This window comes from Streptomyces rishiriensis, assembly GCF_003112535.1.
GTDB lineage: Bacteria > Actinomycetota > Actinomycetes > Streptomycetales > Streptomycetaceae > Streptomyces > Streptomyces rishiriensis.
Genome location: NZ_BEWA01000008.1, coordinates 283,892 through 340,268 on the forward strand (window position 1 = coordinate 283,892; position 56,377 = coordinate 340,268).

48 protein-coding genes and 1 tRNA gene (2 of these 49 cut by a window edge) are annotated in these 56,377 nt (G+C 71.6%); 20 read left to right on the plus strand and 29 right to left on the minus strand.

Translation table 11 applies throughout. The features are described 5' to 3' along the window. From prcB to arc, 5 genes are all read right to left on the minus strand, one after another. A protein-coding gene (gene prcB / locus Sri02f_RS15575) for a proteasome subunit beta (protein WP_069771818.1) crosses the window boundary here: on the minus strand, nt 1-138 show its 5' end (the start). 708 nt of this gene lie to the left of the window's left edge; the window shows 138 of its 846 coding nt (coding positions 1-138); its start codon is at nt 136-138; the stop codon falls past the left edge of the window. Continuing rightward, the gene (locus tag Sri02f_RS15580; protein WP_373865101.1) at nt 90-656 is read right to left on the minus strand and encodes an endonuclease VII domain-containing protein; all 567 of its coding nucleotides are present in this window, start codon (nt 654-656) and stop codon (nt 90-92) included. The genes prcB and Sri02f_RS15580 overlap by 49 nt, the downstream gene beginning before the upstream one ends. Further along, nucleotides 595-813 (minus strand): ubiquitin-like protein Pup, encoded by a 219-nt coding sequence (locus Sri02f_RS15585; RefSeq protein ID WP_109001844.1) that lies wholly within the window; start codon nt 811-813, stop codon nt 595-597. The genes Sri02f_RS15580 and Sri02f_RS15585 overlap by 62 nt, the downstream gene beginning before the upstream one ends. A gap of 188 nt (nt 814-1,001) precedes the next feature. Then, nucleotides 1,002-2,513 carry a depupylase/deamidase Dop gene (gene dop, locus Sri02f_RS15590; RefSeq protein WP_373865102.1) on the minus strand — a complete coding sequence of 504 codons (1,512 nt, stop codon included), beginning with the start codon at nt 2,511-2,513 and terminating at the stop codon, nt 1,002-1,004. 233 nt (nt 2,514-2,746) lie between these two features. Further along, nucleotides 2,747-4,513: a proteasome ATPase gene (gene arc, locus Sri02f_RS15595; protein WP_109001848.1), complete on the minus strand. Its 1,767-nt coding sequence runs from the start codon at nt 4,511-4,513 to the stop codon at nt 2,747-2,749. Nucleotides 4,514-4,756: 243 nt separating this feature from the next. Here arc and Sri02f_RS15605 point away from each other — a divergent pair, with 243 nt between their 5' ends. Further along, complete coding sequence (locus Sri02f_RS15605; protein WP_109001849.1) at nt 4,757-5,062, plus strand: ferredoxin; 306 nt, start codon at nt 4,757-4,759, stop codon at nt 5,060-5,062. Nucleotides 5,063-5,119: 57 nt separating this feature from the next. Here Sri02f_RS15605 and Sri02f_RS15610 read toward each other — a convergent pair whose 3' ends face one another. From Sri02f_RS15610 to Sri02f_RS15620, 3 genes are all read right to left on the minus strand, one after another. Then, entirely contained in the window at nt 5,120-5,686 is a 567-nt protein-coding gene (locus tag Sri02f_RS15610; protein WP_109001851.1) for a hypothetical protein, read from the minus strand. A 231-nt stretch (nt 5,687-5,917) separates the two neighbouring features. Continuing rightward, nucleotides 5,918-6,820 (minus strand): tRNA (adenine-N1)-methyltransferase, encoded by a 903-nt coding sequence (locus tag Sri02f_RS15615; protein WP_109001853.1) that lies wholly within the window; start codon nt 6,818-6,820, stop codon nt 5,918-5,920. Between the two features lie 58 nt (nt 6,821-6,878). Further along, nucleotides 6,879-8,459 (minus strand): site-2 protease family protein, encoded by a 1,581-nt coding sequence (locus Sri02f_RS15620; RefSeq protein WP_109001855.1) that lies wholly within the window; start codon nt 8,457-8,459, stop codon nt 6,879-6,881. A 188-nt stretch (nt 8,460-8,647) separates the two neighbouring features. Between Sri02f_RS15620 and Sri02f_RS15625 the strand changes: the two genes are divergently transcribed. Then, nucleotides 8,648-9,643, plus strand: coding sequence for a RecB family exonuclease (locus tag Sri02f_RS15625; RefSeq protein ID WP_109001857.1), 996 nt, complete (start codon nt 8,648-8,650; stop codon nt 9,641-9,643). A gap of 14 nt (nt 9,644-9,657) precedes the next feature. Beyond that, nucleotides 9,658-10,329 (plus strand): response regulator, encoded by a 672-nt coding sequence (locus Sri02f_RS15630; protein ID WP_109001859.1) that lies wholly within the window; start codon nt 9,658-9,660, stop codon nt 10,327-10,329. An 80-nt stretch (nt 10,330-10,409) separates the two neighbouring features. Here the strand turns inward: Sri02f_RS15630 and Sri02f_RS15635 are convergent, their stop codons facing one another. From Sri02f_RS15635 to metH, 3 genes are all read right to left on the minus strand, one after another. Then, nucleotides 10,410-12,017, minus strand: a complete 1,608-nt coding sequence (locus tag Sri02f_RS15635) for an ABC transporter substrate-binding protein (protein WP_109001861.1) — start codon at nt 12,015-12,017, stop codon at nt 10,410-10,412. Between the two features lie 476 nt (nt 12,018-12,493). Continuing rightward, on the minus strand, nt 12,494-13,192 hold the full coding sequence (locus tag Sri02f_RS15640; RefSeq protein ID WP_109001863.1) for an HAD family hydrolase: 699 nt from the start codon (nt 13,190-13,192) through the stop codon (nt 12,494-12,496). A 131-nt stretch (nt 13,193-13,323) separates the two neighbouring features. Further along, nucleotides 13,324-16,842 carry a methionine synthase gene (metH, locus tag Sri02f_RS15645; RefSeq protein WP_109001865.1) on the minus strand — a complete coding sequence of 1,173 codons (3,519 nt, stop codon included), beginning with the start codon at nt 16,840-16,842 and terminating at the stop codon, nt 13,324-13,326. A gap of 353 nt (nt 16,843-17,195) precedes the next feature. On the opposite strand from metH, the gene Sri02f_RS15650 reads away from it, so the two are divergent. From Sri02f_RS15650 to Sri02f_RS15665, 4 genes are all read left to right on the plus strand, one after another. Next, a complete protein-coding gene (locus Sri02f_RS15650; protein ID WP_109001867.1) occupies nt 17,196-17,960 on the plus strand; it encodes an IclR family transcriptional regulator in 765 nt (254 codons plus the stop codon). Between the two features lie 437 nt (nt 17,961-18,397). Beyond that, complete coding sequence (locus tag Sri02f_RS15655; RefSeq protein WP_109001868.1) at nt 18,398-19,192, plus strand: MIP/aquaporin family protein; 795 nt, start codon at nt 18,398-18,400, stop codon at nt 19,190-19,192. 74 nt (nt 19,193-19,266) lie between these two features. Continuing rightward, nucleotides 19,267-20,805: a glycerol kinase GlpK gene (gene glpK / locus Sri02f_RS15660; RefSeq protein WP_109001870.1), complete on the plus strand. Its 1,539-nt coding sequence runs from the start codon at nt 19,267-19,269 to the stop codon at nt 20,803-20,805. An 8-nt stretch (nt 20,806-20,813) separates the two neighbouring features. Further along, complete coding sequence (locus tag Sri02f_RS15665; protein ID WP_109001872.1) at nt 20,814-22,430, plus strand: glycerol-3-phosphate dehydrogenase/oxidase; 1,617 nt, start codon at nt 20,814-20,816, stop codon at nt 22,428-22,430. A 343-nt stretch (nt 22,431-22,773) separates the two neighbouring features. Here Sri02f_RS15665 and mtnK read toward each other — a convergent pair whose 3' ends face one another. The 4 genes from mtnK to Sri02f_RS15685 are packed head-to-tail and all read right to left on the minus strand — an operon-like array spanning nt 22,774 to nt 27,686. After that, a complete protein-coding gene (mtnK, locus tag Sri02f_RS15670; RefSeq protein ID WP_109001874.1) occupies nt 22,774-23,946 on the minus strand; it encodes an S-methyl-5-thioribose kinase in 1,173 nt (390 codons plus the stop codon). A gap of 15 nt (nt 23,947-23,961) precedes the next feature. Next, complete coding sequence (locus tag Sri02f_RS15675; RefSeq protein ID WP_109001875.1) at nt 23,962-25,008, minus strand: ABC transporter permease; 1,047 nt, start codon at nt 25,006-25,008, stop codon at nt 23,962-23,964. A 34-nt stretch (nt 25,009-25,042) separates the two neighbouring features. Then, complete coding sequence (locus Sri02f_RS15680; RefSeq protein ID WP_109001877.1) at nt 25,043-26,602, minus strand: sugar ABC transporter ATP-binding protein; 1,560 nt, start codon at nt 26,600-26,602, stop codon at nt 25,043-25,045. After that, a complete protein-coding gene (locus Sri02f_RS15685; RefSeq protein WP_109001879.1) occupies nt 26,589-27,686 on the minus strand; it encodes a substrate-binding domain-containing protein in 1,098 nt (365 codons plus the stop codon). Before Sri02f_RS15685 ends, Sri02f_RS15680 begins: the two co-directional genes overlap by 14 nt. Nucleotides 27,687-28,138: 452 nt before the next feature. Here Sri02f_RS15685 and Sri02f_RS15690 point away from each other — a divergent pair, with 452 nt between their 5' ends. Genes Sri02f_RS15690 through mtnB form a run of 3 tightly spaced genes read left to right on the plus strand, consistent with a single transcriptional unit; the run spans nt 28,139 to nt 30,074 of the window. Then, nucleotides 28,139-28,738: a 1,2-dihydroxy-3-keto-5-methylthiopentene dioxygenase gene (locus Sri02f_RS15690; RefSeq protein WP_109001881.1), complete on the plus strand. Its 600-nt coding sequence runs from the start codon at nt 28,139-28,141 to the stop codon at nt 28,736-28,738. Further along, nucleotides 28,735-29,469 (plus strand): acireductone synthase, encoded by a 735-nt coding sequence (gene mtnC / locus Sri02f_RS15695; RefSeq protein WP_109001883.1) that lies wholly within the window; start codon nt 28,735-28,737, stop codon nt 29,467-29,469. Before Sri02f_RS15690 ends, mtnC begins: the two co-directional genes overlap by 4 nt. Continuing rightward, nucleotides 29,466-30,074 (plus strand): methylthioribulose 1-phosphate dehydratase, encoded by a 609-nt coding sequence (mtnB, locus tag Sri02f_RS15700; protein WP_109001885.1) that lies wholly within the window; start codon nt 29,466-29,468, stop codon nt 30,072-30,074. Before mtnC ends, mtnB begins: the two co-directional genes overlap by 4 nt. Before the next feature lie 86 nt (nt 30,075-30,160). On the opposite strand, the gene mtnA is transcribed toward mtnB, so the two are convergent. Then, entirely contained in the window at nt 30,161-31,192 is a 1,032-nt protein-coding gene (gene mtnA, locus Sri02f_RS15705; RefSeq protein ID WP_109001887.1) for an S-methyl-5-thioribose-1-phosphate isomerase, read from the minus strand. A gap of 313 nt (nt 31,193-31,505) precedes the next feature. On the opposite strand from mtnA, the gene Sri02f_RS15710 reads away from it, so the two are divergent. Both Sri02f_RS15710 and Sri02f_RS15715 read left to right on the plus strand, forming a co-directional pair. Continuing rightward, nucleotides 31,506-32,177, plus strand: a complete 672-nt coding sequence (locus Sri02f_RS15710; RefSeq protein ID WP_109001889.1) for a FadR/GntR family transcriptional regulator — start codon at nt 31,506-31,508, stop codon at nt 32,175-32,177. A 178-nt stretch (nt 32,178-32,355) separates the two neighbouring features. Further along, nucleotides 32,356-33,291: a PAC2 family protein gene (locus tag Sri02f_RS15715; RefSeq protein WP_109001891.1), complete on the plus strand. Its 936-nt coding sequence runs from the start codon at nt 32,356-32,358 to the stop codon at nt 33,289-33,291. A 143-nt stretch (nt 33,292-33,434) separates the two neighbouring features. On the opposite strand, the gene mshC is transcribed toward Sri02f_RS15715, so the two are convergent. The 4 genes from mshC to Sri02f_RS15735 form a co-directional block, all read right to left on the minus strand. Continuing rightward, on the minus strand, nt 33,435-34,664 hold the full coding sequence (gene mshC, locus Sri02f_RS15720) for a cysteine--1-D-myo-inosityl 2-amino-2-deoxy-alpha-D-glucopyranoside ligase (protein ID WP_109001893.1): 1,230 nt from the start codon (nt 34,662-34,664) through the stop codon (nt 33,435-33,437). A gap of 152 nt (nt 34,665-34,816) precedes the next feature. Beyond that, nucleotides 34,817-35,650: an SCO1664 family protein gene (locus Sri02f_RS15725; RefSeq protein ID WP_109001895.1), complete on the minus strand. Its 834-nt coding sequence runs from the start codon at nt 35,648-35,650 to the stop codon at nt 34,817-34,819. Beyond that, complete coding sequence (locus Sri02f_RS15730; protein WP_069771842.1) at nt 35,614-36,204, minus strand: DUF3090 domain-containing protein; 591 nt, start codon at nt 36,202-36,204, stop codon at nt 35,614-35,616. Before Sri02f_RS15730 ends, Sri02f_RS15725 begins: the two co-directional genes overlap by 37 nt. A gap of 111 nt (nt 36,205-36,315) precedes the next feature. Next, complete coding sequence (locus Sri02f_RS15735; RefSeq protein ID WP_109001897.1) at nt 36,316-37,002, minus strand: histidine phosphatase family protein; 687 nt, start codon at nt 37,000-37,002, stop codon at nt 36,316-36,318. 62 nt (nt 37,003-37,064) lie between these two features. Here Sri02f_RS15735 and corA point away from each other — a divergent pair, with 62 nt between their 5' ends. Continuing rightward, nucleotides 37,065-38,060 carry a magnesium/cobalt transporter CorA gene (gene corA / locus Sri02f_RS15740; protein ID WP_109001899.1) on the plus strand — a complete coding sequence of 332 codons (996 nt, stop codon included), beginning with the start codon at nt 37,065-37,067 and terminating at the stop codon, nt 38,058-38,060. Between the two features lie 118 nt (nt 38,061-38,178). Here the strand turns inward: corA and Sri02f_RS15745 are convergent, their stop codons facing one another. Both Sri02f_RS15745 and Sri02f_RS15750 read right to left on the minus strand, forming a co-directional pair. Further along, complete coding sequence (locus Sri02f_RS15745) at nt 38,179-38,967, minus strand: ferritin-like domain-containing protein (RefSeq protein WP_109001900.1); 789 nt, start codon at nt 38,965-38,967, stop codon at nt 38,179-38,181. 310 nt (nt 38,968-39,277) lie between these two features. Then, complete coding sequence (locus Sri02f_RS15750; protein WP_109001902.1) at nt 39,278-40,333, minus strand: LLM class F420-dependent oxidoreductase; 1,056 nt, start codon at nt 40,331-40,333, stop codon at nt 39,278-39,280. A 200-nt stretch (nt 40,334-40,533) separates the two neighbouring features. Here Sri02f_RS15750 and Sri02f_RS15755 point away from each other — a divergent pair, with 200 nt between their 5' ends. Together Sri02f_RS15755 and Sri02f_RS15760 are read left to right on the plus strand one after the other, a co-directional pair. Next, nucleotides 40,534-41,520, plus strand: a complete 987-nt coding sequence (locus tag Sri02f_RS15755; RefSeq protein WP_109001904.1) for an aldo/keto reductase — start codon at nt 40,534-40,536, stop codon at nt 41,518-41,520. Continuing rightward, nucleotides 41,517-43,832: a helix-hairpin-helix domain-containing protein gene (locus Sri02f_RS15760; protein WP_109001906.1), complete on the plus strand. Its 2,316-nt coding sequence runs from the start codon at nt 41,517-41,519 to the stop codon at nt 43,830-43,832. Before Sri02f_RS15755 ends, Sri02f_RS15760 begins: the two co-directional genes overlap by 4 nt. Before the next feature lie 221 nt (nt 43,833-44,053). Here Sri02f_RS15760 and Sri02f_RS15765 read toward each other — a convergent pair whose 3' ends face one another. Next, nucleotides 44,054-44,731 carry a hypothetical protein gene (locus Sri02f_RS15765; RefSeq protein WP_109001908.1) on the minus strand — a complete coding sequence of 226 codons (678 nt, stop codon included), beginning with the start codon at nt 44,729-44,731 and terminating at the stop codon, nt 44,054-44,056. Between the two features lie 47 nt (nt 44,732-44,778). Here Sri02f_RS15765 and Sri02f_RS15770 point away from each other — a divergent pair, with 47 nt between their 5' ends. Further along, on the plus strand, nt 44,779-44,967 hold the full coding sequence (locus tag Sri02f_RS15770; RefSeq protein ID WP_014671721.1) for a DUF5703 family protein: 189 nt from the start codon (nt 44,779-44,781) through the stop codon (nt 44,965-44,967). A 69-nt stretch (nt 44,968-45,036) separates the two neighbouring features. On the opposite strand, the gene Sri02f_RS15775 is transcribed toward Sri02f_RS15770, so the two are convergent. From Sri02f_RS15775 to Sri02f_RS15785, 3 genes are all read right to left on the minus strand, one after another. Continuing rightward, on the minus strand, nt 45,037-45,969 hold the full coding sequence (locus tag Sri02f_RS15775; protein WP_109001910.1) for a chaplin: 933 nt from the start codon (nt 45,967-45,969) through the stop codon (nt 45,037-45,039). A gap of 182 nt (nt 45,970-46,151) precedes the next feature. Beyond that, nucleotides 46,152-46,385 (minus strand): chaplin ChpH, encoded by a 234-nt coding sequence (gene chpH, locus Sri02f_RS15780; protein WP_109001911.1) that lies wholly within the window; start codon nt 46,383-46,385, stop codon nt 46,152-46,154. 183 nt (nt 46,386-46,568) lie between these two features. Beyond that, nucleotides 46,569-47,897: a M20/M25/M40 family metallo-hydrolase gene (locus tag Sri02f_RS15785; protein WP_109001913.1), complete on the minus strand. Its 1,329-nt coding sequence runs from the start codon at nt 47,895-47,897 to the stop codon at nt 46,569-46,571. A gap of 205 nt (nt 47,898-48,102) precedes the next feature. On the opposite strand from Sri02f_RS15785, the gene Sri02f_RS15790 reads away from it, so the two are divergent. Further along, nucleotides 48,103-48,187, plus strand: a tRNA-Leu gene (locus Sri02f_RS15790). A 55-nt stretch (nt 48,188-48,242) separates the two neighbouring features. On the opposite strand, the gene Sri02f_RS15795 is transcribed toward Sri02f_RS15790, so the two are convergent. After that, on the minus strand, nt 48,243-48,806 hold the full coding sequence (locus tag Sri02f_RS15795; protein ID WP_109001915.1) for a hypothetical protein: 564 nt from the start codon (nt 48,804-48,806) through the stop codon (nt 48,243-48,245). Nucleotides 48,807-48,859: 53 nt separating this feature from the next. Beyond that, on the minus strand, nt 48,860-49,462 hold the full coding sequence (locus Sri02f_RS43625) for a cyclic nucleotide-binding domain-containing protein (protein WP_109001917.1): 603 nt from the start codon (nt 49,460-49,462) through the stop codon (nt 48,860-48,862). Between the two features lie 331 nt (nt 49,463-49,793). Between Sri02f_RS43625 and Sri02f_RS15805 the strand changes: the two genes are divergently transcribed. The 3 genes from Sri02f_RS15805 (at nt 49,794) to Sri02f_RS15815 (ending at nt 55,677) form a co-directional block, all read left to right on the plus strand. Next, nucleotides 49,794-53,663 (plus strand): Pls/PosA family non-ribosomal peptide synthetase, encoded by a 3,870-nt coding sequence (locus Sri02f_RS15805; RefSeq protein WP_109001919.1) that lies wholly within the window; start codon nt 49,794-49,796, stop codon nt 53,661-53,663. Nucleotides 53,664-53,740: 77 nt separating this feature from the next. Next, complete coding sequence (locus Sri02f_RS15810) at nt 53,741-55,105, plus strand: M1 family metallopeptidase (protein WP_109001920.1); 1,365 nt, start codon at nt 53,741-53,743, stop codon at nt 55,103-55,105. A gap of 140 nt (nt 55,106-55,245) precedes the next feature. Next, nucleotides 55,246-55,677: a YchJ family protein gene (locus Sri02f_RS15815; RefSeq protein ID WP_109001922.1), complete on the plus strand. Its 432-nt coding sequence runs from the start codon at nt 55,246-55,248 to the stop codon at nt 55,675-55,677. A gap of 24 nt (nt 55,678-55,701) precedes the next feature. Here Sri02f_RS15815 and Sri02f_RS15820 read toward each other — a convergent pair whose 3' ends face one another. Then, on the minus strand, nt 55,702-56,377 hold the 3' portion of the coding sequence (locus tag Sri02f_RS15820) for a FadR/GntR family transcriptional regulator (RefSeq protein ID WP_109001924.1). 26 nt of this gene lie beyond the right edge of the window; the window shows 676 of its 702 coding nt (coding positions 27-702); its start codon lies beyond the right edge, outside the window; its stop codon occupies nt 55,702-55,704.

Genomic DNA, 56,377 nt, shown 5'->3' on the forward strand with positions numbered 1-56,377 from the left:
ACCCTGCGTCGGGGGCAGCTGCCGCTTGCCGGGCAGCATCTCCGGCTGGTGCTCGGAGAGGAAGTCCATGAAGGACGAGGACCCAGGCGTCAGGAAGGCAGCTGGTAGACGCCCGGTGCTACGAGTGTTGGCTTCCACGAAGTTCCCTCCAGGTAGGCGGCTGCCCGACGAACAGCGTCGGGGTCGTCTCCCAACTTGCCGATGGCCGAATTGCAGTTGAAGCACAGTACGCCACGGACCCTACCCGTCTCGTGGCAGTGATCCACATGGACGGCCGGGGCTTTCAGGCAGATCACGCACAGCGCCTTCCGGGAAGCGACCATGGCGTCACGCTCGGCTTCGGTCATGCCGTACTGACGCTTCAGGTGCCCCTCACGCCCCGCTACAGCGCGGCACGCTGTGCCCTCAGGGCTTGGCCTCATCACAGCCCAAGCCCTGAGCTTCTCGTCGACGCCGGTAGGCCTCCGCTCCGCATCCGCGGCGACGATCCTGGAGCCTGTCGAGCTTGCACCTGTCAGCCGCGAATGGGCTGGCGGGGAGAGTCCGTCTGCACGCCGGGCACCGCTTGCCGGCACCCGAATCGAACATTTAGGACTATTCCCCGCCTTTCTGGACAAATGAGCGCACGAAGTCCTCGGCGTTCTCCTCGAGTACATCGTCGATCTCGTCGAGAACCGAGTCCACGTCGTCGCTCAGCTTCTCGTGGCGCTCCTTGAGGTCCTCGGAGCCCTGCGTCTCCGCGGTCTGCTCCTCGACCTCCTCCGTGGAGTGCGTCGCCTTCTGCTGGCCGCCGCCGGTGTCCTTGGTCGCCATAACCCTCACCCCGCTCTTTCGCCCGACATGGTCGACAGGTCGGCATTCCTGCCGATCGGTGATGATCAGAACCCTACAAGCCCGGTCCGACATCGGCCCCGCAGTTGCGTCAACGTACGAGGCCCATCTCGATGATTCCCGGACGGGGGGCGTTCCACCCGTCCGGCAGGTTCCGTCCGGGTCACGGTTCAGCCGCCCGACAGGACCCTGACCAGGTCTTCCGCGGTGCGGCAGCGGTCCAGGAGCTCCTTGACGTGATTCCGCGTTCCGCGAAGGGGTTCCAGGGTTGGGACGCGTTGGAGCGAGTCCCGGCCCGGCAGATCGAAGATCACGGAGTCCCAGGAGGCCGCGGCGACGTCGTCGGCGTACTGCTCCAGGCAGCGGCCGCGGAAGTACGCGCGGGTGTCCTCAGGGGGCTTGCCCACGGCCCTCTCGACCTCGGACTCGTCCAGGAGGCGTTTGATGCGCCCGCGGGCCACGAGGCGGTTGTAGATGCCCTTCTCGGCCCTGACGTCGGCGTACTGGAGGTCGACGAGGTGGAGACGGGCGGCGTCCCAGTCGAGGTCGTCGCGGCGCCGGTAGCCCTCCATGACCTCCCGTTTGGCGACCCAGTCCAGTTCGCCGGCCAGGCTCATGGGGTCGTTCTCCAGGCGGGTGAGGGTGTCCTCCCAGCGGGCGAGGACGTCCTTGGTCTGGTCGTCGGCGTCCGCGCCGAAGCGTTCCTCGACGTATTTGCGCGACAGCTCGTAGTACTCCATCTGGAGCTGCACGGCGGTGAGCGTGCGGCCGCTGCGCAGGGTGACCAGCCGTTTCAGGCCGGGGTCGTGGGAGACCTGGTGGAGGGTGCGGACGGGCTGGTCGACGGCGAGGTCGACGGCGATGAAGCCGTCCTCGATCATCGACAGGACCAGGGCCGTGGTGCCGAGCTTGAGGTAGGTCGAGATCTCGGAGAGGTTGGCGTCGCCGATGATCACATGGAGGCGGCGGTACTTCTCGGCGTCGGCGTGCGGCTCGTCGCGGGTGTTGATGATGGGGCGTTTCAGCGTCGTCTCCAGGCCGACCTCGACCTCGAAGTAGTCGGCGCGCTGACTGAGCTGGAAGCCGTGTTCGTGGCCGTCCTGGCCGATGCCCACGCGGCCCGCGCCGGCGAAGACCTGGCGGGAGACGAAGAAGGGCGTGAGGTGGCGCACGATGTCCGAGAAGGCGGTCTCGCGCTTCATCAGGTAGTTCTCGTGCGTGCCGTAGGAGGCGCCCTTGTTGTCGGTGTTGTTCTTGTAGAGGTGGATGGGCTGGGCGCCGGGGAGCGCGGCGGCGCGTTCGGCGGCTTCGGCCATGATGCGTTCGCCGGCCTTGTCCCAGAGGACGGCGTCGCGGGGGTTGGTGACCTCGGGGGCGCTGTATTCGGGGTGTGCGTGGTCGACGTAGAGACGTGCGCCGTTGGTGAGGATGACGTTGGCGAGGCCGATGTCCTCGTCGGTGAGCTGGCTGGAGTCGGCGGTCTCGCGGGCGAGGTCGAAGCCACGCGCGTCCCGCAGCGGGTTCTCCTCCTCGAAGTCCCAGCGGGCCCGGCGGGCCCTGTGCATCGCCGCCGCGTAGGCGTTGACGATCTGGGACGAGGTGAGCATGGCATTGGCGTTGGGGTGGCCGGGCACGGAGATGCCGTACTCGGTCTCGATGCCCATTACTCGCCGTACGGTCATGCGGCCCTCCTTGCCCGGCGGCACCCTCGGTCGTGGGCGCCGCTCAGATACCGGTGGTGCTCCGGTGCGTGTGCGGTGCCCGTCCCCGCAACTAGCGACCCGGCGGTACGGAAGAGCCTAGAACGCCTCTGCGCTGGTGGGGAGATCATTTGCGTCATTGCCTTGCTCCAGCCGTGGCCCGGAAAGCAGTCGGCTGCGGGTACCCGTGGTGGGCACCCGCAGCCGCCCTGTTTTTACAGGTACTGTCCGGTGTTCGCCACCGTGTCGATGGAGCGTCCGGTGTCCGCGCCCTGCTTTCCGGTGATGAGGGTGCGGATGTAGACGATCCGTTCGCCCTTCTTTCCGGAGATGCGGGCCCAGTCGTCGGGGTTGGTGGTGTTGGGCAGGTCCTCGTTCTCCTTGAACTCGTCCACGCACGCCTGGAGGAGGTGGGAGACGCGCAGGCCCTTCTGGTTGTGGTCGAGGAAGTCCTTGATGGCCATTTTCTTGGCGCGGCCGACGATGTTCTCGATCATGGCGCCGGAGTTGAAGTCCTTGAAGTAGAGGACTTCCTTGTCGCCATTGGCGTAGGTGACTTCCAGGAAGCGGTTTTCCTCGGATTCGGCGTACATGTGTTCCACTGCCGTCTGGATCATGCTCTGGACGGTGGTGGTCTTGTCGCCGCCGTGTTCGCCGACGTCCTCGGAGTGCAGGGGGAGGCGTTCGGTGAGGTACTTCTGGAAGATGTCCTTGGCCGCTTCGGCGTCCGGACGCTCGATCTTGATCTTCACGTCGAGGCGGCCGGGGCGCAGGATGGCGGGGTCGATCATGTCCTCGCGGTTGGAGGCGCCGATGACGACCACGTTCTGCAGGCCTTCGACGCCGTCGATCTCGGCGAGGAGCTGCGGGACGATGGTGTTCTCGACGTCGGAGCTGACGCCGGAGCCGCGGGTGCGGAAGAGGGATTCCATCTCGTCGAAGAAGACGATGACGGGAGTGCCCTCGGAGGCCTTCTCCCTGGCGCGCTGGAAGACGAGGCGGATCTGCCGCTCGGTCTCGCCGACGTACTTGTTGAGGAGCTCGGGGCCCTTGATGTTGAGGAAGAAGCTCTTGCCGGTGGCCTGGCCGGTGACTTCGGCGACCTTTTTGGCCAGCGAGTTGGCGACGGCCTTGGCGATGAGCGTCTTGCCGCATCCGGGGGGTCCGTAGAGGAGGACGCCCTTGGGCGGGCGGAGCTCGTGCTCCTTGAAGAGGTCGGGGTAGAGGTAGGGCAGTTCGACGGCGTCGCGGATCATCTCGATCTGTCCGCCGAGGCCGCCGATCTGCTCGTAGCCGATGTCGGGGACCTCTTCGAGGACGAGTTCCTCGACCTCGCTCTTGGGGACGATCTCGTAGACGTATCCGGAGCGGGGTTCGAGCAGGAGGGCGTCGCCGGGCCGGATGGTGACGTCCAGCAGGGGCTCGGCGAGCCTGACCACTCGTTCTTCGTCGGTGTGTCCGAGCACCAGGGCTCGTTCGCCGTCCTCGAGGATCTCCTTGAGGGTGACGATGTCGCCGACGCGCTCGTATTCCATGGCCTCGACCACGTTGAGCGCTTCGTTGAGCATGACTTCCTGGCCGCGTCGGAGTTCGTCGAGCTCGACGCCGGGGCTGACGTTCACGCGGAGTTTGCGGCCGCCGGTGAAGATGTCGGCCGTGCCGTCCTCGTTCGCCGTGAGGAAGACGCCGAAGCCGGCCGGCGGCTGGGCGAGCCGGTCGACTTCTTCCTTGAGGGCCACGATCTGGTCGCGGGCCTCGCGGAGTGTGTTGGCCAGTCTCTCGTTCTGGGCGGACACGCCGGCCAGGTTGGTCTGCAGCTCGACGATCCGCTCTTCGAGAATCCTCGTGTGTCGCGGAGAGTCGGCGAGCTTGCGCCGCAGGACGGCGATCTCCTGCTCAAGGTAGGCAATCTGCCCGGACGGGTCGTCGGACCCTCGTCCCGGGCGGATGCCGCGGTTCATGTCGTCGTCGTGGGCTGCCACGGTCCTCACCTCCTCCAAGGGGAGCTGGACGCTTCCAGACCCTACCTGGGTGGGTGTCGATTGAAACCCCTAGATCACAAAGACTGTCGGGGTGTGTCCGATCTTCACCCTTGCGCTCTCCCTCACGCCAGGGGAATACCCACCGAACATGATTGGAAAGCGGCCGAGGGTAGGGTCGAAGTGTTCAACACCCGTCGGAGCCTGCATGGTTCCCTGGCGGCTCGACGATAAACGGCAGGAGTTATGGGCGTGCAGCAGGAGGCCGGTGTCGGTGGCGAGGCCCTGGAGGTGTGGATCGATCAGGATCTCTGTACCGGTGACGGGATCTGCGCGCAGTACGCGCCGGAGGTGTTCGAGCTGGACATCGACGGGCTGGCGTATGTCAAGGGCGAGCAGGACGAGCTGTTGCAGGCCAAGGGGGCTGTGACGCCGGTGCCGTTGCCGTTGCTGGGGGACGTGGTGGACTCGGCGCGGGAGTGTCCGGGTGACTGCATTCATGTGCGTCGCGTTGCGGACGGGGTCGAGGTCTACGGTCCTGACGCGGAGTGAGCGCACCGGTTCACGGGGTGACGTCTGTCTGATTTCTCACAGGGCGAACGGCCGGATTCAGACGTTGCGGGTGCCTGCGGGGGTCGAGCGGATGAACTTGTGGTCCTTCCACTGCCATCGGGCGCTGTCCTTGACGTCGGGGCAGCAGCTGGGCACGTCGGCGGTGGAGTAGCCGAGGAGGGTGGCGACGACCGCTCCGTCGGTGATGCCGAGGCCGGTGACGGTGTTGCGGGCCTTGGGGTCGATGAGGGTGGCGACCACGCGTGCGTGGGCGTCGTCTGCGCCGCGGGTGAGGACGTAGACGCCGTCGGGCGGGGTGCCCATGGGGGCGTCGCAGTGCACGACGGCGACCGTTTCGGGGGCGCCGTCGCCGTCGAGGTCGCCGGTGGCCTTCTTCACGACGAGGGCGGTCACGGGGCCGCATCGGATGGGGAAGTCGACGCCGGTGGTGGCGGGGGCCGCGGCGGGCCGGGCCGGTGAGCCGGCGGTCTGGGCGGCTGTCGCGGGTCCGGGTTGCAGCAGCGAGGAGAAGGCGACGACGCCGGCGACGGCGGTGGCGGTCGCGACCCAGTGGATGGGCCGGGTGTGGGTGTGTGCCAGTTCCGGGACGGCGGAGTGCTGCACTAGGTGTGTCTCCTGCGGGGCTGTGCCGGTGGGGGTGGATTGGCCAGCATCGTGCCACACGTCACAGGGTGGGGGAACGGCGGGGGTGCGGGATTTCGGACGTCCCGGGTGTGGTGTCGCGGGTGTGGTGTTCCGCGCGTGGATGAACTGGCGAGGCGCCGTGGTGGAGTTCCCGGTGGGTGGGGGGAACTCGGCCACGGCGCCTTGTCGTTGTGGGTGGTGCGGGGGGGGTCAGCGACCGCTGGCTCCGTCGGCGTTGGGGCCGGCGTAGTCCTCGCCGTAGGCGCCCTTGGCGGGGCGGCGGCGACGCATGGGGGGCTCGACGCCGTCGGCGAGGCGACGGGCGGTGAGCAGGAAGCCGGTGTGGCCGATCATGCGGTGGTCGGGGCGGACGGCGAGGCCTTCGATGTGCCAGTTGCGGATCATCGACTCCCAGGCGGTCGGCTCGTTGAAGGAGCCGATCTCGCGGATCGACTCGACGGTCCGGGCGAGCTGGGTGGTGGTGGCGACGTAGCAGCAGAGGATGCCGCCGGGGACGAGTGCCTTGGAGACGGCTTCGAGGCATTCCCAGGGGGCGAGCATGTCCAGGATGACGCGGTCGACCTCGGTGTCGCTCAGGTTGTCCTGGAGGTCGCCGACGGTGAGCTGCCAGGCGGGGTGCGGGCCGCCGAAGTAGCGCTCGACGTTCGCCTGCGCGATCTCGGCGAAGTCCTCGCGGCGCTCGTAGGAGTGCAGCATGCCCTGGTCGCCGATGGCGCGCAGCAGGAAGCTGCTGAGGGAGCCGGAGCCGACGCCGGCCTCGACGACGCGTGCGCCGGGGAAGATGTCGGCGAAGGCGAGGATCTGCCCCGCGTCCTTGGGGTAGACGACGGCTGCCCCGCGGGGCATGGACAGGACGTAGTCGGGGAGCAGGGGGCGCAGCGCGAGATAGGCGACGTTCCCGGTGGTGCGGACGACGCTGCCCTCGGGTGAGCCGATCAGTTCGTCGTGCGGGAAGGAACCCTTGTGGGTGTGGAAGTTCTTCCCGGCTTCGAGCGTGAACGTGTAGTGGCGGCCCTTGGGGTCGGTCAGCTGAACCTGGTCCCCGACCTTGAAGGGCCCGCGCCTGCGGGCGGCACCGGTCGGTTCGGACATGTGACCAGCCTACCGGCGTTTGGCGGGGTCGCCGACCACCGCCCGGGGGGACCGGCGGTCAGTTGGGGCGGGCCATGGCCTTGACGAAGGCGCGCTCGACGTCGGCGGCGGAGAGGACGCCGAAGATCTCTCCGGTCTCCTCGACGACGAGGTATTCGGTGGCGGGGGTGGCGCGCAGGACGTCGAGGAGATCTTCGCCCGCGAGTTCGGCGGAGACGCGCATGCCGTCGGTGAGGTCCTGGGCGAGGCCGCTGACGGCGACCCAGGGGCGGCGGTGTTCGGGTACGCCGACGATGGCGGCTTCGCGGACGAGGGAGAGGGGTTCGCCGTGGGCGTCGACGACGACGAGGGCGCGGGCGCCGGCGTCGTTGGCGCGGCGGAGGGCTTCGGAGAGGGGGGTGTGGGTCTCGACGGGGACGGCGCGGCGGGTGAGGGTGCGGGCGCGCAGTTCGGGGAGGTGTTCGCGCAGGCGGGCCATGCGCAGGCTGTTGCCGGCGCCGGTCCAGATGATCGCGGCGAGGATGGCGGCGAGGAGGGCGTCGGTGACGGTGTCCATGCCGACGCTGTCCTCGGCGCTGGTGCCGAGGGCGCCGGACTGGGTGAGCAGGGGGAGGCCGATGAGGACGGAGACGGCGAGGGCGCGGCCGACCCAGGCGGCGGCGATGGTGCCGCTCATGGGTTTGCCGGTGATCTTCCAGACGACGGCGCGGAGCATGCGGCCGCCGTCGAGGGGGAGGCCGGGCAGCAGGTTGAAGATCGCGACGATGAGGTTGGAGATCATGAGGCCGGCGAGCAGGACGCCGGGTACGGTGCCGCGCTCGACGGGTTGCATGGCGAGGTAGAACAGGCCGGAGAGGGCGAGGGAGAGGAGGGGGCCGACGAAGGCGAGCCAGAACTCGCGGCCGGGGGTCTCGGCTTCTTTCTCGATCTCGGAGACGCCGCCGAAGAACTGGAGCTGGATGCGGCGGACGGGGAGTTCGAAGCGGAGGGCGGCGACGGTGTGGGCGAGTTCGTGGATGAGGACGGAGGCGTAGAAGGCGACGGCGAAGAAGAGGGAGACGAGGTAGCGGGCGGCGCCGAGTTCCGGCAGCACACGGTCGAGCTGGCCGCCGAAGACCCAGGTGATGAGGGCGGCCACGAGGAACCAGCTGGGGGCTACGTAGACGGGTACGCCGAAGGGGCGGCCCATGAGGAGGCCGCCGCGGGGCTGCTCCGGGGGGCGGGCGGGCGGGGGGCCTTTGGGGAGGCCCGGGGGTGTGGGGGGCGGGGGCCCGGCACGGTCGGCCCGGGCCGCCGGTGCGGGGCGGTCGGCCGGTTCCGCGCGACCGGTCGGCCCGGCGGAACCGGCCTGACCCGCCTGGCCCGCCTGACCGGCCTCGCCGGATTCGCCGGATTCGTCTGCCGGTCCGGCCCGGTGGGCGTGGGGGGCCTCGGGTTCGGCGCTCTCGTCGTCGTGCGTGGTGGCGCGGGGGGCGCGGCTGTCGTCGTCGGGCGTCTGCGGCTGCCGGGCGCCCTGGGGGCCGTCGGCCGGGGCCGGGTGGTGCTGGGGGTCGGTGGCCGGGGACGCAGGTGTCGCGGGGTGCTCGGCCGACTGCTCGTTGTCCGGCCGCGGCCGCCCGCTCCCGCCGCTTTCCACCACGGTGTCCCCTCGATCGAAGCGTCTCCCGCCGGTGCCGGGCGGGAGGGTCTGGGACCGATGGTATGCGGCGGTGGTGGTGTGTTCCGCCCCGGCACCCCCTGTGATTCCCCGCAGGTCCTCGCCGTCCGGGGCGGGGGCGTGGTGCGGGCGGGGGTGACTGTCGGTGGCGGGCCGTAAGGTCTGTGGTCATGGAGAGCAGCAGCGAGGACGTCGTCCAGGTGGGCGACGGTGGTGTCGTGGAGGGTCCGGCGGACGTGGTGGCGGGTGAGGTCGCGGTGGTGTCGGAGGAGGTGGCGCCGGTGGTCGCGGCGGTGGCGCCGGCCTCGCTGTCGCCGTCGCGCGCCGGTGATTTCATGCAGTGCCCGCTGCTGTACCGGTTCCGGGTGATCGACCGGTTGCCGGAGAAGCCGAGTCCGGCGGCGACGCGGGGGACGCTGGTGCACGCGGTCCTCGAACGGCTGTTCGATGCTCCGGCGGCCGAACGGACGGCTCCGCGGGCCAAGTCGTTGATCCCCGGTCAGTGGGACCGGTTGCGGGAGAGCCGGCCCGAGGTGGTGGAGCTGTTCGCCGACGATCCGGAGGGCGAGCGGCTGGCGGGGTGGCTGGCGGAGGCGGAACGGCTGGTGGAGCGCTGGTTCACGCTGGAGGATCCGACGCGGCTGGAGCCCGCCGAGCGGGAGCTGTTCGTGGAGACGGAGCTGGAGTCGGGGCTGCGGTTGCGCGGGATCATCGACCGGGTCGACGTGGCGCCGACCGGCGAGGTGCGGATCGTCGACTACAAGACGGGCAAGGCGCCGCGGCCGGAGTACGCCGAGGGCGCGCTGTTCCAGATGAAGTTCTACGCGTTGGTGGTGTGGCGGCTGAAGAACGTGGTCCCGCGGCGGCTGCAGCTGGTCTACCTGGGCAGTGGGGACGTGCTGACGTACGACCCGGTGCTCGCGGATCTGGAGCGGGTGGAGCGCAAGCTGCTCGCGTTGTGGGAGGCGATCCGGCAGGCGACGGAGACGGGCGAGTGGCGGCCTCGGCCGACGAAGCTGTGCGGTTGGTGTGATCACCAGGCGCACTGTCCGGAGTTCGGGGGCACTCCCCCGCCGTATCCGCTGGCGGTGACGCTCTCCGCGCCGGAGCCGGTGAGGGCGGCCGAGTCGGAGGGCGGGGCGCAGGGCAGAATGGGGCCGGGCTAGAGAAGGAGATTCACGTGGCCATCCGCGTCCTGCTGGTCGACGACCAGCCGCTGCTGCGCACGGGCTTCCGGATGATTCTGGAGGCCGAGCAGGACATCGCGGTCGTCGGTGAGGCCGGAGACGGTCTGCAGGCTCTCGACCAGGTGCGGGCGTTGCAGCCCGATGTGGTGTTGATGGACATTCGTATGCCGCGGATGGACGGGGTGGAGGCGACCCGTCAGATCACCGGTCCCGGGCGGGACGGGCCGGCGAAGGTGCTGGTGCTGACGACGTTCGATCTCGACGAGTACGTGGTGGAGGCGTTGCGGGCCGGGGCGAGCGGATTCCTGCTGAAGGACGCGCCGGCTGTCGAACTGCTGCAGGCGATCCGGGTGGTGGCCGCGGGTGAGGCGCTGCTGGCGCCGAGCATCACGCGCCGGCTGCTGGACAAGTACGCCACGCATCTGCCGTCGGGCGACGAGCCGGTGCCGGACACCCTGCACACGCTCACCGACCGCGAGGTGGAGGTGCTGAAGCTGGTGGCCCGGGGTCTGTCGAACGCGGAGATCGCCGCGGACCTCTTCGTCAGCGAGACGACGGTGAAGACGCACGTGGGTCATGTGCTGACGAAGCTGGGGCTGCGCGACCGGGTGCAGGCCGCGGTGTACGCGTACGAGAGCGGTCTGGTGCGTCCGGGCGCCCAGTGACGCGGAGCACGCTGACGACGGTGAAGGGCGCCCCTTGTCCGCAAGGGGCGCCCTTCGTCGTGCGTGGTGCTGGGGGTGGGTCAGTTGCTGGAGCCTCGGCCGAGCTCCCACAGCTGCAGGGTCGCGGAGGAGTTCAGCACGTAGGCCGTGCCCGTGACGTCGTTGTTGGCGGCGACGTACTGCTTGCCCTGCCACAGCGGCAGGATCGGGACGTCCTTGGCGACGATGTCCTGGACCTCGGTGAGGGTCTTGGCGGCGCTGAGGCGGTCGGCCTCGCGGCGGGAGGCCGGGATCAGCTTGTTGATGATGTCGCTGTTGGCGTACGGGGACTTGAGGAAGTTGTCCTTGTCCAGGAACGGCGCGACGAAGTTGTCGGCGTCGGGGAAGTCGGGGAACCAGCCCATGCCGTAGACGGCGTACTCGCCCTTGCGCTCGGCGGGGACGAACGAGTCCCAGGGCGCGCCCTTGATGGTGACGTCGAACAGGCCGCTGCCGTTGAGCTGCTTCTGCAGCGTCTCGAACTCCTGCTTGGTGGCCGAGCCGTAGTGGTCGGTCGTGTAGTTCAGCGTCAGCTTCACCGGGGTGGTGATGTCGGCGTCGGCCAGCATGGCCTTGGCCTTGCCGACGTTCGGGTCGCCGTAGGCGTTGAAGAACGAGTTGGAGTGGCCGGTGACGGTGGCCGGGACGAGCGAGTAGAGGGGCTCGGCCTGGGAGCCGTAGACCTCGGAGACGAGCTGGCCGCGGTTGACGACCTGGGCCATCGCCTGGCGCACGGCCTTCGACTTGACCGTCGAGTCGGTGGTGTCGAAGGCGAGGTAGCGGATCTCGAGGCCGTTGAGCTCGACCAGGTCGATGTCGCCGGCGGCGGAGGAGTCCGAGAGCTTGCGTATCTGCTGGGGCGACATGGTGCGGGTCATGAGGTCGATGTCGCCCTTTTGCAGGGCGGTGCCCATGGCGTCGGCGTCCTTGAAGGAGACCATGTCGACCTCGTCGTTGTTCACCGTCAGCGTCCCCTTGTAGTGGGGGTTCTTGGTGAACACGGCCTTGGTCATCTCGTCGCCGTCGGTCTCGGCCTTGAGGGTGTACGGGCCGGAGCCGTCGATGTCGAAGCCGTCGCGCAGCTTGCCCTTGTCGTAGTCCGCGGGGTTGACGATTCCGGCGACCGGGGTCGACAGCTTGAAGGGGAACGTCGCGTCGGCGGTCTTGAGATGGAAGATGACTTCGTTGTCGCCCTGCGTTTCGATGGTGTCGATGGTGGACAGCAGGGCGAAGACGCCGGAGTCGGCCTTGATGGTGCGGGCGCGCTCGATGGAGAACTTGACGTCCTTGGCGGTCACGGCGTCGCCGTTGGCGAACTTCAGGCCGCTGCGCAGCTTGCAGGAGTAGCGCTCGTTGCCGGTGTCGGTGAAGCCGCAGCTCTCGGCCGCCTCGGGCACCGGCTCACCCTCGCCCTTGGGCTGGATCATCAGGGTCTGCACCGTCTGGCGCAGGATGTTCCAGGTGCCGACGTCGTAGGAGTACGCCGGGTCGAGCGGGGCCGGGGCGTCCTTCGTGGCCGTGAACCGGTCGGTGGTGCCGACGACGATGGCGTCGCCGCTGCCGCTCCCGCTGTCGGTTGCGCCGCAGGCCGCGAGTGCGGGCGCGAGCAGACCGACCACGGCCGGCAGCACCAAAGTCTTACGGTTCATGCTCGAGTTTCTCCACAGCTGTCGGTCCGTGTACCCGGCATGCAGGGGTGGCGCTGCGGATCACGGGGTTAGGGCGATGTTCTCGCGACGAGATTAGTCCGGACCGGCAGGACGGTTGGCGGCCACCGGAGTTGAAAGCCCATCACGCTGTGAAACCGGCTGCGGACGCACTGAACAGCCGTCAGCGGAAGGATTCGTACAGCCACTCACCAATCGGGACACAAGGATGCACGCGAGGGCGTCCGGCGAGGCCGTGATACATACGGAGAGTCATCTGTCGAGCCTTGAACGGGTGGGGAACGTCACACGCATAACGGGTTCGGGCGGAGCGGAATTCGGCCGCCGGGGAGCGTTTGGCGAAGATCCGAATTCGACCGCGCGCACACCCGCCGAATTCCCCGCAATCGGCGGTGCACGCTGGGTGAACGGCTATCGCATTTCCGTCATCGGCCGCTCACCAATGATCGCGGTCGCGATCATCGGAGCGGCATCAGGCCGCGCAGAAAAGTCAGGTCGACCTGTTCCAGCGAGGAGACGACGGTGCGGCGCGGGGCGGGCGAGATGGGGGCGACGGAGGGCACGGCGACCACATGGCACCCGGCCGCCTCCGCCGAGGCGACCCCGGTGGCGGTGTCCTCGACGACGGCGCACCGGGCCGGGTCCGCGCCGAGGCCCGCGGCCGCGAACAGGTAGGGGTCCGGGTGGGGCTTGGTGCGCGGGACCTCGTCGCCGGCCACGGTGAGCCGGAAGTGCTCGGCGCCGAGCGCGGTGAGGACGCGGTCGATGATGCGGCGGTGGGAGGCGGAGACGAGCGCGGTGGGCACCTGGTGCTCGGCCAGTTCCGCCAGCAGCCGGGCGGCTCCCGGCATCAGGGGCAGGGCACGGGTGATGCGGTCCTCGAACCCCTCGTTGAGCAGGACGCTGAGTTCGGCGAGGGTGACGTCGGCCCCGGTGGCGTCGATCAGGAACCCTGCGCTGCGGCTCATGGGGCCGCCGACCACGACGTGACGCCAGGAGTCGTCGAGGGTGTGGCCGAGGCCGGCGAAGACCTCGACCTCGACGTCCCACCAGAAGCCCTCGGTGTCCACCAGAGTGCCGTCCATGTCGAGGAGCACGGCCTGCAGGGCGGAGCCCTGGGCCGTACGGGTCACTGGCGCGGGAACCGTGCTGGTCATCCACGTACCTCCTTGAGGGACGAGCAGGCCGGTTCCCGCGGGGGAACCGGCCTGCAGTGGACCGACCAGTGTACGACTTATCCGATCAGTGTGCCCGGTGGCGCGCCTGTCGGGGGCCGCGTGTCACGGTGTCAGCGTGCGTTGAAGTACTTGGCCTCGGGGTGGTGGATGACGATGGCGTCGGTGGACTGCTCGGGGTGGAGCTGGAACTCCTCCGACAGGTGCACGCCGATCCGCTCGGGCTGCAGCAGCTCGGCGATCTTGGCGCGGTCCTCCAGGTCGGGGCAGGCGCCGTAGCCGAGGGAGAAGCGGGCGCCGCGGTACTTCAGGGCGAACATGTCCTCGACGTCCGCCGGGTCCTCGCCGGCGAAACCGAGTTCGGAACGCACCCGGGCGTGCCAGTACTCGGCGAGGGCCTCGGCCAACTGGACGGACAGGCCGTGCAGTTCGAGGTAGTCGCGGTAGGAGTCGGAGGCGAAGAGGCGGGCCGTCTCCTCCCCGATGCGGGAGCCGACGGTGACGACCTGGAAGCCGACGACGTCCCTCTCCCCCGACTCCTCCGGGCGGAAGAAGTCGGCCAGGCACAGGCGCCGGCCGCGGCGCTGGCGCGGGAAGGTGAAGCGGGTGCGCTCGTTGCCCTGCTCGTCGAGGACGATCAGGTCGTCGTCCTTGGACACACAGGGGAAGTAGCCGTAGACGACGGCCGCTTCGAGGAGGTTGTCGGTCTGGAGCCTGTCCAGCAGACCGCGCAGCCGGGGGCGGCCCTCGCTCTCGACGAGTTCCTCATAACTGGGTCCGTCCCCGGTGCGGGCCTCCTTCAGCCCCCACTGGCCCTTGAAGAGCGCGCCCTCGTCGAGCCAGGAGGCGTACTCCTTGAGCTGGATGCCCTTGATGACCCGGGTGCCCTCGAACGGCGGCTCGGGCACGGGGTTGTCGGTGGCCACGTCGGAACGGACATGACCCTCCTGGGGGCGCTCCTCGACCTCCGTGGCCGTCGTGCTCGCCCGTACCCGGCGCTGCTTCAGCTCGGGCAGCTTCGCCCCCGGCACGCCCCGCTTGACGCCGATCAGGGCGTCCATCAGACGCAGGCCCTCGAAGGCGTCGCGGGCGTAGCGCACCTCGCCCTGGTAGATCTCGTGCAGGTCCTGCTCGACGTAGGCTCTGGTCAGGGCCGCGCCGCCGAGGATCACCGGGTAGTCTGCGGCCATCTTGCGCTGGTTGAGCTCCTCCAGGTTCTCCTTCATGATCACCGTGGACTTCACCAGCAGTCCCGACATGCCGATCACGTCGGCCCGGTGCTCCTGGGCCGCGTCCAGGATCGCCGAGACCGGCTGCTTGATCCCCAGGTTGACGACGTTGTAGCCGTTGTTCGACAAGATGATGTCGACCAGGTTCTTGCCGATGTCGTGGACGTCGCCGCGCACGGTGGCCAGCACGATCGTGCCCTTGCCCTCCGCGTCGGACTTCTCCATGTGCGGCTCCAGGAAAGCCACCGCGGTCTTCATCACCTCCGCGGACTGCAGCACGAACGGCAGTTGCATCTGACCGGAGCCGAACAGCTCGCCGACCACCTTCATGCCGTCCAGCAGCGTCTCGTTGACGATGTCCAGCGCGGGGCGGGTCTGCAGCGCCTCGGCGAGGTCGGCCTCCAGCCCGTTCTTCTCGCCGTCGATGATCCGCCGCTTCAGGCGCTCGTCCAGCGGCAGCGCCGCCAGTTCCTCCGCCTTGCCGGCCTTCAGCGACTTGGTGGTGGCGCCCTCGAACAACGCCATCAGCTTCTGCAGCGGGTCGTATCCCTCGGCGCGGCGGTCGTGGATCAGGTCGAGGGCGGTGGCGACCTCCTCCTCGCTGAAACGCGCGATGGGCAGGATCTTCGACGCGTGGACGATCGCCGAGTCCAGACCCGCCTTCACGCACTCGTCCAGGAACACCGAGTTCAGCAGGATCCGCGCCGCCGGGTTCAGCCCGAAGGAGATGTTCGACAGGCCCAGCGTGGTCTGCACCTCGGGCCGGCGCCGCTTGAGCTCGCGGATCGCCTCGATCGTGGCGATGCCGTCCTTGCGGGACTCCTCCTGGCCCGTGCAGATCGTGAACGTCAGACAGTCGATGAGGATGTCCGACTCGAGGATGCCCCAGTTGCCGGTGAGGTCGTCGATGAGACGCTCGGCGATGGCCACCTTGGACTCGACCGTGCGGGCCTGGCCCTCCTCGTCGATGGTCAGCGCGATCAGCGCCGCACCGTGCTCCCGGGCCAGCGCCGTCACCTTCGCGAACCGCGACTCGGGCCCGTCGCCGTCCTCGTAGTTCACCGAGTTGATCACCGCACGGCCGCCCAGCCGCTCCAGCCCCGCCCGGATGACCTCCACCTCCGTGGAGTCCAGCACGATCGGCAGCGTCGAGGCGGTCGCGAAGCGGCCCGCGAGCTCGTCCATGTCGGCCACACCGTCACGGCCGACGTAGTCCACGCACAGGTCGAGCATGTGCGCGCCCTCACGGATCTGGTCCCGGGCCATCTCCACGCAGTCGTCCCAGCGGCCCTCCAGCATCGCCTCACGGAACTTCTTCGAACCGTTGGCGTTCGTGCGCTCCCCGATCGCCATGTACGCGGTGTCCTGCCGGAACGACACCGTCTGGTACAGCGAGGCGGCGCCCGGCTCCGGACGCGGACTGCGCTCGGCCGGCGAGGCCCCCCGCACCCGCTCCACGAGCTGACGCAGATGCTCGGGCGTCGTCCCACAGCACCCGCCGACGAGGTTCAGCCCGTAGTCACGGACGAAGGTCTCCTGCGCGTCGGCCAGGCCTGTGGCGTCGAGCGGGAAGTGGGCGCCGTCCTTGGTGAGGATCGGCAGACCGGCGTTCGGCATGCACAGCAGCGGGGTGCGGGAGTGCCGGGCCAGATAGCGCAGGTGCTCGCTCATCTCGGCGGGACCGGTGGAGCAGTTCAGGCCGATCATGTCGATGCCGAGGGGTTCCAGCGCGGTGAGCGCGGCGCCGATCTCGGAGCCCAGCAGCATGGTGCCGGTCGTCTCGAACGCCATCGAGACCAGCAGCGGCACCTCGGCGCCCGTCGCCTGCATGGCCCGCCTCGCGCCCAGCACCGACGACTTCGTCTGCAGCAGGTCCTGGGTGGTCTCGACGATCAACGCGTCCGCGCCGCCGGCGAGCAGGCCCTCGGCGTTGGCCTGGAAACCGTCGCGCAGCGTGCCGTAGCCGATGTGGCCGAGGGTGGGCAGCTTGGTGCCGGGGCCGATGGAGCCGAGGACCCAGCGGGTGCGTCCGTCGCGGGCGGCGAAGGCGTCCGCGGTCTCCCGGGCGATGCGGGCGCCGGCCTCGGACAGCTCGTACACGCGGTCGGCGATGTCGTACTCGGCCATGGCGGAGTGGTTTGCGCCGAACGTGTTGGTCTCGACGCAGTCGACGCCTGCGCCGAAGTACTCCTCGTGCACCGAGCGGACGATGTCCGGCCGGGTGACGTTCAGGATCTCGTTGCAGCCCTCGAGGTTCTCGAAGTCCTCCAGGGTGGGCTCCTGGGCCTGGAGCATGGTGCCCATCGCTCCGTCGGCCACCACCACTCGGGTGGCCAGGGCCTCTCGGAGCGCGGACACGCGGGTCCGGCTGTCGGCGGAAGGGGTCGGCGGCACAGAGGCCATGAAAGGGCTCCCTCAGATGCGACGGCTGTCGGCTTTGCGTCTCCTCAGGATGCGGCTGGCAAGGCTTCCCGAGGAGCGTGCACGCCGTCAGGGTAGCCGGGTCGGAGGCCTTATGGTCAGGGGCGTCCACGGGACGGACGGGTCCGGCGGCGGCGGACACGGCCCCGGAGGGGGTGGCGGACGGTCGGGCACGGCCGTGCGACGGGCGTGTCACTCCTGGGAGACGACTCGCGTAACACGTATCGACCGACCATTAGCGAGAGGTCGGCATGGACCGGTAGTGTTCGACATTGCCGAACGACGGCAGCAGATGCCGTGCGTTGACGGTCGAAGGGGACGGAGGCAGGACGGCGATGGCACGGAACATCCAGTCGGTCGAACGTGCGGCCGCGATGCTGCGACTGCTGGCCGGCGGCGAGCGGCGACTGGGCCTGTCGGACATCGCCTCGTCCACGGGCCTGGCCAAGGGCACCGCACACGGGATCCTGCGCACCCTCCAGCAGGAGGGATTCGTCGAGCAGGACGACGTCTCCGGGCGCTATCAGCTGGGCGCGGAGCTGCTGCGCCTGGGCACGACGTACCTGGACGTGCACGAGCTGCGCGCGCGTGCCCTGGTGTGGACGGACGACCTGGCCCGCTCCAGCGGCGAGAGCGTCCACCTGGGGGTGCTGCACCAGCAGGGCGTGCTGATCGTGCACCACGTCTTCCGGCCGGACGACAGCCGGCAGGTGCTGGAGATCGGGGCCATGCAGCCGCTGCACTCCACCGCTCTGGGCAAGGTCCTGTCGGCCTACGACCCGGTGGCCCACAGCGAGGCCCTGGAGGTCGACCGCAAGCCGTTCACGGACCGCACGGTGTGCGAGCTGGACGCCTTCGAGCACATCCTCGACCTCACGCGCGCGCGGGGCTACGCGGCCGACGTGGAGGAGACCTGGGAGGGCGTGGCGTCCATCGCCGCGCCCATCCACGACCGTCGGCGCATGCCCGTGGGCGCGGTCGGCATCACCGGCGCCGTGGAGCGGCTGGGGCGGGACGGCGAGCTGCGTCCCGAGCTGATCGCGGCCGTGCGGGACTGCGCCCGCGCGGTGTCGCGGGACCTGGGCGCCGGGCGTTTCTGAGCCCGTCGCCGGCGGCCCTCCCGGGCGGTGCGTTCGATGAGTGCACCCGAGCGGTGCGGGCACGGGGCGCCGGCGACGTCGTCCCGAGAAGTGCGTGAGACCTGGCCGGGACGTCGGACGACGTCCCGGCCGCCGCCATACCCGGCAAAAGACGCCCTGACGCGGACATCAGGGGCGAGTGCATGCGCACCCACGCGAAGATCGATGACTTGCCGCGATCAATAACGATCGCACTTTCGATAACACCACTCTTGACGCACACCTGACGGCCGGGCAAGACTCCCGTCCATCGGTCGGCATTGTCGAACACCTACCGGCAATACGCGCTAGAGTGTGACAACGCCAAAGGCCGGCATCGCTCTCACCCCCGAGGGCGCTCGAATCCCCGGTGGGACCCGGGGTTCGGCTTCCCTGGACGAAGGACAAAGGAGTCGCGGGTGTCCAGCTCCGACATCTTCATCGGCGAGACCATCGGTACCGCCATACTCATCCTGCTGGGCGGTGGCGTCTGCGCCGCCGTCACGCTGAAGGCCTCCAAGGCGCGCAACGCCGGTTGGCTCGCCATCACCTTCGGGTGGGGTTTCGCCGTTCTGACGGCTGTCTACACCTCGGCCCCCCTCTCCGGGGCCCACCTCAACCCGGCGGTCACCCTCGCACTCGCGATCAAGGACGACGACTGGAGCAACGTTCCGGTCTACTGGGCGGGACAGCTGCTCGGCGCCGCCATCGGCGCGGCCCTGGTCTGGGTCGCCTACTACGGCCAGTTCCACGCGCACCTGACCGACCGCGAGATCGTCGGCGGTCCGGGCGCGCAGGCCACCAAGGCCAAGGCCGTCGAGGCGCAGGAAGCGGGCGCCGGCCCGGTTCTGGGCGTCTTCTCCACCGGTCCGGAGATCCGGGTCGTCTGGCAGAACCTCGCCACGGAGATCATCGGCACCGTCGTGCTGGTGCTCGCCGTCCTCACGCAGGGCCTGAACGACAAGGGCAACGGCCTGGGCAACCTGGGCGCGCTGATCACCGCGCTCGTGGTCGTCTCGATCGGCCTCTCGCTCGGCGGTCCGACCGGGTACGCGATCAACCCGGCCCGTGACCTCGGTCCCCGCATCGTGCACGCCCTCCTGCCCCTGCCCAACAAGGGCGGCTCCGACTGGAGCTACGCCTGGATCCCGGTGGTCGGCCCGCTGATCGGCGGCGCGATCGCTGCAGGCATCTACAACGTCGCTTTTGCTTGAGAGCACCAGGTGCACCGCGTAGTCAGCAGCGCCGTACAGACAGCCCCCTCTCCACGGAACCCCAGGAGCACACCGTGACCGACGCGCACACCGCCGGCCCCTTCATCGCCGCCATCGACCAGGGCACCACCTCCTCCCGCTGCATCGTCTTCGACCGCGACGGCCGGATCGTCTCCGTCGACCAGAAGGAGCACGAGCAGATCTTCCCGAAGCCGGGCTGGGTCGAGCACGACGCCACCGAGATCTGGACCAACGTCCAGGAGGTCGTCGCCGGAGCCATCGAGAAGGCCGGCATCACCCGCGACGACATCAAGGCCATCGGCATCACCAACCAGCGTGAGACCACGCTGCTGTGGGACAAGAACACCGGTGAGCCCGTCCACAACGCCATCGTCTGGCAGGACACCCGCACCGACGCCCTGTGCCGCGAGCTCGGCCGCAACGTCGGCCAGGACCGCTTCCGCCGCGAGACCGGCCTTCCGCTGGCCTCGTACTTCGCCGGCCCCAAGGCGCGCTGGCTGCTCGACAACGTCGAGGGTCTGCGCGAGCGCGCCGAGGCGGGCGACATCCTCTTCGGCACCATGGACACCTGGGTCATCTGGAACCTGACCGGCGGCGTCGACGGCGGCAAGCACTACACCGACGTCACCAACGCCTCCCGCACCATGCTGATGAACCTGCACACCCTGGAGTGGGACGAGAAGATCGCCGAGTCCATCGGCGTGCCGCTGTCGATGCTCCCGGAGATCCGCTCCTCGGCCGAGGTGTACGGCGAGGTCACCGGCGGCCGCCTGGGCGAGCTGCTCGGCGGCATCCCGGTCGCCTCCGCGCTCGGCGACCAGCAGGCCGCCCTGTTCGGTCAGACCTGTTTCGCCGAGGGCGAGGCCAAGTCGACGTACGGCACCGGCACGTTCATGCTGATGAACACCGGCGAGAAGATCATCAACTCCTACTCGGGCCTGCTGACCACGGTCGGCTACCGCATCGGCGACGACAAGCCGGTGTACGCCCTGGAGGGCTCGATCGCCGTCACCGGTTCGCTGGTGCAGTGGATGCGCGACCAGATGGGCCTGATCTCCACCGCCGCCGAGATCGAGACGCTCGCGCTCTCCGTCGAGGACAACGGCGGCGCGTACTTCGTGCCGGCCTTCTCCGGTCTGTTCGCCCCGTACTGGCGCTCCGACGCCCGCGGTGTGATCGCCGGCCTCACCCGGTACGTCACCAAGGCGCACCTCGCGCGCGCCGTCCTGGAGGCCACGGCCTGGCAGACCCGGGAGATCACCGACGCCATGACGAAGGACTCCGGCGTCGAGCTCGCGGCCCTCAAGGTCGACGGCGGCATGACCTCCAACAACCTGCTGATGCAGACCCTCTCGGACTTCGTGGACGCCCCCGTGGTGCGCCCGATGGTCGCCGAGACCACCTGCCTCGGCGCCGCCTACGCCGCCGGCCTCGCCGTCGGCTTCTGGACCAGCACCGACGACCTGCGCGCCAACTGGCGGCGGGCCGCCGAGTGGACCCCCCGCATGGACGCGGACACCCGCGACCGTGAGTACAAGAGCTGGCTCAAGGCCGTCGAGCGGACCATGGGCTGGCTCGAGGACGAGGAGTAAGACCCGAAATGACCAGTCAGCCCACCCTGCAGTCCGTGCCTGCCCTGGGGACGCACCCGGCGTCCGGCTCCAACCCGAGCCGCGCCGAGACCCGGGAGCAGCTCTCCAAGGCGTCGTACGACCTTCTCGTGATCGGCGGCGGCATTCTGGGCATCTCCACCGCCTGGCACGCCGCGCAGTCCGGCCTCAGGGTGGCTCTGGTCGACGCCGGCGACTTCGCCGGCGCCACCTCCTCCGCCTCCTCCAAGCTGCTCCACGGCGGTCTGCGCTACCTGCAGACCGGCGCGGTGAAGCTGGTGGCGGAGAACCACTTCGAGCGCCGTGCGGTCTCCCGTCAGGTGGCCCCCCACCTGGCGAACCCGCTCACGTTCTACCTCCCCGTGTACAAGGGCGGGCCGCACGGCGCGGCGAAGCTCGGGGCGGGCGTCTTCGCCTACTCCGCGCTGTCGGCGTTCGGCGACGGCGTCGGTCACCTCCTGTCCCCGGCCAAGGCCGCGCAGGACGTGCCCGAGCTGCGCACCGACAACCTCAAGGCCGTGGCCGTGTACGGCGACGACCAGATGAACGACGCGCGCATGGCGCTGATGACGGTCCGCGCGGCCGTCGAGGCGGGTGCGGTGGTCCTCAACCACGCCGAGGTGTCGGGCCTGCGCTTCACCAAGGGCCGGGTCACGGGCGCCGAGCTGCGCGACCGACTCTCGGGGGACGAGTTCGGCGTCGACGCCCGCCTGGTGCTGAACGCCACCGGTCCGTGGGTCGACCACCTGCGCAAGATGGAGGACCCCAACGCGGCGCCGTCCATCCGCCTGTCCAAGGGCGCGCACCTGGTGCTGAAGCGCACCGCGCCCTGGCGGGCCGCGCTCGCGACGCCCATCGACAAGTACCGCATCACCTTCGCCCTCCCCTGGGAGGACATGCTGCTGCTCGGCACCACGGACGAGGAGTACGAGGGCGACCCGGCGGACGTCGCGGTCACCGAGAAGGACACCGCGCAGATACTCGACGAGGCCGCGTTCTCCATCCGCGACCAGCAGCTCGACCGTGACCTGATCACCTACGCCTTCGCGGGTCTGCGCGTGCTGCCGGGCGGACCGGGGAGCACGGCGAAGGCCAAGCGCGAGACCGTGGTGACGGAGGGCCGGGGCGGCATGCTGTCCGTCGCGGGCGGCAAGTGGACGACGTTCCGGCACATCGGCCGGACGGTCATGCAGAAGCTGGAGGCGCTGCCGGGCCACCCGCTGGGCGACGACTTCGAGCCGATCTCCTCGCTGCCGAGGAAGCTGCCGCTGCCCGGCGTCGCCAACCCGCGCGCGATCGCCCACCGGCTGTTGGTCGACAACCCGGCGCCCGGCCCGCGCATGGCGGCCGACACCGCCAAGCACCTGGCCACCCACTACGGCTCGCTCGCCTTCGACATCGCGCGGCTGGCGAACGAGGACCCCTCGCTGCGCGAGCGGGTCCACCCGGACGCGCCCGAGATCTGGGCGCAGGTCGTCTACGCCCGTGACAACGAGTGGGCCGAGACGGCGGACGACGTGCTGCGCCGCCGCACGACGCTGACGATCCGCGGTCTGGCCACGGACGACGTCCGCGCCAGGGTGCAGGACCTGCTCGACAAGAAGTAGGTCCGCCGCGGGACACCCCGTCCGCACGACGAGACCCTCCGCCGGCCCCACTCCCCTGACCGGGGCCGGCGGGGACGGCCCCACCGTACCGGGGCCGGAACCGGGAAAGGGGCGGCTCCACCCCTATGGAGCCGCCCCTTTCGCATGCCCCTTCCGCATGCCGGTCCCCACCCTCGCGGTCCGGGCGCCGTCGCCCGGTGCTTGCCCGCAGACGTGGACGTCGGTCACGTGGGTTCCGCCGAACCGGCGGCGCTGCGCGAGGCCTTCGCGCTGGACGGCGGCGGGGAGCCCACGCTCGGCCGGGCGGCCGGCAGGGAGCGGTCGGACGCGGTGGCGAGACCGCTCAGCCGAGCGACGCCACCACCGCCTCCACCGCCCGGACGTCGGTCAACTCCTCGCGCCGCACGATCAGTTCACGTCCCAGCAGCAGCGCGCGGCGGGAGGCGGGGACCGGGTCGGGCAGGGTCGTCAGGTCGGTGAGATGGGCGAAGCCGATGACGCGGCGGACGATCTCGGCTCCGGCGTAGCCGACGGAGTCGGTCCAGACACGGCGCAGGAAGCGGTCGAGGTAGGCGTCGTCGAAGAAGGCGTCGACGCGGGCCGGCCACAGCCGGCGGAACTCGGCCTCGAACGCCTGCCAGGAGAGGTGGAGTTGGTCGGCGTGGTCGGACAACGTGCCGAGCGCGCGGGCCCGTTCCGCCGAGACCAGGGTGTTCGCCCAGTACAGGCCGAGGTCGTAGCCGACGGGGCCGACGAAGGAGAACTCGGGGTCGAAGACCCGGACGACGGGGGCGCCCCCGCGGGAGCCGACCATGACGCTGCCGGTGTGCAGGTCGCCGTGCAGAAGGGCCTGGGCGCCGGTCATGAAGGTGTGGCGGAGGTCGGCGACCTCGGTGCGCAGACGGGCGTCGGCGCGGAAGGCGGCGGCCAGGTCGTCGAGGCCGGGGTGCCAGTGGTTGTGCTCGTGCTCGAGGTAGGGCTCGGACAGCACCACATCCTCGGTGATCTTGCACAGCTCAGGGCTGACGGAGGCCGCGATCAGCGCCTTGCGCTCGGCTGAGGGCATGCCGAAGTCGCTGGTGGCGAAGGAGAACTGGGCGACGAACTCGCCGATCCGCGCCGAGGTCCCGGGGCCGTAGGGCGCGCCCTCGTTGAGGAGGGTGCGCAGGACCCGGAGGTCGGACATGTCCTCCATGACGAGGGCGTGGTTCTCGGGATCGTAGCCGTGCACCGCCGGGATCTTGTCGGGGGCGACCCTGGCGACCTGCTGGTAGGCGCGGGCCTCGGCGTCGGCGCGGTCGGGGCTCATGGGCCAGGAGGGGCCCGCGACGCGGACCCAGGGCAGGGCCTGCTTGACGGCGAGGCTGCGGGTTCCGTCGGCGGAGGAGGCGAGGAACACCCGGTTCATGTTGCCGTCCGACACCTCGCGGACGTGGATGTCCGCGAGGTCGTCCCAGTGGCCCCGCTCTCGCAGGTACGCGGGGATGTCGTCGGTCTCCAGGATGCGGTAGCCCATGGTCGGTGAACTCCCTTATGCGGTACGGCGCTTGGACAGGGTGAAGCTGAAGACCAGGGCGAGGATGAGCACGGCGCCCTCGACGACGTCCTGGGTGTAGTACGGCAGGCCCTTGATGGTCAGGCCGGTGGTGATGACGCCGATGAGCACCGCGCCGAGGGCTGTGCCCCACACGTTGGGGCGGCCGCGGCCCAGGACGGACGTGCCGACGAGCGCCACGGCCACCGCCTCGAGCAGCTGGGAGGCGCCGGCCGAGACGTCGCCCTGGCCGATCCTGGACGCCAGGATGAGGCCGCCGACGGAGGCGAGGACGCCGGAGACGACGTAGGCGAGGGCGCGGTGGGCGCCCACGCGGATGCCGGCCAGCCGGGAGGCCTCGGGGTTGGCGCCGATGGCGTACAGGACGCGGCCCCAGCGGGTGCGGGCGAGGAAGACCCAGGCGGCGACCGTCAGGCCGCCGAAGATCAGCACGGAGATCGGCACGCCGAGGACCGTGCCGCGGTCGATCTTCAGGAAGCCCTCGGTGAATCTGCCGGGCGCGGTCGACCCGTCGGACATGGTCATGCCCGGGGTGATGGACTGGCCGTCGACGAGGATGAGTTTGCCGCCCTGGATGACGAACATCGTGCCGAGCGTGGCGAGCATGTCGGGGATCTTCAGGACGACGATCAGCAGCGCGTTGAGCAGGCCCGCGACCGCGCCGGCCGCCAGGACGGCGAGGATCGCGACCGTGCCGACCTGGTTGAGGACGACCATGGTCTGTGCGGCGACGGAGACGCCCAGTCCGGCGACCGCGCCGACGGACATGTCCATTCCGCCGACGGCCATGGTGAACGTGACGCCCAGGCCGAGGATGGCGGCGACGGACACGTAGCGCAGGGTGTCGAGGAGAGTCGCCGACTCGCGGAAGGAGCCCTCGCTCAGCGCGAAGTACAGGAACAGCGCGACCGTCACGAAGATGAAGCCGTACTTGATGACGGCGTTCTGGACGCGCACGGCGGCGGAGGTCGCCGGCGGGAGCGCCGCCTGGGTGGGGACCTCGGTGCTCTGGGTGGTGGTCATGGCGTTCTTCCCGGGCCTTCGTGGGGAGCCGGCGTCACACGGACGCCGAGATGGTCTGGATCACGCGGTCGCGCTCCGCGTCTTCGCCGTACGCGTCGAGGTGGACCTCGCCGCCCGCGAGGACGACGACCCGGTCGGCGACCTCCAGGACCTCGTCGACGTCCGCGGACAGCACGAGGACGGCCGCGCCTTCGGCGGCCAGGGCGCGGGCCCGGCGGCCGATGTCGCGCCGGGCGCCGATGTCCACGCCTCGGAACGGCTCGTCCAGGATGAGGACGCGCGGGGTGGCGGCGAGCCAGCGGCCGACGACGACCTTCTGCTGGTTGCCGCCGGACAGCTCCTCGACGGTGCTGTGCTCGTCCCGGGCGACGACGCCCAGGGCGCCGATCGTGTCGCGGCCGAGGGCGTCCTCGCGGGAGCGGCTCACCAGCCCGCCCCTGGACAGGGACTTCAGGAACGGCAGCGAGACGTTGCGGGCGACCGACCAGCCGGGTACGAGGGCGTCGGTGTGCCGGTCCTCGGGCACCAGGTGGACGCCGGCCCGGATGGCGTCGGCGGGGCGACGGGGCGCGTAGGCGGCCCCGTCCAGTTCGACGGCGCCCGCGGGGAAGGGCTCGGCGCCGAACAGACCGCGGGCCAGCTCGGTCTTGCCCGCGCCCAGCAGGCCGACGACGCCGGTGACCTCGCCCGCGCGCAGGTCGAGGTCGAGCGGTGCGCGGCCCGCGAAGAGCCGCACTCCGCGCAGGGAGAGCAGGGTCTCTCCCCGGACGCCCGCACGGACCGGCCGGGCGGTCGTGGCCTCCTGCGCCTGGGCCAGCATGGCGCGCAGGGCCGCGTCCCAGTCGAAGGGCCTGGCCTGGTCGTCGGTGAGGAGACCGTCGCGCAGGACGACCAGCCGGTCGGCGAGCGCGTCGATCTCGCCGAGCCGGTGGGAGACGTAGAGCACGGCGATGCCGTCCTCGCGCATCCTCGCGACGAGCGCGAACAGCCGCTTCGCCTCGGCGGCGGAGAGCGCCGAGGTGGGCTCGTCGAGGACGAGGAGCCGGGGGCGGGTCGCCAGCGCACGGGCCAGGATGAGCAACTGCCGGTCGGAGATGCCCAGTTCGGTGACGTCCCGCTTCAGCACCGCGTCGCTCCAGTCCAGGCCGAGGCCCGCCTGGATCTCACGGGCGCGGGCCAGCGTGGCGCGGCCGCTGACGAACGGGTTGCCGCGCCGCTGCGCGAGTTCCTCGAACACGAGGTTCTCGGCGACGCTGAGACCGGGCACGACGCCCTCGCCGATCCGCTGGTGCACCGTCTGGATGCCCAACCGGCGGGCGGCGAGCGGGGAGTCGAGGACGACGGGTGCGCCGTCCACGCGGATCCGGCCGCCGTGGCCGGGGTGGACGCCAGAGAGGATCTTGATCAGGGTCGACTTGCCGGCGCCGTTCGCGCCGAGCAGCGCGACCACGCTGCCCGGTGCGATGTCGAGCGAGACGGAGGCGAGGACCGTCCTGCCGCCGAACGCCATGCTGACGTCGGCGAGCGTGACGGCCGGGGCCGGCCCGGCGGGCTCCGCCAAGTCGACGGGTTCGGCGGGCTCAGTGGGCGACATTCGGGATCCAGTCCGCGGTGGAGACCTGCGAGAGGTTCAGCGCGGGCAGCGCCTGCCGCAGCTGGTCCATGTTCGCGATCTTCTTCTCCCGCAGGAAGTCCTGCGTGATGGCGACGGCCGGGAACTCCACGGACGTCCTGCCGAGTCGGCCGGCCAGCTCCAGGGCGGTGGTGCGCACGACGGCCGCGCCGACGGCGGACGGGTCGGTGCCCGCGGTCGCGACCCAGGGGCTGTCCGCCGCGGTCATCTGCTGGATGTCGGCGTTGGAGACGTCCGCGCCGAACACCTTCACCCTGTCCTGCAGCTTCTTGTTCTGCACGGCGAGCACGGCGCCCTTGGCGAGTTCGTCGTAGGGCGCGAAGACGCCGGTGACGTCGGAGTGCTGGGTGAGCGCGGCGGAGACCAGGGGAACGTTGTCGGTGGCCGTGGAGTCGGTGACCTTGCCGACCTTGAACTGCTGCTTCCAGGCCTCGGCGGTCACCGTGGACTTCCAGACGGCGTCGCGCTTGTCGAGGGCCGCGTAGCCGGCGACGTTGACGTAGCCGACCCTGGCGTTCTTCCCGACCTGACCGGCCATCACGTCGAGGACGGCCTTGGCCATGCTCGCGTCGTCCTGCTCCGTGGACACGACCCCCTTGGTGGGGGTGTCGACGTCGTAGACGACGACCTTGACGCCCTTCTTCACGGCCTTGTCGATCTCCGGCTGGATGGTGGCCGGGAACCCGTGGTCGATGATGATCGCCTTCGCGCCGGAGTTGATCGCCGAGGACAGGTCGGTGGCCTGCTTGGCGTTGTCGGCCTGGGCGTCGTACACGGTCAGGTCGATGCCGAGGGCCTTGGCCTGGGCCTTCGCTCCGTTGCCCCACTGCTCGAAGTAGTCGCCGGCGCCACTCTGCCGCACCAGGGCGACCTTGACCGGGCCCGCGCCGAACGGTGCGGGCTTCTTGCCGGTGGCCGCGGCGGCCGGGGCCGCGGTGTCGGCCGTGCCCGTGGAGGCGTCGGAGGACTGGGAGCAGCCCGACAGGACGAGGGCGGAGACGGAGGCCAGGGAGAGCGCGGCGAGAGGCAGACGGGCACGGGACATGGAGAGCTCCAGGTACGGGGCGGTGCGAAGCGGAGGGGCACGAGAGCGTGCGGGCAGGCGCGGGGGCCGAGAAGGTGCGCGACCGGAGCGAGGGGCGAGAACGAGCCACGGCGGGGTGGCGGACAACGCCCGGGGAACGGGGGCGCGTCGGGCTCCGGGAGGGGTCAGCGACAGCTGGCCGTGGTCGACCGGAGCAGGTCCACGTACAGCCGCCGCACGAGCAGCAGCGTCTTCATACGCAGATGATGAGAACGTTTTCAGCCGCACGTCAAAGAAGTGGACACGAAATCCCGTCATATGAGATGACGACCTCGTCACAGTCGGTGCACACACCATCGGCGGTTACCATCACCGGAGCGGCATGCGCCCTGGCGTGTCGCGGTCGAGTGATGCTCCTCCACCGCCCTGCCCGCGCTCCCCACTCCTCCTTCCAGACTTCTGGAGTTGCTTCCATGACGCTGCTGACGACCTGGTCCGAGTCCGGCCCGGAGACCCTGGTGCGCCGCACCTCCGACCCCGCCGAGATCGCCGAGGCGCTCGCGCCGCTGGGCGTGCGCTACGAGCAGTGGCCGATCCGCGAGGACGTCCCCGCGGACGCCGACGGCGACACGGTCTTCGCCGCCTACGGCCCGGAGATCGAGAAGCTGAACGCCGAGGAGGGCTTCACCACGGTCGACGTCCTCGGCCTGCACCCCGGCGACGACCCGGAGTTCCCGGCGAAGGCGAAGGCCGCCCGGGAGAAGTTCCTCCAGGAGCACACCCACGACGACGATGACGAGGTCCGCTTCTTCGTCTCCGGCTCCGGCATCTTCTATCTGCACGTCGGCGGCGAGGTGCACGCGGTCCTCTGCGAGAAGGGCGACCTGCTGGGCGTCCCGCGCGGCACCACCCACTGGTTCGACATGGGCACGAAGCCGTCGTTCACGGCGATCCGCTTCTTCCACGAGGAGGACGGCTGGATCGGCAACTTCACCGGCTCCCCCATCGCCGCCCGTTTCCCGGACTACGACACCATCGCGGCCGGCCACGCGGCCGACCGGGACGCCGCGTGAGCCTGCGGGACCCGGCGTTCGACGTGGACGCCGTGGTGCTCGACATCGAGGGCACCACGAGCGCCACGGGTTTCGTCGTGGACGTGCTGTACCCGTACTCGCGCGCCCGGTTCGCCGAACTGCTCGCCGAGCGGGCCGAGGAGCCCGCGGTGGCGCGGGCGATCGCGCAGGTGCGGGAGCTCACGAGTGAGCCGGACGCCGACACGGCCGCGATCGAGAAGACGCTGAACGCCTGGCTGGACGACGACCGCAAGGCGACCCCGCTGAAGACCCTGCAGGGCATCGTCTGGTCCGAGGGCTTCGCGCGCGGCGACCTGGTCTCGCACTTCTACGACGACGTCGTACCGCGGCTGCGCGCCTGGCACGCGGCCGGACTGCGGCTGTACGTCTACTCGTCCGGGTCGGCGGCGGCGCAGCGGGCCTGGTTCGCCAACAGCCCCGAGGGCGACCTCACGCCACTGGTGAGCGGCCTGTACGACACCGAGAACGCCGGTCCCAAGCAGGAGCCGGAGTCGTACCGCCGCATCGCCACGGGGACCGGCGTCGAGCCGTCCCGGCTGCTGTTCCTCTCCGACCGGCCGGGCGAGCTGGACGCGGCCCGCGAGGCGGGCTGGCGCACCGTCGGCGTCCGGCGGCCGGGAGAGCCGTACTTCGAGCAGGGAGTCGGCGACCACGCGCAGGCGGGGTCGTTCGACGAGATCACCGTCGGCACCACCGGGAGCACCGCATGACCGCCGAGATCACCGCACTGGACCTGGAGGAGGCGGGCGCGGTCCTGGCCGCCGAGTCCGCCCGTTTCGCCTCCTTCGGCTGGATGCGCGGCACGTCCGGCAACCTGTCGGTCGTCCTGACGCGCGAACCGCTGCGGCTCGCCGTCACCGCGAGCGGCCACGACAAGGGCGAACTGACGCCCGCCGACGTGGTGCTGGTCGACGGGCGGGGCGCCGCGGTGAACGGCGGCCGGCCGTCCGCGGAGGCCGAGCTGCACGCCCGCGTGGCCGCGCTGACCGGCGCGGGAGCCGTGGTGCACGTCCACACGGTGGCGTCCGTGGCGCTGGGGCACCGGCACCCGGGCGGGATCGTCTTCAAGGATCTGGAGATGCTCAAGGGGGTCGGCCAGCCCGCCCACGACGTCGAGGTGACGCTGCCGGTCATCGCCAACAGCCAGGACATGAAGGTGCTCGGCGACCGGCTGGAGGCGGCCCGCGACCAACGGATGCCCGCCGTGGTCGTGGCCGGGCACGGCCTGTACGTATGGGGCGACGACCCGCGCCAAGCCCGCCACCACACCGAGGTCGTCGAGTGGCTCCTGGAGTTGGAGCTCACCCGCCGCTGAGTGCCCGGCGCCGGACGCACGGCGCCGGGACACGCGGTGCCGGGACACGCGGCGAGGCCCCACGGGACGGCCGCGCGGCCGGGTGCTCAGCGCATCCGGTCGCCGGGCAGTTCACCGGCGGAGACCTCCAGCACACCCCGCTCGGTCACCAGGCCCGTGACCAGGCGGCCCGGCGTGACGTCGAACGCCGGGTTGTGGCCGCGCGAGCCGGTCGGCGCCGTGCGCACACCCGCCCACTCCAGCACCTCCTCCTCGCCCCGGAGTTCGATGTGGATGTCCGCGCCGGTCGCCGTGGACAGGTCGACCGTGGTCGTGGGCGCGGCCACCAGGAACGGGACGCCCGCGTCGGCGCAGGCCAGGGCCACGCCCACGGTGCCGACCTTGTTGGCCGTGTCGCCGTTGGCCGCTATGCGGTCGGCGCCGACGACCACCGCGTCGACCTGGCCGCGCAAAATCGTTCCGGCCGCCGCCCCGTCGGCCTGGACGTAGTGCGCGATGCCCTCCTGGACGAGCTCCCAGGCGGTCAGGCGCGAGCCTTGGAGCAACGGGCGGGTCTCGTCGACGTACACCACCTCCAGGCGTCCTCGCGCGTGCAGTTCACGGATGACGCCGAGGGCGGTGCCCCAGCCCGCGGTGGCCAGCGCTCCGGTGTTGCAGTGCGTCAGGACGCGCAGCGGGCGGTCCTCGCCGACCCGCTTCAGCAGCCAGTCCGCGCCGGCCGCGCCCATCGCGCGGTTCGCCTCGACGTCCTCGCGCTGGACGGCGGCCGCCTCCGCCAGGACCGCGTCGAGCCCCTCGGCGAAGCGGGTCATGACCCGGTCGACGCACACCATGAGGTTCACCGCCGTCGGACGCGCCTCGCGGACGCGGGCGACGGCCGCGCGCACCTCGGCCTCCGACCAGCCCTCGCGCGCGCCCTGCAGCACGGCGATCGCGACGCCGTACGCGCCCGCCGCGCCGATCGCGGGGGCGCCGCGCACGACGAGGCGACGGACGGCGTCGACCAGGGTGTCCACATCGCGGACATCCACGATCTGGGTGCGATGCGGCAGCAGCGTCTGATCGATGAGCGCCAGACCGTTTCCGGTCCATTCGACGGCACGAAGTTCCTGGGACATAAAGGGACGCTCCTGGTGTTCCGGTGGCGACAGCCACGGTACCCGACCTGGGGAACCACAGTTCGGGGCGATCGAGCAGACGTCCGGGCGGCAGCGGATCCGACCACCCCGCCCGCACCGTGTCCAGATGCCGAGACGCGGACCGATGGAGCGGCCGGAGGAGGCCGGGGACGGCCGGGCAAGGCCGGGAGGCCCGACGGTGAGGCGGTGATCACTGGTGGCGATCGCCGCTCCGGAGGCAGTCCGCCGATCTGGCCTCATAATGACCGCTGAGACATCGGATGTCTCGACGTGGAACGACAGGAGGACGGACATGGCAGTCACCGACGAGGCGATCGAGCGGATCAAGGGCATGATCGTCTCGGGTGCGCTGCGCCCCGGGGACCGGCTGCCCAAGGAGAGCGAACTCGCCGCCGAGCTGGGCCTGTCCCGCAACTCGCTGCGCGAGGCGGTGCGCGCCCTGTCGCTGATCCGGATCCTGGACGTACGGCAGGGCGACGGCACCTATGTGACCAGTCTCGACCCCCAACTGCTCCTGGAGGCGCTGAGTTTCGTCGTGGACTTCCACCGCGACGACACCGTCCTGGAGTTCCTGGCGGTGCGCCGCATCCTGGAGCCGGCCGCCACGGCGATGGCCGCGCTGCGCGTCAGCGAACAGCAACTGGACGCGCTGGAGTCCCAGTTGGACAAGCTCGGGGGCGCTCCGTCGGTGGAGGAACTCGTCGCCAGCGATCTGGAGTTCCACCGGGGCATCGTGCAGAGCGCCGGCAACTCGGTGCTGTGCTCCCTGCTCGACGGGCTGTCCGGGCCCACCACCCGGGCCCGGATCTGGCGCGGGCTGACACAGGAGGACGCGGTCTCCGGCACCCTGCGCGAGCACCGGGCGATCCTCTCGGCGCTGCGCGACCGCGACGCGGAGGCGGCGCGTTCGTGGGCGACGGTGCACATCGCGAGCGTCGAACAGTGGCTGCGGTCCTCCCTGTAGGCCGGTGACGGTGAGCGCGGGACGGCAGCGCGCAGGGGCGCCGATCATCGCGGGGTGTCCCGGGGTGGCGAACGGGGCAGTGATCCGGTTGCTCCCCGCGCAAGGGGGCTGCGGGCGCCCCCGCGGAACGCCGTAAGGTTGGGTGGTCAAGCGAGGGCACGTCGGAAGGAGGCGCTGGGTGATCGAGCTCGAGGGGGTTCCCGAGCTGATCGACCCGGTCATGGTGGCCGCGTTCGAGGGCTGGAACGATGCCGGCGACGCCGCCTCCACCGCGGTCGCGCATCTGGAGCGGGAGTGGAAGGGCGAGGTGTTCGCGGCGCTGGACGCCGAGGACTACTACGACTTCCAGGTGAACCGCCCCACGGTGTGGATGGACGCCGGCGTGCGCAAGATCACATGGCCGACGACAAGGTTGTCGGTCGTCCGGGTCGGCGGTGACAAGCCACGCGACCTGGTGCTCGTGCGCGGCATCGAACCGTCCATGCGCTGGCGCTCGTTCTGCAACGAGTTGCTGGGCTTCGCCCACGAGCTGGGCGTGGAACTGGTGGTCGTCCTGGGCGCGCTGCTCGGCGACACCCCGCACACGCGTCCGGTTCCGATCAGCGGGACCACGTCGGACGCCGATCTGGCGCAGCGCATGGACCTGGAGGAGACCAAGTACGAGGGCCCCACGGGCATCGTCGGCGTCCTTCAGGAGGCGTGCACGCACGCGGGTGTGCCCGCGGTCAGTCTGTGGGCGGCCGTCCCGCACTACGTCTCGCAGCCGCCGAACCCGAAGGCGACGCTGGCCCTCCTCAACCGTCTGGAGGACCTGATCGACGTCCGCATCCCGCTGGGCGAGCTGCCCGAGGACGCGCGCGCGTGGCAGGTGGGCGTGGACCAGCTGGCCGCCGAGGACACCGAGGTCGCCGAGTACGTCCAGACGCTGGAGGAGGCACGGGACACCGCGGAGCTGCCGGAGGCGTCGGGTGAGGCGATCGCCCGCGAGTTCGAGCGCTACCTGCGGCGGCGGGACGGCGGCGGTCCGCCCGACCCCGGGGAGCGCACCCGGCCCCCCAAGCCGCCGAAGCCGAGCGGGGAGACCCCGGACGACAGCGATTCGTCGGACGACTGAGCGGACCGGCCGGAGGCCCGTCGAGCGCACACACAGGACGCATGAGGCCGCGAGAGCGGCGAAGGGGCGCCTCCCGGGATCGGGGGGCGCCCCTCTCATGGCTCATGACCGGCACAGTCATGGCTCATGACTGTGCCGAGGTGCTAGAGCGCCACCCCGAGCAGTGCGTCCACGGTCCGCGAGACGACGCCGGGGGCGCCGATGTCGGTCCCGCCCGTCTCCTGCTGGAGCGCGGCCCAGCGGTCGACGGCGGCGAGCGCGGCGGGGGCGTCGAGGTCGTCGGCGAGGGCCTCGCGCACCTCCGCGACGAGCGCCTCGGCGGGCGGTCCGTCGGGGCGCGAGACGGCGGCGCGCCAGCGGCCGAGGCGGGCCTCGGCCTCCACCAGGACCTGGTCGGTCCACTCCCAGTCGGCGCGGTAGTGGTGGGCGAGGAGAGCGAGCCGGATGGCGGCGGGGTCGACGCCGTCCTGGCGGAGCGTGGAGACGAAGACGAGGTTGCCCTTGGACTTGGACATCTTCTCGCCGTGGAGGGCGACCATGCCGGCGTGGACGTACGCCTTGGCCATGGGGAACTCGCCGGTGAGGGCCTGGGCGTGGGAGGCGCCCATCTCGTGGTGCGGGAAGGCCAGGTCGGAGCCGCCGCCCTGGACGTCGAAGCCCATGCCCAGGTGGTCCAGGGCGATGGCCACGCACTCGATGTGCCAGCCGGGCCGGCCACGGCCGAGCGAGCCGCCGTCCCAGCTGGGCTCGCCCTCGCGGGCGGCCATCCACAGCATGGGGTCGAGCGGGTTCTTCTTCCCCGGGCGGTCCGGGTCGCCGCCGCGCTCGGCGGACAGCAGCCGCATGGTCTCGGCGTCCAGGTTCGCGACCTTGCCGAAGTTCGGGTCGGCCTCGACGGAGAAGTAGACGTCGCCGTCGAGTTCGTAGGCGGCGCCCGCGTCCCGCAGGCGTTCGACGAGCGGGACGATGCCGGGTATCGCCTCCACCGCGCCTATGTAATGCTGCGGCGGGAGCATCCGCAGGGCCGTCATGTCCTCGCGGAAGAGAGCCGTCTCCTTCTCGGCGAGGGCGACCCAGTCGACGCCGTCGCGTTCGGCCCGCTCCAGGAGCGGGTCGTCGACGTCGGTCACGTTCTGGACGTACTGAACCTGCCGCTTGGTGTCGAGCCACACGCGCTGGACGAGGTCGAACGCGTTGTAGGTCGCCGCGTGACCGATGTGGGTCGCGTCGTACGGCGTGATGCCGCAGACGTAGATACGGGCGACGGGACCGGGGTCGAGGGAGACCGTACCGCCGGTCGCGGTGTCGTGGATCCTCAGGTCGCGGCCCTGACCAGGCAGGGCGGGGACCTCGGAAGCGGGCCAGGCATGCATGCCATGAGCGTAACCGGACGGAAGTTGCCTGTACGAACCGGAGCGGACCAGATGGCCGGGAAGGCGCTCTTGCGGCTTTCCCGCCGGTGTGCCCGGCGTGCGTCGGCCGACCCGCCCCGGCCGACCGACGAGCCCGGCCGACCGACGGGGCGCTAGACCGGGGGCCAGGGGATCGCGGGCCACTCGCCGCTCGGCTCCGGATGGGTCCCGGAGGCGAGCAGTGCCTCGGTCCGCGCGCGGGTGGCGTCGAGTTCGGCGGGGGTGATGAGCCCGCTCAGCGCGCCGGCCAGCCGTCCGCCGGGCTCCAGGGCGCTCCTGAGGCCCTTGAGGACCTCGACGGCCTCCCCGGTCAGGGGCTCCCCCGCCCAGCCCCACAGGAGCGTGCGCAGCTTGTTCTCGGCGTTGAAGGTGACGCCGTGGTCGATGCCGTACAGGCGGCCGTCGGCGGTGGGCAGCAGATGGCCGCCCTTGCGGTCGGCGTTGTTGATCACCGCGTCGAGCACGGCGAGCCGGCGAAGGCGTTCGTCGTCCGCGTGCACCAGCAACGCGGTCCGGCCTCCACCGACCTCGGCGAAGCCGATCGCCTTCCAGCCGGGTCCGGGCTCCTCGCCGTCCACCAGGGCGAGCAGTTCGGCCTCGGGGGCCGTCTCGACCCACAGCTGGCACATGCCCTCGCCGTGCGGCCCGTCCCGCAGCACCGTGGGCGGGACGAGGCCCCAGCCGGTCGCCTCCGAGACCTCGTAGGCGGCGACCTCGCGCTGAGCGAGGGTGCCGTCGGGGAAGTCCCACAGGGGCCGCTCCCCGGCCACCGGCTTGTAGACGCAGGCGGCCTTGCGGCCCTCGTGCGCGACGGTGCAGTACAGGGCCGCGTTCGAGGCGTCGCGGATGCGTCCGCGGACCGTGAGCCCGCCGTGGGCGAGGAGGTCGGCGACGGCCGGGTCGGTGGTCGTCACGCTCCCCGGCGGTATCCGTTCTGGCGCGGACATACGTGTCCTTCCGGGTCGAGCGGCAGGCTGCACAGCGGGCACGGCGGCCGGCCGGCGTTGACGACGTCGAGGGCGCGCTTGGCGAAGGCCCGCGCCTGTGCGCCGGTGAGCCGGACCCGCAGCATCGGGGGCCCGTTCTCCTCGTCCTGCAGGAGCTTCTCCTCGGCCTCGGCGAGGTCCTCCTCGGAGTCGGCCTCGAGTTCCACGAGGGCCTGGGCCTCGACGATCATGCGCTGTTCCTCGCCGTCCCAGGCGAGGGCCATGGTGCCGACCCGGAACTCCTCCTCGATCGGGGTGTCGAGGGGGGCCGTGTCGCTGTTCTCGGCGGGCGAGACGGCGGGCACCATGGCGCTGCCGCCGCTACGGCGTACGACCTCGTCCAGCAGTTCGTCCATGCGCTCGGCGAGCGCGGCGACCTGGGTCTTCTCCAGGGCCACGCTGGTCACTCGACCGCCGGCGGTGGCCTGGAGGAAGAAGGTGCGGCGCCCGGGCAGCCCGACCGTACCGGCCACGAAACGGTCCGGGGGGTCGTAGAGGAACACCTGACGGGACACGTCCTGTCTCCATGGGAATCGTGGGTCATCGTGGTTCTGGGAACGAGTGGGGGAACGTCCCTGCGGGTACGCGCGCGTTTGCGGACCGCTTCACCCTACTGCGGCCGACGATCACGGTGCGCCCGCACCGCCCCCGACCGGGGCGTCCCCCGTGGGCGGCTCCTCGCGCGGCGCCAGGGAGGCGAGGTCGCCGGTGTCGCCGAGACGCACCAGAAAGGGGCGCAGCCGGGTGTAACGGATCGCGGTGATGGAACAAGGCTCCACAGAGATCCGCTGGAAGAGGTCGAGATGAAGTCCGAGTGCGTCGGCGACGAGCGACTTGATGACGTCGCCGTGCGAGCACATCAGGTAGACGGCGTCCGCGCCGTGGTCGCGCTCCACGCGCGCGTTCCACTCGCGCACCGCCTCGGCCGCGCGGGTCTGCATGGCGCGCAGGGACTCGCCGCCCGGGAACGCGGCCGCGGAGGGGTGCGACTGCACGATCTCCATCAGCGGCTCGTCCATCAGCTCGGCGAGCTTGCGCCCGGACCAGTCGCCGTAGTGGCACTCCCCGATCCGGTCGTCGGTGTGCGCGCGCAGTCCGGGGCGGGCGTCGAGCAGGGGGCCCAGCGTCTCCTGGCAGCGCTGGAGGGGGCTGGTGACGACCTCCGCGATCGGCAGCGACGCGAGCCGCCCGGGCAGCGCGGCGGCCTGTGCGGCGCCGCGCTCGTCGAGGGCGACGCCGGGCGTCCAGCCGGCGAGCACAGCGGAGGTGTTGGCGGTGGACCGGCCGTGCCGGACGAGGATCAACGTGGGCATGCGGCCCAGCGTAGGCGCACGCGCGTGTGCGCCGGCGAGAGCTCGAAGGGAGAACGCGCCCAGTGATCGTGGACTGCGCCATCTACCGCGAAGGACGTCGCAGGGAGGGTCCCGAGGACTTCTCCGACGCCGTGGACGAGGCACGTGCCGGGGGCGGCTTCGTGTGGGTCGGGCTGCACGAGCCCACCGAGAAGGAGTTCGACCTCATCACGCGGGAGTTCGGGCTGCATCCGCTCGCCGTCGAGGACGCGCTGAACGCCCACCAGCGGCCCAAGATGGAGGTGTACGACGATTCGCTGTTCCTGGTGTTCAAGCCGGTCGTCTACGAAGCGGAGAGCGACGCGGTCTCCTCGGGCGAGGTGATGGTCTTCCTGGGCGACTCGTTCGTGGTGACCGTCCGGCACGGCGAGGGCGCGCCGCTGGCCGCGGTGCGGAACCGGCTCGAGCACGAGCCCAAGCTGCTCGCGAAGGGGCCCACGGCGGTGGTGTACGCGATCGCCGACGCCACGGTGGACCACTATCTGGACGTGGCGACGGAGCTGCAGACCGACCTGGAGGAGCTGGAGGCGGAGGTGTTCTCGCCGGACGTCGGCGGTTCGCGCAACACCGCGTCGCGGATCTACACCTTCAAGCGGCAGATCCTGGAGTTCCGCCGGGCCACGGGCCCGCTGGGGCCGCCGCTGACCCGGTTGGCGGGCGTCGGCGGGGGCGGCCCCGGCGTGCCGTTCGTGAACGACAAGGCACGGCCCTTCTTCCGGGACGTGAGCGACCATCTCACGCGCGTGAACGAGTCCGTCGAGGGGCTGGACCGGCTGGTGACGGACATCCTCTCGGCGCATCTGGCGCAGATGAGCGTCCGGCAGAACGACGACATGCGGAAGATCTCGGCATGGGCGGCCATGGCCGCGGTCCCCACGATGCTCGCGGGGATCTACGGCATGAACTTCGACCACATGCCGGAGCTGCACTGGTTTTGGTCGTATCCGGCGGTCATCGCGGTGATGGGCGTGCTGGAACTCCTGTTGTTCCGGCTGTTCAAGCGACGCGGCTGGCTCTAGAACCGGCCCTGGGGCGGTTCTGGGCCCGTCCCTGGAGCGGCCGGGCGGTTCATGCGTACTCGGGGGCTCATGCGTACTCGGGGCTCGGGCGAACTCCGGGCTCGGGCGAACTCCGGGCTCAGGCGAACTCGGGGGCCGCGGTCGCGGGGCCGCCGAGCGCGTCGCGTCGTTCGGGCGTCCTGAGGGAGACCATCCGCCGCCATCCGGCGAACCGCTCCCACGCGTACACGGCGTGAATGCCTGCCGCCAGGACGGCCGAGCGCGCCCTGGGCCAGCCGAGGATGCGGCCCATGTGGGCCGTCACGGCCAGGCTGACGTCGCGGTAGACGCGGATCTCGGCGAGCGCGCACGCGCGCAGGGTCCGCTGGATGGCCGGTCCGTGCCCCGCGCGGGCGAGGCGCAGCAGTTCCTCGTGGCAGTAGGCGAGGTGGTTGTCCTCGTCGTCGGCGATCATCCTGACGGCGCGCCCGATGTCGGGGTGGTCGGCGAAGTGCCTGCGCAGCAGGGCCATCTGCTCGGCGGCGCGCTGTTCGGTGACCCGGCTGTGGGACAGGTAGGTGACGACGTCCTGCACGGTCAGGGGCCGCTCGGCCCGCAGACGGTCGTGGGAGAGGCCGATGCCGCTCCGCTCCAGGAGCATCGTGTAGTCGGTGTCGGGCGGGACGGGCACGGGGTCGAGGCCGCGCCGGCGCATCAGGGCGGTGAAGATCCGCCCGTGCTTGTCCTCGTCGGCGCCGTGGCGGGCGATCTTGGGGGCGAGGGAGCGTTCGCTCGGCAGGACCAGCGCGGCGATCCTGGCGTTCTCCCAGCCCCCTTGCGACTCGCCGCCGGCGGCGATGGAGCAGAAGAGGGCGAAGGCCTCGTCGTCGTCGATGATCTCCTGGAACAGACTCTTGGCCGAAAGCATCGTGGGGCCCCTCTCCGCACTGCGCAGGATTCCGCAACATCTCGCGACGTTCCGCAAGGAACGAGTCAAATGCGGCCTGTCGAGCGCTGCAACAGCAGTGTCGGGAGACTCCGCCGAAAGAGGGACGCCGACAGTGGGCCGAGGAGCGTAACCGCGCGCCGCGCGGCGCGTTGTTCCCCGTGACGGCCGTGGCGGGGAAGACCCCCGAGCCCCCACCACGGCCGCTGAAGCCCCTCTCCGCGATCGCTCGCCGGGAGCCCTGTCGGAGTCGCTTGCCGGCGCCCCTTGTCGACGATCCCTCGCCGCCCGGCTACGCCAGGCCGGCCAGCTCCGCGGCCTGCACACCCGCCCGCAGCGAGGCGAGACGCTCCTCCAGGGCGAAGCCCGCGGGGGCCAGGGTCAGGGTGGTGACGCCGGCAGCCGCATAGGCCTTCATCCGGTCGGCGATCCGCTCCACCGAACCCAGCAGCGTGGTGCGGTCGATCAGCTCGTGGGGGACCGCGGCCGCCGCGCCCTGCTTGTCGCCGGACAGGTACTTGTCCTGGATGTCGGCGGCCGCCGCCTCGTACCCCATCCGCTGCGCGAGCTGGTTGTAGAAGTTCTGCTTGCGGCTGCCCATGCCGCCCACGTAGAGGGCGGTGTAGGGGCGGAAGGTGTCGGCGAGCCGCTCGACGTCCTTGTCCTCGCCGAGTGCCAGCGGCAGCGTCGGGCAGACGTCGAAGCCCTCCAGGGTCTTGCCCGCCTTCTCGCGCCCGGCCCGCAGATGCCTGATCGCGGTGTCCTCGAGGTGGTCGGCGGAGGGGAAGATGAGCAGCGCGCCGTCGGCGATCTCGCCGGTCTGCTCGAGGTTCTTCGGCCCGATCGCCGCGATGTACAGCGGGATGTGCTCGCGCTCGGGGTGCACGGTCAGCTTGATCGGCTTGCCCGGGCCGTCCGGCAGCGGCAGCGTCCAGTGCTCGCCCTCGTACGACAGCCGCTCACGCGTCATCGCCTTGCGGACGATCTCGACGTACTCGCGGGTGCGGGACAGCGGCTTGTCGAACTTGACGCCGTACCAGCCCTCGGAGACCTGCGGTCCCGAGACGCCGAGACCGAGACGGAAGCGGCCGCCGGAGAGCGAGTCGAGCGTGGCGGCGGTCATCGCCGTCATGGCGGGCTGCCGTGCGGGGATCTGGAAGATGGCCGAGCCGACGTCGATCCGCTCGGTCTTCGCGGCGACCCAGGTGAGCACGGTGGCCGCGTCCGACCCGTAGGCCTCGGCGGCCCAGCAGACGGCGTAGCCGAGGCGGTCGGCCTCCTGGGCGACGGCGAGGTTGTCGCCGTCCATTCCGGCACCCCAGTAGCCGAGGTTGATCCCGAGCTGCATGGCCGATCCCCTTACTGATCAGTAACGACGCTGTTGGGCAGACCTTAGCGCGGGGGGCGCGGGCCCGGGAGAGCGGTGTGGCGAGGGTCGCGCGGACCGGCGCCGGGGTCGCGGCCTGCACAGAGCCGGGTTCGCCGTCCCGGAACCCGGTTGTCCACAGGCAACCCACTGCCCAGTTCTGGCCAGTAATCTCGGCGTCCATGGAGCAGAGGCATCTCGGTCGCACCGGCCTGCGTGTGTCCCGCATCGGGCTCGGCACCCTCACCTGGGGACGCGACACCGACGAGCACGACGCCGCGGACGTCATGAAGACGTTCTGGGAGGCGGGCGGGACCCTCGTCGACACGGCCGACGTGTACGGCGACGGGGACGCCGAGTACCTGCTCGGGCGGCTCATAGACGGGCTGGTGCCGCGCCGGGACCTGATCATCTCGACGAAGGCGGGCAGCGTGCCCGACCCGGACCGGCGCTTCGACGGCTCGCGGGGTCACCTGCTCGCCGCTCTCGACGCCTCCCTCTCCCGGCTCGGCACGGACTACGTCGACATCTGGCAGGTGCACGCCTTCGACCCGGACACCCCGCTGGAGGAGACCCTCCAAGCCCTCGACATCGCCGTCGCCAGCGGTCGCGCCCGGTACGCGGGCGTCTCCAACTTCTGCGGCTGGCAACTGGCCAAGGCGGCCACCTGGCAGCTCGCCGCGCCGGGCGCCCGGACGCGGCTGGCGGCGACGCAGATGGAGTACTCGCTGCTGCAGCGCGGCATCGAGCGTGAGGTGCTGCCTGCCGCACTGGACCTGGGCATCGGTCTGCTGCCCTCCTCTCCCCTCGGCCGGGGCGTCCTCACCGGCAAGTACCGGGGCGACGCCCTGCCGCCCGACTCGCGCGGCGCCTCGGAGCACTTCGCGCCGTTCGTCGAGCCCTACCTCGACGACACCGCCAGCCGCATCGTCGACGCCGTGTCGACGGCGGCGGACGGCCTGGCGGTGACAGCGCTGCAGGTCGCCCTGGCCTGGGTCCGCGACCGGCCCGGCGTGGCCGCCCCGATCGTCGGCGCGCGCAACGCGCAGCAGCTCACGGCGGCTTTGTCAGTGGAGGCGCTTAGTCTTCCTGACGAGATCTGCCGGGCCCTCGACGATGTGTCGGCGCCCGTGCACCGCTATCCCGATCACGACTGGAGCACGCTGTGAGCACGGAGCCGGATTCCCCGCAGAGCACGGAGAACGCCGCGACGGCGGAGCCGGACGCCGCCGAGGAGCCCGGGACGCCGGTCGCAGCCGGCGCCGAGGACGTGCATGCCGGCGCGGCCACGGGCGCGGGCGGTACGGACGAGGCTGAGGGCGCGGGCGGCTCGGAAGCGACCGAGACCGGCGCGGGCGGCGAAGGCGGCGAGGGCGGTGCTTCCACGACGGCGGAGGCCGCCGAGGCGGAAGCCGCCGAGGCGGAAGCCGCCGCGCAGCTCTCCGAGGCACAGGCCGAGCTCGCCGCGCAGAAACTGGAGCGGGAGCGGATCGAGCGGCGCAAGGCCGAGAAGGCGGCGCCCATCGCCGCCGGGGCCAAGCTCAGCGGAAAGGCCGCCGACCTGCTGGCGGCGGTACGGGCCGTGGAGGGCGGGGCCACTGCCCCGGCCACCGTCTTCGGCGAGGAACCCGCCCCGCGCCGCCCCGCTCCGGAGCCGGTCCGGCGACCGCGGCAGGCGCCCGCCGAGGCCGTCGCCCGGCCGGCTCCGGCGGCGGACGCCGTCGAGGGCGTACGGCGCGTGCTGGCCGGCGGCGGCGCACCCGAGGCGCTCGCGCCGCAGGCCGCCGCCGTGCTCGGCGAGGGCGCCGAGGACGTCCTGCGCGAGGATCCGTGGCAGTTGCTGCGCGTCCCCGGCGTGCGCCCCGAGCAGGCGGACGGGTTCGCGCGGGCGCTGCTCGGCCCGGAGTGCGCCCCCGACGACGAGCGGCGCGGCCGTGCGCTGACGGTCCGGCTGCTGGAGCAGGCCGCGCTGGCCGGGCACACCGCCCTGGAGCTGCCCACGCTCACCGCCGCTCTCGTCCGGCAGGCCGTGCCGGACGCCGACGCGGCCGTGCAGAGCACCCTGGCCGAGGGAGAGGCCCTCGTCTTCCAGGACGCCCTGGACGCGCCCACGGCAGGCCGGCCGACGGCGGACACCATGACGGGCGACGAGGGCCACGAGGGTGCGGAGGGCGAGGAGAGCGGGGCTGACCGGCCGGTCCGCGTCCTGGTGGGCCTGGAACGCTACGCGCTCGCCGAGGAGAGCCTCGCCGACGCACTGGCCCGCGTCGTCAACTCCCTGGCCAAGGAGGCGTCCGCGCCGTGGGATCCGGCGACCGCCGCGGCCTCCGGCAGCGCCGCCGAGCTGATCCGCGCCGTCGCGGGGCACGGCCTGGTGCTGCACACCGGGGGCGAGGCCGCCCGTGCCGAACCCGCCGCGCTGCTCGCCGCGGCCCGGGAGCGGGGGCTGCGTGCCGTCGCCGCCTGCCACACCCCGGACGGCCTGCGCCGGTTCACGGCCCTCCTGGGCGAGCGGGCCGCGGACGGCGCGGTCGTGACCGTCCCCGGTCTCCTCGCCGGAGCCGAGGGCCCCGGACGGGACGGCGACGGGGCCTTCGCGCTCGACCTGCTGATCGTGCTCGACGCCCCGCAACTGGATGTGGAGAGCGCCGCCATGCTGGCCGAGTCCCTCCCGGACGGGGCGCGGCTGGTGCTCAGCGGCGACCCGGCGGTGCTGTGGTCGGCCGGGCCCGGCCGGGTCTTCGCCGACCTGCTCGCGGCGCGCGCCTGCCCGCAGGTCGCCTCGCGCACCCCCGACCCCGGGCCGCTCGGCGAGCTGGTGTCCGGCGTCGGCGTCGGCGAGCTGAACCAGGTCGACGCACCGGGCAAGGAGATCGTGATCGTGCCGGTGCGCGACGCGGGCGAGGCCGTCCACCGGACCGTGCAGCTGCTCGCCGACTCGGTGCCGCGGGCCTTCGGGATCACGTCCGACGAAGCGGTGGTGATCACCCCGGGGCACGGTGGCGCGGCCGGCACGCGCGCCCTGAACGCCGCGCTGAAGGAACGGCTCAATCCCGGCCCCGGCCGCTTCGGCGGCTTCGACCCCGGCGATCGCATCGCCTACTCCCCCGCGCCGGGCCGTACGGTGACGGGCCGGGTATTGACGGCCGACGCGGACGGACTGCACCTGACCTGCGCGGACGGCTCCGTCGTCGTCCCGAGGGAGCGGGTGGAGCAGACCGTGCGCCACGGATGGGCGCTCACCGCGCACCAGGCGGCGGGCAGCCGGTGGCCCGCGGCGGTCGTGGTGCTGCCCGGGGACGCGGCGCAGGCCCTGTCCCGCCCCTGGGTGTACACGGCCTTCGGCCGGGCGGAGCGCCATCTGTCCGTGGTGCACGGAGTGGAGCAGGCCCTGCCACGAGCGGTCGCCGAGGTTCCGGCGAAGCCGCGCACGACCCGGCTGCCGGTACTGCTGCGCACCCAGCTCCCGGCGGCGGAGTAGCACGAACGGCGGCGGTCGCGAAAGGGTCTCCCCCTTCGCGACCGCCGCCGTCCTACCGCCGGTCAGCAGACGCGGGCGGCCCGTGCCGTCAGGCGCGGGCGGCCGATCACCGGCATCGGCCACCGCCGGTCGTGGTCCGTCATCAGGCTCGGTCCGTCGTCGGGCTCGGTCCGTCGTCGGGCTCGGTCCGTCGTCAACCGGCGGTCCGCGTCCGTCGTCGGCTAGCGGTCCGCGTCCAGCGTCTCCAGTTCCTCGTCCTCGATGTCGTCCGCGAGATCGTCGTCGGTGTCGTCGTCGAGCTCGTCGAAGACCGAACTCGCGTCGAAGCGGCAGACCACGCGCCCGGGGTCGGCGTCGTCGAACGGCGCCTCCAGCCACTCCCCCGGCTCGGCCGGTTCGTCGGCGGCCAGCACCCACAGCGTGGAGTCGCCCTCCTCCAGGCCGAACTCCTTGTGCCGGGAGGCGATCTCGTCCGCTTCGAACTCGCCGAACAGGATGCCCAGCGCACCGTGCACGGTGCTCGCGACCTCGGCCCCCGCCGCCTCGTCGTCCGCCGCCTCCACCCGCTGGGCCTGCGCCAGCAGCCGCTGCGGCTCGGCGACGGCGTAGTCGCGGCGGATCAGCACGCTCAGCGCGTTCGGCTCCTCGGGTCCCTCGTAGGGCGGCAGGGAGTCCTCCGCGCCAGGAATCTCGAAGGGCGTGACCTCGTCGTATCGGTCGTACAGCAGTTCGTCGTACACCTCGGCGGCCGCGGCCAGCTCGTTGAACGCCTCGTTGACAGCCGGGTCGTCCTCTCCCGTCCTGCGTTCGACCGCGGCCAGGTGGCGGTCGAGCGCGGTCTTGACCGCCTCGGCGGCGGCGCGTACCTCGGCAGCGGTGGGCTGCGCAGCATCAGACATAGTGCAGACGCTATCCGTACCGGGCCCCAGCCCGCACAATAGATGCGATGCCGGAATACGAATTCGTCGACGTCTACGTGCCGCGCGGGGTCTCCCGCAAGGAGGCGACGCGACTGCTGACCGACCATGCCGAGTACGGACACTGGGAGTTGGACCGCCTGAGCCTGCTGCGTGACGGCAGCCGCCGGGTGCGGTTGCGCCGGCGGATCATCCGCCAGGTGCGTGCCACGTGGTGAGGTGAGAAGCGGAAAACGGAGCGGGCCCCGCCGTGGCGGGGCCCGCTCCGTTGTGGGCGCCCCTCGTGCTTACGCCGAGGGACGCGCCTTGCGGTAGAGCACCGCGCCCGCGAGCAGCGCGCCCGCGCCGACCGGCAGGACGAGGCCCATCGGCATCTCGCTGCCCGTGTGCGCGAGCTGCGCGGCGTGGGCTGCGGGCAGGTGGACGGACGAGGCGCCGACCGGCGTCACGTGATGCGAGGTGGACGGCACGCCGCCGGGGTGGGACGAGCTGGACTGGCCGTGGTCGCCCGGCTTGCCGTGGTCGTGCCCACCGGGCTTGCCCGGGGTCTCGTGGCCGCGCGACGGCGGCGTGTGCATGCCGGAGCCGCCGTCGTTGGCGCAGTCGTTGCCGAAGCTCGGGTTGAGGATCCCGACGACGTCGACGCTGTTCCCGCACACGTTCACCGGAACGTCGATCGGCGCCTGGACGTGGTTGCCGGAGCCGACGCCGGGCGACCCGCCGGTGTGGCCGCCCGCCTGCGCGCCCCCGGAGCCGCCGTGACCGCCGTAGTGACCGCCGGCGTCACCGCCGTAGTGACCGCCGTTGTAGCCCCCGTTGTGACCGCCGTTGTAGCCCCCGTTGTGGCCGCCGTTGTAGCCCCCGTTGTGACCGCCGTTGTAGCCCCCGTTGTGGCCGCCGTAGTGGCTGCCGCCCTGGCCTCCGGCGTGGCTGCCGCCGCCTCGCTGCTCGCCGTAACCGCGCGACGGAGTGCCGCCGCTCTTGTTGGCGCAGGAGTTGCCGAAGGTCGGGTTGAGCGCCCCGACGACGTCGACGGTGTTGCCGCACACGTTGACGGGAACGTTGACCGGCGCCTGCACCGAGTTGCCCGACAGGACGCCGGGCGAGTCGGTGGCGTAGCCGTTCGCGCCGGAGTCGGCGTGGGCGTAGCCGCCGGCGGCGGCGATCACCCCCGTTGCCGCCGCCACGGTCATGAGGCTTTTGCGGGTGACCTGTCGCATTGCTGAATCCCTGCTTTCCATTTCGTCCGCGTCCCGAATTGCTCGCCATCATTGCAGCTGTTCGATTTATCCGGGATTTTCGAAGTCTTCGGCCTTTCCTTCGGGAAAAGACCGGTCGGCCCCGGAGCGCATGGGGTGCGCTCCGGGGCCGACGGTGTGGACGACCCCTCAGCGGGTCGACGTCAGTCGTTGACGCAGGTGTTGCCGAAGGCGGGGTTCAGCAGCCCGATCACCGAGATCGTGTTGCCGCAGACGTTCACCGGGACGTGCACGGGAACCTGGATGACGTTGCCGGACAGCACACCCGGGGAGCCCACCGCGGCGCCCTGGGCACCGGCGTCGGCGACGGCGAGGCCCGCACCCGCGAGAACCAGCCCACCAGTGGCAGCCGCAGCAGCGACGACCTTCTTGATCATTATTCCTCCTTGTTGGCAAAGCGACCCCAAGCAGCGGATCGCATGTCACCAGTAACGAGGCGGAATTAATGAGGCTACGAGTTTATCGGCGCATTCACTCTTCCCAGTCGCGCCCGTACAGACGGCCGATTTTCTTCGCCCGTCCGAAGCCCGGCGAAACCTCGTCCCACCGGGACATTTTTTTCAGGAGGCGTCGATGAAGCGGTCCAGCACACGCACCCCGAACTTCAGCCCGTCCACCGGCACCCGCTCGTCCACGCCGTGGAACATCCCGGCGAAGTCGAGCTCCGGCGGCAGCTTGAGCGGGGCGAAGCCGAACCCGCGGATGCCGAGATCGTCGAAGGACTTGGCGTCGGTGCCGCCGGAGAGCATGTAGGGGACGGCCTTCGCCGTCGGGTCCTCGGCGAGCAGCGAGGACTGCATCGCCTCGACCAGGGCTCCGTCGAAGGACGTCTCCAGGGCCTTGTCGGAGTGCACGTCCTCGCGGCGCACGTTCGGACCGAGGATCCGGTCGAGGTCGGCCAGGAACTCCTCCTGGTGCCCGGGCAGGAACCGCCCGTCGACGTGCGCGGTGGCCTCGCCGGGGATGACGTTGACCTTGTAGCCGGCGCCCAGCTGGGTCGGGTTGGCGGTGTTGCTCAGGGTCGCGCCGATCAGTTTGGCGATGCCGCCGAGCCGGGCCAGGGTCGACTGCATGTCCTCGGGGTCCAGCTCGGTGCCCAGCGCGTCGCCGAGCTCGTCGAGGAAGGCCCGGGTCGTCTTGGTGACCCGCACGGGGAAGGTGTGCCGGCCGAGCCGCGCGACGGCCTCGGACAGCTCGGTGATGGCGTTGTCCCGGTGGATCATCGAGCCGTGCCCGGCGGTGCCGGCCACGGTCAGCTTCATCCACTGCATGCCCTTCTCGGCCGTCTGGATGAGGTAGAGCCGCCGCTCCTCGCTCACCGTGAACGAGAACCCGCCCACCTCGCTGATCGCCTCGGTGACGCCGTCGAACAGGTGGCGGTGGTTGTCGACGAGATGGCGGGCGCCGTAGATGCCGCCGGCCTCCTCGTCGGCCAGGAACGCGAGCACGATGTCACGCGGGGGCCTGCGCCCGGAGCGCAGCCGGTCGCGGACCACGGCCAGCGTCATCGCGTCCATGTCCTTCATGTCGACCGCGCCCCGGCCCCACACGCAGCCGTCGGCGACCTCGCCCGAGAAGGGGTGGTGGGTCCAGTCGGCCGCGTTGGCCGGGACGACGTCGAGGTGGCCGTGGATGAGCAGCGCGGGCCTCGACGGGTCCTCGCCCGCGATGCGGGCCACCGTGGAGGCGCGGCCCGGGTGGGACTCGAAGATCTCCGGTTCGAGGCCCACCTCGGCGAGCTTCTCGGCGACCCATTCGGCCGCCTTGCGTTCACCCGGGCCCGAGTGGTCGCCGTAGTTGCTGGTGTCGATCCGGATCAGCTCGCGGCAGAGGTCCACTACCTCGTCCTCGCCGGTGACGCTCCTGGCCGTGTCGTCCGTCGCGCTCACGCTGGTTCCTCCCGCTGTCACTGCTGGTGGGTCCCCCTCATCCTCCCCCTCTCCCCCTCCCGGCCCAAGACCGGTCCCGGCCCGTCACACGCAGTTCACGCCCGACCGGACGCGGGGCGGCCGACCTGCTGTGATCGGGCACCCCGGAAAGCCTGGTAATGTTTACGACGTCGCCGCGGGGGAAACCCCGCACGACAGACACCTTGTCCGGGTGGCGGAATGGCAGACGCGCTAGCTTGAGGTGCTAGTGCCCTTTATCGGGCGTGGGGGTTCAAGTCCCCCCTCGGACACAGAGTCAGAGAGGGTGGTTCCGGCCGGTCGGCCGGAACCACCCTTTCTGCGTGGTCAGCCGGGAGGCTCGGGGGCGGGGACCCACAGGGCGTGCCGCTCGTACAGGCCTCGCACGGCCACGCGCAGCGCGCTGGGGGGCAGATCGGTCACATCGGTCGGCCAGCGCACGAGGATGTCCTCCAGGAGCTGGCAGTCGACGAACTCCTCGGACGCGGCCAGTTCGGCGAGAAAGCCCTCCACCGCCGGCAGATGCCGCTCGGCCTTCGGCGCGACCAGCCAGTAGAGCAGCCACTGGGCCACACGAAGGGCCCGCGCCTGCAGATGGAACGCGAGGACCGGGTCCGGGTCCGAGGGCCACGACCTCAGCAGCAGACGCTCGCCGAGCAGGCCCCGGCACAGCTCGCCCAGCTCCTCCTCCGTGTACTCACGCTCCCCCAGCGTCCCGAGGACCATGTTCTGGGCCTGGCACGTCAGGGTCCGGCCCAGGATGTGCACCACGTCGGTCACCGAGGGCTCGGCCAGCAGTCTGTTCCTGAGCTGCCTGCGATGGTCCACGGCGCGCGGGCCGAACGGCTCGCACAGCTGCCGCACGAGCGTCTCGCGGACATGCGACTCCATCGGCTGGACCGCCTTGCGGCGTCTGCGGATGGTCCGCGGCTCCGGCCGGGCGTTCAGGAACGGGACGTCGAGCGCCTCCCGAAGGGTCGCCTGCCACTGCTGCTCCGACGGCCGCGCAGGTTCCGGGCGGTGCGGTTCGCGGGGAACGGAGGCAGGGGGGCGGTCCGGTCTGGGGGGCACCGCCAGGCCGGGGCCGACGGGTGCGGGCGGAGTGGGCTGCCTGTACGACGCGACGGACGCGGGGGGTGCGGAGGGCCTGGGGAGTGCGGAGGGCGTGGGGACTGCGGGGGGCATGGCCGACGTGGGAGGCGGAGGCGACGACGCGGGGGGTTCGGGCGATTCGAGGGGCAGCGGGAGGTGGGCGGTTCTCCGGTCACCGTGGCACTGCGCGGTGAACCGTCGACCATCGCCATCTCGCCCACCAGCTCGCCCGGGCCGCGCAGCGCCAGCAGCAGCCGGTAGGAGCTGCGGCCGGTGCTGATCGAGACGGCCGACCATCCGTCGAGCAGGACGACCACGTTCCTGCCGGGTTCGCTCTCCCGCATCAGGTGCTCGCCCGCGGCGAAGGGGCGTTCCGAACCGAGCCGCAGCAGGTCCTCCCGCAAGGGCCGCGCCAGCGCGTACAGAAAGGGCTGCGTACGGTCCGTCAGCGCCATGTGCGCCTCCCGCCAGACGAGCGAAGAACTGTGAGGCTACTGGACGCAGGCGGGCGGCGACGGGGCGTAAGCGGGGGTATGGGGGCGGTGTGGCGGCGGTTTCCGCCGATGTGGGGCAAGTCTCCCCGTCGCCGTGACCGCCCAGGTCAGAGGCGTCTCGACGATCTTCCCCGGCTCCCCGTGCGGCCGTCCCGAGTGGCCGTCGCCGACGGGGGTGCCTAGCGTCGTACTAAAATATCCGGCTTGTTACGGAGCTGGACCGGACAACCCCAGGCAGACCTGCGGGCCCGCCGGCGCCCCGGAGGCTTCCGGGATCGAGACGCGAGGACCGATGGCAGCCACACACGAGAGCAGCGCTCTCGGCCTGCTCGACGAAGAAATCCGCGCACAACTCGGCGACACCGCCCGTTTCTCCGGCGGTCCCGCCGCCTCTTCCCGCACCCTGGTCGACGTCCTCGACGCGACGGTGCGGTCGTTCCCGGACGAGCCGGCCCTGGACGACGGCGTCGCCTCCCTCACCTACCGCGCCCTCGCCGTCGAGGTGGAGAACCTCCGGCGCCGGCTCGCCGCCGCCGGGGCCGGGCTCGGCGACCGGGTGGGCGTGCGCGTCCCCTCCGGCAGCAACGACCTCTACGTGGCGATCCTGGCCGTCCTCGCCGTGGGCGCGGCCTATGTCCCGGTGGACGCCGAGGACCCCGACGAGCGGGCCGAGCTGGTGTTCGGCGAGGCCGACGTGCGGGCCGTCATCGGCGCCGGGCACGAGATCACCGTCCACGGCACGTCCGCGACGGCGGCCGCCGCGCGCCCCGGGCCCGAGCACGACGCCTGGATCATCTTCACCTCCGGCTCCACGGGCAAGCCCAAGGGCGTCGCCGTCAGCCACCGCAGCGCGGCCGCCTTCGTGGACGCCGAGGCCGCCCTGTTCCTCACCGAGGAGCCCATCGGGCCCGGCGACCGGGTCATGGCCGGACTGTCGGTGGCCTTCGACGCCTCGTGCGAGGAGATGTGGCTCGCCTGGCGGTACGGCGCCTGTCTGGTGCCCGTGCCCCGCTCCCAGGTCCGCAGCGGCGCCGATCTGGGGCCCTGGCTGGTGGAGCAGGAGATCACCGTGGTCTCCACGGTGCCGACGCTGGCCGCGCTGTGGGAACCCGAGACCCTCAACGACGTCCGGCTGCTGATCTTCGGCGGCGAGGCCTGCCCGCCCGAGCTGGTGCAGCGCCTGGTGACGGAGGGGCGGGAGGTCTGGAACACCTACGGGCCGACCGAGGCGACCGTGGTCGCCTGCGCCTCGCTGATGTCGGGCGAGGAGCCGGTCCGGATCGGGCTGCCGCTCAGGGGCTGGGAGCTGGCGGTCGTGGACGACGCCGGCGAGCCGGTGCCCCTGGGCGGCAGCGGACAGCTCGTGATCGGCGGAGTCGGGCTCGCGCGCTACCTCGACGCCGAGAAGGACGCCGAGAAGTACGCGCCGCTGGAGTCGCTGGGCTGGGAGCGGGCGTACCGCAGCGGCGACCTGGTGCGCGCGGACGCCGAGGGGCTCGTCTTCCTCGGCCGGGCCGACGAGCAGATCAAGCTCGGCGGACGGCGCATCGAGCTGGGCGAGGTGGACGCGGCGCTGCAGGCGCTGCCGGGCGTGGCGGGCGCGGCCGCGGCCGTGCGGACCGCCCGCAGCGGCAACCAGCTCCTCGTCGGGTACGTCGTCACGCAGGAGGGCTGGGACCAGGCGGCGGCCGTGGAGCGGCTGCGCGCCGAGCTGCCCGCGGCCCTGGTGCCGCTGCTGGCGCCGGTGCAGGACCTGCCGACGCGCACGTCGGGGAAGGTCGACCGCAACGCGCTGCCCTGGCCCCTGGAGGGGCTGGAGACCGCCGGCCGCGTCGAGCAGCTGTACGGCACCGAGGCCTGGCTCGCCGAGCAGTGGACGGAGGTGCTGGGCATCCCGGTCGCCTCCGCCTCCGACGACTTCTTCGCGATCGGCGGCAGCAGTCTGGGCGCGGCCCAGCTCACCACCCGGCTGCGCACCCGCTATCCCAACGCCGCGGTGCTGGACGTCTACGCGCGGCCGACGCTGCGCAAGCTGGCCCGGCGCCTGGAGGCCTCGGCCCAGGACGACGCCGGCACGCGCACGATCGCGCCCGTGCCGAAGCGGACGCAGTTCCTGCAGCTGCTGCTGCTCCTGCCCCTGTTCACCCTGCTCGGGCTGCGCTGGACGGTCGCGCTGACCGCGCTGGGCGATCTGCTGCCCGCGTACGGCTGGCTGCCGACCGCTCCGTGGTGGCTGGTGGCCGCCGGGCTCCTGCTGTTCTTCAGTCCGCCGGGGCGCCTCGCGCTCGGTGCGGGCGGGGCGCGGCTGCTGCTGCGGGGCGTGCGGCCCGGCCGGCATCCGCGGGGCGGCTCGGTCCATGTGCGGCTGTGGGCGGCTGAGCGGCTGGCCGACTTCAGCGGGGCGACCGCGCTGACGGGGGCGTGGCTGCAGCGGTACGCGCGGGCGCTGGGCGCGAAGATCGGCCCCGACGTCGACCTGCACGCGCTGCCGCCGGTCACCGGCCTGCTGAAGCTGGGCCGGGGCGCGGCCGTGGAGTCCGAGGTGGACCTGTCCGGCTACTGGCTGGACGGCGACCGGCTGGAGATCGGCACGGTGAAGGTGGGCGCGCACGCCGTCGTCGGCACGCGCAGCACGCTGTTCCCGGGCGCCCGTGTCGGCAAGCGGGCCGAGGTGGCGCCGGGCTCGGCGGTCGCCGGGCAGATCCCCACCGGTCAGCGGTGGGCGGGGGCGCCGGCGGTCAAGCTCGGCAAGGCCAAGCGCAACTGGCCCAAGGAGCGGCCGCCGCAGAGCCGGTACTGGCGGGCCATGTACGGCGTGTCGGGGCTCGGACTGACGCTGCTTCCCGTGCTGTCGGGCGCGGCGGCGCTGCTGGTGGCCTCGCTGTTCGTGACGCCCGGCGACGGGCTCGGAGAGGCCGTGCGGGGTGCGGCCGTCGCGCTCGTGCCCGCCACGCTGGCCTACGGGGCGGCGTACGCGCTGCTGGTGCTGGTCGCCGTCCGGCTGCTGAGCCTGGGGCTGCGCGAGGGCACGCACCCGGCGCACGGGCGGGTGGGCTGGCAGGCCTGGACGGCCACCCAGCTGATGGACCGGGCGCGCGAGACGCTGTTCCCGCTGTACGCCGGGCTGGTCACGCCGGTGTGGCTGCGGCTGCTGGGCATGCGGATCGGGCGGGGCGCCGAGGTGTCGACGGTCCTGGCCCTGCCGAGTCTGACGACGGTCGGCGAGGGCGCGTTCCTGGCCGACGACACGCTGACCGCACCGTACGAGCTGGGCGGCGGCTGGGTGCGCGTGGGGCGCGCGGAGATCGGGCGCAGGGCGTTCCTCGGGAACTCGGGGATGACCGCGCCGGGCAGGTCGGTGCCGGACGGCGGGCTGGTGGGTGTGCTGTCGGCGACGCCGAAGAAGGCGAAGAAGGGCACCTCGTACCTGGGGCTGCCGCCGGTGAAGCTGCCCCGGCACGCGGCGGACTCCGACGACAGCCGTACCTACGAGCCGCCCGCGCGGCTGCTGTGGGCGCGGGCGCTGGTGGAGCTGTGCAGGATCGTGCCGGTGCTGTGCTCGACCGCGCTGGGCGTGGCCACGGTGGCCGTGCTGTGCGCTCTGGGGGCGTGGGCGCCCCTGCTGGCCGGCGTGGTGCTGCTGGGCACGGGAGTCGCGGCGGCGCTCGTGTCCGTCGTCGCCAAATGGGCGCTGGTCGGCCGCCACCGCACCGGTGAGCACCCGCTGTGGAGCGGTTTCGTCTGGCGCAATGAGCTGGCGGACACGTTCGTCGAGGTGGTGGCCGTGCCGTGGCTGGCGGGTGCGGTGCCGGGGACGCCCGTGATGACGGCGTGGCTGCGCGGTCTCGGGGCGCGGATCGGCCGGGGCGTGTGGGTGGAGAGCTACTGGCTGCCCGAATCGGACCTGGTGACGCTGGAGGACGGCGCCACGGTCAACCGTGGGTGCGTGCTGCAGACTCACCTCTTCCACGACCGGATCTTGCGGACGGATACTGTGGTCCTCCGTGAGGGCGCCACGCTGGGCCCTGGCGGGATCGTGCTGCCCGGCAGCACGATCGGGGCCCGGACGACCCTGGGTCCCGCGTCGCTCGTCATGGCCGCGGAGTCCGTCCCGGACGACACCCGCTGGCTCGGCAACCCGATCGAGGCATGGCGTCCCTGAGGAGGGGCTACTCGGAGTCGGTGAGCGGTGTACCGGCGACGGGTGGTTCGAGCACAGGTCAGGGAGCGGACGGGGACGTGGCAGTTCAGCAGACGGTCGGGCCGGATCCGTATTTCCCGGCCAACGGTGACCCCCGGTACCGGGTGCACCGTTACGAGCTCACGCTGGACTACCGGCCCGGCCCCAACCGGCTGTCGGGCGCGGCGCGCATCAACGCGATCGCGGGGCGTGCGCCGCTGGCGGAGTTCCAGCTGAACCTGGCCGACTTCAAGATCGGCCGGGTGCGGGTGGACGGCCGACAGCCGCACTACACGCATCGGGGCGGCCGGCTGCGGATCCGTCCCGCCAAGCCGATCCGCGCCGGGGCGGCCTTCACGGTGGAGGTGCACTGGTCGGGCAACCCCAAGCCGGTGAACAGTCCGTGGGGCGGCATCGGCTGGGAGGAGCTGGACGACGGGGCGCTGGTGGCGAGCCAGCCCGTGGGGGCGCCGTCCTGGTACCCGTGCAACGACCGGCCCGCGGACAAGGCGTCGTATCTGATATCGGTCACGACGCCGTCCGCGTACTCGGTGGTGGCGGGCGGGCGGCTCCTCACGCGGACGGCGAAGGCCTCGACGACCACCTGGGTCTACGAGCAGTCGGCGCCGACGTCGAGCTATCTGGTGGGCCTGTCCATCGGCGAGTACCAGACCGTCCTGCTGGGCGATCCGGGGCTCGGCGGGGTGCCGCAGCACGGTCACATCCCGGCGCATCTGCTGGCGGCGTTCTCGCGGGACTTCGCGCGCCAGCCCGGGATGATGCATCTCTTCCAACAGCTCTTCGGGCCTTACCCGTTCGACGAGTACGCGGTCGTGGTGACGGAGGAGGAGCTCGACGTCCCCGTCGAGGCGCAGGGGTTGTCGCTGTTCGGCGCCAACCACGTGGACGGGGCCCGGGGTTCGGAGCGGCTGGTGGCGCACGAGCTGGCGCACCAGTGGTTCGGCAACAGCGTGTCGATCGCCGACTGGCGGCACATCTGGCTGAACGAGGGGTTCGCCAAGTACGCGGAGTGGCTGTGGTCGGAGCGTTCGGGCGGCCGCAGCGCACAGCAACTGGCCGCCGTGGCGCACCGGTCGCTGGCGGCGCAGCCGCAGGATCTGCGGCTGGCCGACCCGGGCCGCAAGTCGATGTTCGACGACCGGCTCTACGAGCGCGGCGGCCTCACCGTGCACGCGGTGCGCTGCGCGCTGGGCGACGAGGCGTTCTTCCGGATGCTGCGCGCCTGGCTGTCCCTGCACCGGGGCGGGGCGGTGACGACGTCGACGCTCACCGCGCACGTGGCCCGGTTCGCCCCGGACCCGCTGGACGGCCTGTTGGAGGACCTGTTCGAGGCCTGGGTGTACCGGACGGCGCTGCCTCCGCTGCCGGTCCTGACGCCGCGCCGCGGCGCGGAGTCGGCGTAACGCTCCGCCGGGACGCGGTGGCGAACCGGCCCGGCCCGGCGAGGGGTGGTCGGCGATGGGCGGTCCGGCTGCGGCGGCCGCGTTCGGGGCGTCGTGGTCCCCGCGTCCCTCCGGGGCGAGGGGGCGGGCACAATGGGGGCATGGTCCGACGTACCGCCCGTCCGCGGCGGCGAGCCTCCGCCACCCCCGCCTCCGTGTCCGCCGGCTGTCCGTGCGGTCTGCCCTCGTCGTACGAGGCGTGCTGCGGGCGCTTCCACGCGGGCGGCGACGCCGTGGCCGCACCCACCGCCGAGGCGCTGATGCGTTCGCGCTACAGCGCGTTCGTGCGGGGGAACGTGCCCTATCTGCTGCGGACCTGGCATCCGCGGACGCGGCCGGAGCGGCTGGAGCTCGACCCCGGGATGCGGTGGACGGGTCTGGAGATCCTCGCCACGTCCGACGGCACCGCGTTCCACACGTCCGGCGTGGTGGAGTTCCGGGCGTCCTACCGGGGCGGGGCGCTGCACGAGCGCAGCCGGTTCGAGCGGGTGGACGGGGCGTGGGCGTACGTGGACGGGGAGTTCCCCGAGTAGCGGGTCAGGGCGCGTGCGGGCAGGTCAGGGCGCCAGGATGTCGAGTTCCTGGAGCGCGCCGACCGTGATCTCGCGGGTGAGCCGTTCCGCGCGCACCGGGTCGCCCTCGCGGACCGCTTCGGCGAGCTGGACGTGCAGCGTGACGGCGGCCGGGTCGGGGTCCTCGAACATCACCTCGTGATGGGTGCGGCCGGCCAGCACCTCCGCGACGACGTCGCCGAGCCGGGCGAACATCTCGTTGCCGGACGCGACGAGGATCATCCGGTGGAAGGCGACGTCGTGGACCAGGTAGTCCTGCAGGCGGTGGCCGCGTGAGGTGGCCACCATGCCCAGTGCGCACCGCGTCAGCTCGGCGCACTGCTCCGCCGTGGCGTGCGTCGCCGCCAGGCCCGCCGCGACCGGCTCGACGGCCGAGCGCAGGACGGTGAGCGAGCGCAGCTGGTGCGGGCGGTCGGCGCCGGCCAGCCGCCAGCGGATGACCTGCGGGTCGTAGACGTTCCACTCGGCCCTGGGGCGCACCGTGACGCCCACGCGGCGGCGGGACTCGACGAGGTGCATGGACTCCAGCACACGGACCGCCTCGCGCATCACGGAGCGGGAGACGTCGAAGCGCTGGGCCAGTTCGTCGGTGCGCAGGACGCTGCCCGGCGGGTACTCACCCGCGGTGATCGCGGGCCCGAGGGCGTCCAGTACTCGGCCG

Coding starts and splice junctions, on each gene's coding strand:
- Sri02f_RS15640 (WP_109001863.1), bottom strand. CDS start 13,192: ATGACCAGCACGGTTCCCGCGCCAGTGACCCGTACGGCCCAGGGCTCC.
- Sri02f_RS15675 (WP_109001875.1), bottom strand. CDS start 25,008: ATGACCACCACCCAGAGCACCGAGGTCCCCACCCAGGCGGCGCTCCCG.
- Sri02f_RS15605 (WP_109001849.1), top strand. CDS start 4,757: ATGGGCGTGCAGCAGGAGGCCGGTGTCGGTGGCGAGGCCCTGGAGGTG.
- Sri02f_RS15710 (WP_109001889.1), top strand. CDS start 31,506: ATGGCAGTCACCGACGAGGCGATCGAGCGGATCAAGGGCATGATCGTC.
- Sri02f_RS15680 (WP_109001877.1), bottom strand. CDS start 26,602: ATGTCGCCCACTGAGCCCGCCGAACCCGTCGACTTGGCGGAGCCCGCC.
- Sri02f_RS15650 (WP_109001867.1), top strand. CDS start 17,196: ATGGCACGGAACATCCAGTCGGTCGAACGTGCGGCCGCGATGCTGCGA.
- Sri02f_RS15580 (WP_373865101.1), bottom strand. CDS start 656: ATGTACTCGAGGAGAACGCCGAGGACTTCGTGCGCTCATTTGTCCAGA.
- Sri02f_RS15745 (WP_109001900.1), bottom strand. CDS start 38,967: ATGCTTTCGGCCAAGAGTCTGTTCCAGGAGATCATCGACGACGACGAG.
- metH (WP_109001865.1), bottom strand. CDS start 16,842: ATGGCCTCTGTGCCGCCGACCCCTTCCGCCGACAGCCGGACCCGCGTG.
- Sri02f_RS15585 (WP_109001844.1), bottom strand. CDS start 813: ATGGCGACCAAGGACACCGGCGGCGGCCAGCAGAAGGCGACGCACTCC.
- Sri02f_RS15625 (WP_109001857.1), top strand. CDS start 8,648: ATGGAGAGCAGCAGCGAGGACGTCGTCCAGGTGGGCGACGGTGGTGTC.
- chpH (WP_109001911.1), bottom strand. CDS start 46,385: ATGATCAAGAAGGTCGTCGCTGCTGCGGCTGCCACTGGTGGGCTGGTT.
- Sri02f_RS15615 (WP_109001853.1), bottom strand. CDS start 6,820: ATGTCCGAACCGACCGGTGCCGCCCGCAGGCGCGGGCCCTTCAAGGTC.
- mshC (WP_109001893.1), bottom strand. CDS start 34,664: ATGCATGCCTGGCCCGCTTCCGAGGTCCCCGCCCTGCCTGGTCAGGGC.
- Sri02f_RS15765 (WP_109001908.1), bottom strand. CDS start 44,731: ATGTCTGATGCTGCGCAGCCCACCGCTGCCGAGGTACGCGCCGCCGCC.
- mtnB (WP_109001885.1), top strand. CDS start 29,466: ATGACCGCCGAGATCACCGCACTGGACCTGGAGGAGGCGGGCGCGGTC.
- Sri02f_RS15770 (WP_014671721.1), top strand. CDS start 44,779: ATGCCGGAATACGAATTCGTCGACGTCTACGTGCCGCGCGGGGTCTCC.
- Sri02f_RS15635 (WP_109001861.1), bottom strand. CDS start 12,017: ATGAACCGTAAGACTTTGGTGCTGCCGGCCGTGGTCGGTCTGCTCGCG.
- Sri02f_RS15815 (WP_109001922.1), top strand. CDS start 55,246: ATGGTCCGACGTACCGCCCGTCCGCGGCGGCGAGCCTCCGCCACCCCC.
- Sri02f_RS15750 (WP_109001902.1), bottom strand. CDS start 40,333: ATGCAGCTCGGGATCAACCTCGGCTACTGGGGTGCCGGAATGGACGGC.
- Sri02f_RS15685 (WP_109001879.1), bottom strand. CDS start 27,686: ATGTCCCGTGCCCGTCTGCCTCTCGCCGCGCTCTCCCTGGCCTCCGTC.
- Sri02f_RS15755 (WP_109001904.1), top strand. CDS start 40,534: ATGGAGCAGAGGCATCTCGGTCGCACCGGCCTGCGTGTGTCCCGCATC.
- mtnK (WP_109001874.1), bottom strand. CDS start 23,946: ATGGGCTACCGCATCCTGGAGACCGACGACATCCCCGCGTACCTGCGA.
- Sri02f_RS15805 (WP_109001919.1), top strand. CDS start 49,794: ATGGCAGCCACACACGAGAGCAGCGCTCTCGGCCTGCTCGACGAAGAA.
- Sri02f_RS43625 (WP_109001917.1), bottom strand. CDS start 49,462: ATGGCGCTGACGGACCGTACGCAGCCCTTTCTGTACGCGCTGGCGCGG.
- Sri02f_RS15665 (WP_109001872.1), top strand. CDS start 20,814: ATGACCAGTCAGCCCACCCTGCAGTCCGTGCCTGCCCTGGGGACGCAC.
- Sri02f_RS15725 (WP_109001895.1), bottom strand. CDS start 35,650: ATGTCCGCGCCAGAACGGATACCGCCGGGGAGCGTGACGACCACCGAC.
- mtnA (WP_109001887.1), bottom strand. CDS start 31,192: ATGTCCCAGGAACTTCGTGCCGTCGAATGGACCGGAAACGGTCTGGCG.
- dop (WP_373865102.1), bottom strand. CDS start 2,513: ATGACCGTACGGCGAGTAATGGGCATCGAGACCGAGTACGGCATCTCC.
- Sri02f_RS15795 (WP_109001915.1), bottom strand. CDS start 48,806: ATGGAGTCGCATGTCCGCGAGACGCTCGTGCGGCAGCTGTGCGAGCCG.
- Sri02f_RS15735 (WP_109001897.1), bottom strand. CDS start 37,002: ATGCCCACGTTGATCCTCGTCCGGCACGGCCGGTCCACCGCCAACACC.
- Sri02f_RS15690 (WP_109001881.1), top strand. CDS start 28,139: ATGACGCTGCTGACGACCTGGTCCGAGTCCGGCCCGGAGACCCTGGTG.
- Sri02f_RS15775 (WP_109001910.1), bottom strand. CDS start 45,969: ATGCGACAGGTCACCCGCAAAAGCCTCATGACCGTGGCGGCGGCAACG.